41 protein-coding genes (1 of these 41 running past the window's edge) are annotated in these 57,671 nt (G+C 62.9%); 18 read left to right on the forward strand and 23 right to left on the reverse strand.

Annotated elements, in window-relative coordinates:
- Positions 1 to 132 precede the first annotated feature (132 nt).
- Both CKO35_RS11820 and CKO35_RS11825 read right to left on the reverse strand, forming a co-directional pair.
- On the reverse strand, positions 133 to 930 hold the full coding sequence (locus CKO35_RS11820) for a hypothetical protein (RefSeq protein ID WP_200176355.1): 798 nt from the start codon (positions 928 to 930) through the stop codon (positions 133 to 135).
- Positions 931 to 1,040: 110 nt separating this feature from the next.
- Positions 1,041 to 1,484 carry a GNAT family N-acetyltransferase gene (locus CKO35_RS11825; protein ID WP_200176356.1) on the reverse strand — a complete coding sequence of 148 codons (444 nt, stop codon included), beginning with the start codon at positions 1,482 to 1,484 and terminating at the stop codon, positions 1,041 to 1,043.
- A gap of 987 nt (positions 1,485 to 2,471) precedes the next feature.
- Between CKO35_RS11825 and CKO35_RS11830 the strand changes: the two genes are divergently transcribed.
- A complete protein-coding gene (locus CKO35_RS11830) occupies positions 2,472 to 3,959 on the forward strand; it encodes a phytoene desaturase family protein (protein WP_200176357.1) in 1,488 nt (495 codons plus the stop codon).
- The gene (gene pdxH / locus CKO35_RS11835; RefSeq protein ID WP_200176358.1) at positions 3,956 to 4,594 is read left to right on the forward strand and encodes a pyridoxamine 5'-phosphate oxidase; all 639 of its coding nucleotides are present in this window, start codon (positions 3,956 to 3,958) and stop codon (positions 4,592 to 4,594) included. Before CKO35_RS11830 ends, pdxH begins: the two co-directional genes overlap by 4 nt.
- A 3-nt stretch (positions 4,595 to 4,597) precedes the next feature.
- Here pdxH and CKO35_RS11840 read toward each other — a convergent pair whose 3' ends face one another.
- The 3 genes from CKO35_RS11840 to CKO35_RS11850 are packed head-to-tail and all read right to left on the reverse strand — an operon-like array spanning position 4,598 to position 8,171.
- The gene (locus CKO35_RS11840; protein ID WP_200176359.1) at positions 4,598 to 5,950 is read right to left on the reverse strand and encodes a vWA domain-containing protein; all 1,353 of its coding nucleotides are present in this window, start codon (positions 5,948 to 5,950) and stop codon (positions 4,598 to 4,600) included.
- Positions 5,947 to 7,041, reverse strand: coding sequence for an AAA family ATPase (locus CKO35_RS11845; protein WP_200176360.1), 1,095 nt, complete (start codon positions 7,039 to 7,041; stop codon positions 5,947 to 5,949). The genes CKO35_RS11840 and CKO35_RS11845 overlap by 4 nt, the downstream gene beginning before the upstream one ends.
- Positions 7,042 to 7,091: 50 nt before the next feature.
- Positions 7,092 to 8,171: a hypothetical protein gene (locus tag CKO35_RS11850; RefSeq protein WP_200176361.1), complete on the reverse strand. Its 1,080-nt coding sequence runs from the start codon at positions 8,169 to 8,171 to the stop codon at positions 7,092 to 7,094.
- A 226-nt stretch (positions 8,172 to 8,397) separates the two neighbouring features.
- On the opposite strand from CKO35_RS11850, the gene CKO35_RS11855 reads away from it, so the two are divergent.
- Complete coding sequence (locus CKO35_RS11855) at positions 8,398 to 9,558, forward strand: DUF5610 domain-containing protein (protein ID WP_200176362.1); 1,161 nt, start codon at positions 8,398 to 8,400, stop codon at positions 9,556 to 9,558.
- 94 nt (positions 9,559 to 9,652) lie between these two features.
- On the opposite strand, the gene CKO35_RS11860 is transcribed toward CKO35_RS11855, so the two are convergent.
- From CKO35_RS11860 to trpB, 3 genes are all read right to left on the reverse strand, one after another.
- Positions 9,653 to 10,072, reverse strand: coding sequence for a hypothetical protein (locus CKO35_RS11860; protein WP_200176363.1), 420 nt, complete (start codon positions 10,070 to 10,072; stop codon positions 9,653 to 9,655).
- 63 nt (positions 10,073 to 10,135) lie between these two features.
- Positions 10,136 to 10,357: a hypothetical protein gene (locus CKO35_RS11865; protein WP_200176364.1), complete on the reverse strand. Its 222-nt coding sequence runs from the start codon at positions 10,355 to 10,357 to the stop codon at positions 10,136 to 10,138.
- Between the two features lie 135 nt (positions 10,358 to 10,492).
- Positions 10,493 to 11,722 carry a tryptophan synthase subunit beta gene (gene trpB, locus CKO35_RS11870; protein ID WP_420870759.1) on the reverse strand — a complete coding sequence of 410 codons (1,230 nt, stop codon included), beginning with the start codon at positions 11,720 to 11,722 and terminating at the stop codon, positions 10,493 to 10,495.
- Positions 11,723 to 11,940: 218 nt separating this feature from the next.
- Here trpB and zapE point away from each other — a divergent pair, with 218 nt between their 5' ends.
- The 4 genes from zapE to CKO35_RS11890 all read left to right on the forward strand — a co-directional run bounded on the left by zapE (position 11,941) and on the right by CKO35_RS11890 (position 18,840).
- Positions 11,941 to 13,035, forward strand: a complete 1,095-nt coding sequence (gene zapE, locus CKO35_RS11875) for a cell division protein ZapE (protein WP_200176365.1) — start codon at positions 11,941 to 11,943, stop codon at positions 13,033 to 13,035.
- Positions 13,036 to 13,195: 160 nt separating this feature from the next.
- Complete coding sequence (locus tag CKO35_RS11880; RefSeq protein WP_200176366.1) at positions 13,196 to 14,446, forward strand: nuclease-related domain-containing protein; 1,251 nt, start codon at positions 13,196 to 13,198, stop codon at positions 14,444 to 14,446.
- Positions 14,447 to 14,573: 127 nt separating this feature from the next.
- Positions 14,574 to 15,665 carry an HD domain-containing phosphohydrolase gene (locus CKO35_RS11885; RefSeq protein WP_200176367.1) on the forward strand — a complete coding sequence of 364 codons (1,092 nt, stop codon included), beginning with the start codon at positions 14,574 to 14,576 and terminating at the stop codon, positions 15,663 to 15,665.
- Positions 15,666 to 15,681: 16 nt separating this feature from the next.
- Positions 15,682 to 18,840: a PAS domain S-box protein gene (locus CKO35_RS11890; RefSeq protein ID WP_200176368.1), complete on the forward strand. Its 3,159-nt coding sequence runs from the start codon at positions 15,682 to 15,684 to the stop codon at positions 18,838 to 18,840.
- Between the two features lie 6 nt (positions 18,841 to 18,846).
- On the opposite strand, the gene hcp is transcribed toward CKO35_RS11890, so the two are convergent.
- The 3 genes from hcp to CKO35_RS11905 all read right to left on the reverse strand — a co-directional run bounded on the left by hcp (position 18,847) and on the right by CKO35_RS11905 (position 23,256).
- Positions 18,847 to 20,136: a hydroxylamine reductase gene (hcp, locus tag CKO35_RS11895; RefSeq protein WP_200176369.1), complete on the reverse strand. Its 1,290-nt coding sequence runs from the start codon at positions 20,134 to 20,136 to the stop codon at positions 18,847 to 18,849.
- Positions 20,137 to 20,229: 93 nt separating this feature from the next.
- Entirely contained in the window at positions 20,230 to 21,657 is a 1,428-nt protein-coding gene (locus CKO35_RS11900; protein ID WP_200176370.1) for a DnaJ domain-containing protein, read from the reverse strand.
- Positions 21,658 to 21,660: 3 nt separating this feature from the next.
- A complete protein-coding gene (locus CKO35_RS11905) occupies positions 21,661 to 23,256 on the reverse strand; it encodes a mucoidy inhibitor MuiA family protein (protein ID WP_200176371.1) in 1,596 nt (531 codons plus the stop codon).
- Between the two features lie 134 nt (positions 23,257 to 23,390).
- Here CKO35_RS11905 and CKO35_RS11910 point away from each other — a divergent pair, with 134 nt between their 5' ends.
- A complete protein-coding gene (locus CKO35_RS11910) occupies positions 23,391 to 24,464 on the forward strand; it encodes a tartrate dehydrogenase (RefSeq protein ID WP_200176372.1) in 1,074 nt (357 codons plus the stop codon).
- A gap of 20 nt (positions 24,465 to 24,484) precedes the next feature.
- On the opposite strand, the gene CKO35_RS11915 is transcribed toward CKO35_RS11910, so the two are convergent.
- On the reverse strand, positions 24,485 to 25,216 hold the full coding sequence (locus CKO35_RS11915) for a DUF4197 domain-containing protein (RefSeq protein WP_200176373.1): 732 nt from the start codon (positions 25,214 to 25,216) through the stop codon (positions 24,485 to 24,487).
- Positions 25,217 to 25,492: 276 nt separating this feature from the next.
- Positions 25,493 to 28,945: an EAL domain-containing protein gene (locus tag CKO35_RS11920; protein WP_200176374.1), complete on the reverse strand. Its 3,453-nt coding sequence runs from the start codon at positions 28,943 to 28,945 to the stop codon at positions 25,493 to 25,495.
- 241 nt (positions 28,946 to 29,186) lie between these two features.
- On the opposite strand from CKO35_RS11920, the gene CKO35_RS11925 reads away from it, so the two are divergent.
- On the forward strand, positions 29,187 to 29,573 hold the full coding sequence (locus tag CKO35_RS11925; protein ID WP_200176375.1) for a hypothetical protein: 387 nt from the start codon (positions 29,187 to 29,189) through the stop codon (positions 29,571 to 29,573).
- Between the two features lie 40 nt (positions 29,574 to 29,613).
- Here the strand turns inward: CKO35_RS11925 and putA are convergent, their stop codons facing one another.
- Complete coding sequence (gene putA, locus CKO35_RS11930; protein WP_200176376.1) at positions 29,614 to 32,799, reverse strand: bifunctional proline dehydrogenase/L-glutamate gamma-semialdehyde dehydrogenase PutA; 3,186 nt, start codon at positions 32,797 to 32,799, stop codon at positions 29,614 to 29,616.
- 268 nt (positions 32,800 to 33,067) lie between these two features.
- On the opposite strand from putA, the gene putP reads away from it, so the two are divergent.
- Positions 33,068 to 34,540 (forward strand): sodium/proline symporter PutP, encoded by a 1,473-nt coding sequence (gene putP, locus CKO35_RS11935; protein WP_477181451.1) that lies wholly within the window; start codon positions 33,068 to 33,070, stop codon positions 34,538 to 34,540.
- Positions 34,541 to 34,611: 71 nt separating this feature from the next.
- Here the strand turns inward: putP and dauA are convergent, their stop codons facing one another.
- Positions 34,612 to 36,363 carry a C4-dicarboxylic acid transporter DauA gene (gene dauA, locus CKO35_RS11940; RefSeq protein ID WP_242467167.1) on the reverse strand — a complete coding sequence of 584 codons (1,752 nt, stop codon included), beginning with the start codon at positions 36,361 to 36,363 and terminating at the stop codon, positions 34,612 to 34,614.
- Positions 36,364 to 36,605: 242 nt separating this feature from the next.
- Between dauA and CKO35_RS11945 the strand changes: the two genes are divergently transcribed.
- Together CKO35_RS11945 and CKO35_RS11950 are read left to right on the forward strand one after the other, a co-directional pair.
- Positions 36,606 to 38,180 (forward strand): alpha/beta fold hydrolase, encoded by a 1,575-nt coding sequence (locus tag CKO35_RS11945; RefSeq protein WP_200176378.1) that lies wholly within the window; start codon positions 36,606 to 36,608, stop codon positions 38,178 to 38,180.
- 31 nt (positions 38,181 to 38,211) lie between these two features.
- Positions 38,212 to 39,144 (forward strand): 1-phosphofructokinase family hexose kinase, encoded by a 933-nt coding sequence (locus tag CKO35_RS11950; protein ID WP_200176379.1) that lies wholly within the window; start codon positions 38,212 to 38,214, stop codon positions 39,142 to 39,144.
- Positions 39,145 to 39,174: 30 nt separating this feature from the next.
- Here CKO35_RS11950 and CKO35_RS11955 read toward each other — a convergent pair whose 3' ends face one another.
- Positions 39,175 to 40,008, reverse strand: a complete 834-nt coding sequence (locus CKO35_RS11955; RefSeq protein WP_200176380.1) for an HDOD domain-containing protein — start codon at positions 40,006 to 40,008, stop codon at positions 39,175 to 39,177.
- A gap of 381 nt (positions 40,009 to 40,389) precedes the next feature.
- Between CKO35_RS11955 and CKO35_RS11960 the strand changes: the two genes are divergently transcribed.
- The 3 genes from CKO35_RS11960 (at position 40,390) to nspC (ending at position 43,605) form a co-directional block, all read left to right on the forward strand.
- Positions 40,390 to 41,076 (forward strand): hypothetical protein, encoded by a 687-nt coding sequence (locus CKO35_RS11960; RefSeq protein ID WP_200176381.1) that lies wholly within the window; start codon positions 40,390 to 40,392, stop codon positions 41,074 to 41,076.
- 162 nt (positions 41,077 to 41,238) lie between these two features.
- Entirely contained in the window at positions 41,239 to 42,438 is a 1,200-nt protein-coding gene (locus tag CKO35_RS11965; protein ID WP_200176382.1) for a saccharopine dehydrogenase family protein, read from the forward strand.
- 6 nt (positions 42,439 to 42,444) lie between these two features.
- Positions 42,445 to 43,605 (forward strand): carboxynorspermidine decarboxylase, encoded by a 1,161-nt coding sequence (gene nspC, locus CKO35_RS11970; protein ID WP_200176383.1) that lies wholly within the window; start codon positions 42,445 to 42,447, stop codon positions 43,603 to 43,605.
- A 2-nt stretch (positions 43,606 to 43,607) separates the two neighbouring features.
- Here nspC and CKO35_RS11975 read toward each other — a convergent pair whose 3' ends face one another.
- The 3 genes from CKO35_RS11975 to CKO35_RS11985 all read right to left on the reverse strand — a co-directional run bounded on the left by CKO35_RS11975 (position 43,608) and on the right by CKO35_RS11985 (position 48,558).
- Positions 43,608 to 44,048, reverse strand: coding sequence for a hypothetical protein (locus tag CKO35_RS11975; RefSeq protein WP_200176384.1), 441 nt, complete (start codon positions 44,046 to 44,048; stop codon positions 43,608 to 43,610).
- On the reverse strand, positions 44,045 to 44,647 hold the full coding sequence (locus CKO35_RS11980; RefSeq protein WP_200176385.1) for a TlpA family protein disulfide reductase: 603 nt from the start codon (positions 44,645 to 44,647) through the stop codon (positions 44,045 to 44,047). The genes CKO35_RS11975 and CKO35_RS11980 overlap by 4 nt, the downstream gene beginning before the upstream one ends.
- Positions 44,648 to 44,769: 122 nt before the next feature.
- The gene (locus CKO35_RS11985; protein ID WP_200176386.1) at positions 44,770 to 48,558 is read right to left on the reverse strand and encodes a magnesium chelatase subunit H; all 3,789 of its coding nucleotides are present in this window, start codon (positions 48,556 to 48,558) and stop codon (positions 44,770 to 44,772) included.
- 222 nt (positions 48,559 to 48,780) lie between these two features.
- Between CKO35_RS11985 and CKO35_RS11990 the strand changes: the two genes are divergently transcribed.
- The gene (locus CKO35_RS11990) at positions 48,781 to 49,377 is read left to right on the forward strand and encodes a DUF502 domain-containing protein (protein ID WP_200176387.1); all 597 of its coding nucleotides are present in this window, start codon (positions 48,781 to 48,783) and stop codon (positions 49,375 to 49,377) included.
- 165 nt (positions 49,378 to 49,542) lie between these two features.
- Here CKO35_RS11990 and CKO35_RS11995 read toward each other — a convergent pair whose 3' ends face one another.
- From CKO35_RS11995 to CKO35_RS12005, 3 genes are all read right to left on the reverse strand, one after another.
- Positions 49,543 to 50,514, reverse strand: coding sequence for a S49 family peptidase (locus CKO35_RS11995; protein WP_200176388.1), 972 nt, complete (start codon positions 50,512 to 50,514; stop codon positions 49,543 to 49,545).
- A gap of 394 nt (positions 50,515 to 50,908) precedes the next feature.
- The gene (locus CKO35_RS12000; RefSeq protein WP_200176389.1) at positions 50,909 to 51,589 is read right to left on the reverse strand and encodes an HAD-IA family hydrolase; all 681 of its coding nucleotides are present in this window, start codon (positions 51,587 to 51,589) and stop codon (positions 50,909 to 50,911) included.
- Positions 51,590 to 51,599: 10 nt separating this feature from the next.
- Positions 51,600 to 52,568, reverse strand: coding sequence for an RluA family pseudouridine synthase (locus tag CKO35_RS12005; protein WP_200176390.1), 969 nt, complete (start codon positions 52,566 to 52,568; stop codon positions 51,600 to 51,602).
- Between the two features lie 432 nt (positions 52,569 to 53,000).
- On the opposite strand from CKO35_RS12005, the gene CKO35_RS12010 reads away from it, so the two are divergent.
- Complete coding sequence (locus CKO35_RS12010) at positions 53,001 to 56,081, forward strand: Rne/Rng family ribonuclease (protein ID WP_200176391.1); 3,081 nt, start codon at positions 53,001 to 53,003, stop codon at positions 56,079 to 56,081.
- 35 nt (positions 56,082 to 56,116) lie between these two features.
- Here the strand turns inward: CKO35_RS12010 and CKO35_RS12015 are convergent, their stop codons facing one another.
- Positions 56,117 to 56,614 carry a low molecular weight protein-tyrosine-phosphatase gene (locus CKO35_RS12015; RefSeq protein ID WP_200176392.1) on the reverse strand — a complete coding sequence of 166 codons (498 nt, stop codon included), beginning with the start codon at positions 56,612 to 56,614 and terminating at the stop codon, positions 56,117 to 56,119.
- A gap of 185 nt (positions 56,615 to 56,799) precedes the next feature.
- Between CKO35_RS12015 and fliK the strand changes: the two genes are divergently transcribed.
- Positions 56,800 to 57,671 carry the 5' portion of a flagellar hook-length control protein FliK gene (gene fliK, locus CKO35_RS18360; protein WP_200176393.1) on the forward strand. 343 nt of this gene lie beyond the right edge of the window, so 872 of the gene's 1,215 nt are visible here — the first part of the coding sequence; its start codon is at positions 56,800 to 56,802; the stop codon falls past the right edge of the window.

Genomic DNA, 57,671 nt, shown 5'->3' on the forward strand with positions numbered 1-57,671 from the left:
AACCAGCGTTGAAGGTCACCATGGTTGCATGGTCCTTTGAACTCCGGAGGAAACGCCCCGTGCGGACCCGCATGCGGGGTGTTGTGGAGGCCGGGGGAGAAAAACCCCCGGCTATCCGATTATGCACTTAATCTACTTGAGTTGCATAACAATTGGAACAATGTCTTCATTTGGTATAAGGCCAAGCTTCATAAGGTTGAATACATCAGCACCAAGGCCTTGAACGGTCATACTGCCCGGCTTTACATCCGTTGGTCCGAAAGCGACCTCTCCGCCAAAGTTAATCAAGCCCCGGTGGTAAAGATCTAAGCACTCGTACAATATTTGATATAGGTTCTTCGAGAAACTGCCGTGACTGCGGTAGTCATCACAACGCATTGGAAATTCCTGCTTTGCAACTGCAAGTTTGAGAATGCAAAGCTGACGGTATGTAAGTTGTTCCGCAGTTTTTGTAACCTGGTGCGCCAGTTGAGCACTAATCTGCGGGTCAAAGGCAACGGCCGCAAAGAGATGCCCCATGTACGGAATTTTTTTCTCCTCGGGCTCCCGCTGGCTCTTTAATAGAACGCTCTCAGCAACTTCCTCAGCATCCGAGCGAGATGGGCCCTTTGACTCGAAAAAACCGTCAGTTCGAATTGTGTCACCTTGATTTAACCGTTGACGAATATCTTCTGCAGCGATTGCCAGGACGCCCCCTACTCGCACCTGCTCTCGCGGACCAAGAAGACGCTCAGAAGCTTCCTCGCCAATGTGTTTAAGTGCGGCTGCTGCCGCAGCTCCACCTGCACCCAAGAGAGCAGCGCCTGCTGGCCCTCCAGCGAGAAAGCCAAGTGCCCCACCAACCGCTCCCCCAGCAATCTCAGCCCCCGTATTGATAAGACGTCTGATCCCACTTTGTTTATCTTGTTTGTTCTTTGAATTTTCTGGCACAGATTTACCTCAGAGGCTCAATTGGGGCATAACGTTGTAGGTAAGGGGCGCTGCGCGGCGCTTTATCGCGCAGCGTCCAGCGACCGAAGGGAGCGGCCTTGACCGCAGTGTTAGACGCGGAGTTTCCCAGACCGAAGTTCATAGAGCGTGCTCTTAGATAAGCCAAGTTTTTCGTAGAGCCTAGCGGCTACTGTTCCTTCTCGCACAATCAACGCCACATGTGAATCGCTGCCTTTTTTCTCTACCACCTGCTTTACAAGATCACGGGCAATTCCTTTTCCACGGTATTGCCCGGCGACAAATAACTCTTGGATGAAGAAAATGGAGCCGACCTGCCATGGGTAACTGAAGCCAAATACAGCGCCGACTATCTTGTCTTCATTATCAGTGGCGACGAGGACTCCATCAGCATCTATGCGAAAGAACGATTCAAGATATGCTTTGGCTCGGCTCTCTGGCCAACTCTCTTCATAGGGTGGCTCAGCATATATTTCTTGTAGAAGCATCCCACAAGGCTGTAGGTCCGTTTCGATGCATTGGCGGATGGTGATCATTGGACTGGTCTAGCGTCTAACGAATAAAGCTGAGCAGTCTTGGCGGAGCGCAGCGCAGCCAAGATCTGCTCTTGCGAGTTGTTGGGGCTATCATAAGTGGCTCAAAGCCCGCGTAGCCTGGAACCGAGGTAGCGCCATCAAGATCCGCAACGGCAGAAAAATGAGGGCTCATCAATGACACAAAAACTTCGCTGGATCAACTCCGTTATCCAGCGAAGTTTTTGTGTCATTGAATAGCATGATTTTCCGAATTTTTCTGCTTAATTTTTCTCTTGATGGCATCAAACGGTATGCAAATAAAATTCCGTATTCCTGCCCCAACAGTAGATTAGACAGAATCTGTCTTTCCCAGGAAAGACAGATTCCGTATAGCACATCCCCTCCCTCCCAGGAACAAAGCACGCATTTTCTGGCACCGCTTCGGTAAATAACTGATTCAAAATGAAATCAAATCCGAACCAGCACCCTGACACCAGATCAGGCTGATTCCATGCTCCCAGACGGCCAATGCTATACAGACTCCGCATAAGCCAACTTACACAGAATGGAACGTGACTTTCGAAGATCAATACTGGCGAGTTTCGATCATGCGCGAAGAGGAGGTGCGGCGCATGCTTGGCGAACTTGGGGGCGTTGCATAGATGATCGCCGCTCTGCTCTATGGGAGCGGGGTGAGGCTGGTGAAATACCCACACCCCCGCGTGTCGGATGTGGAATCTGACCAGAGAGTGTGTGTGATGCGATGCAGCGGCCCTGCCCCATTCGGGCCGCACGGGTTCCCTGTACTCCATGATCTTTCCAATGCATGGTCCTGAGGTCTAGATTAGCCGATTATGTGACGCATGTCCTGTTTCAGGTCCAGCTTGCCGTCCGGTTCGGCAGGGATACCCGCCGTTTCCCGATTTTGCGTTTTTTGGGCGCCCCACTCCCCCGTTTTCTTGTATCGTGTGGCCTTTCTTCGCATCGACCAGAGATTCGGATAACCCCATGACGAACAAGAAGAAGATCACCATCATCGGTGCCGGCTTTTCCGGCATGGCGGCGGCGGCCACCCTGGCCCGGGAAGGGATGGACGTGACCGTGATCGAACGCCACGACATCCCCGGCGGACGGGGGCGGCAATTCTCGGCGCAAGGGTTCACCTTCGACATGGGACCCAGCTGGTACTGGATGCCCGATGTGATCGATGACTTCTTCGCCCGCTTCGACCGTCGGGTATCGGACTATTTCGAGCTCAAACGGCTGGACCCGTCCTATCGGATCTATTTCGGCAAGGATGATTACGTGGAGATCCCCGCCAGCATGGAAAAAGCAGAAGCCCTGTTCGAGGGCATCGAACCCGGCGCCGGGGCGCAGCTGCGGGCCTTCATGCAGGAGGCCGAGGTGAAGTACACCGTGGGCATCGGCGAGTTCGCCAACAAACCCTGTCTGTCCATCATGGAGTTCGCCCAGCCGCGGCTGCTCAAGTATCTGTTTTCCATGCACCTGCTGCGCTCCTTCCGCAGCCACATCAGTCGCTACTTCAAGAGTCCCCGCATCCAGCGCATGCTGGAGTTCCCCATCCTGTTCCTGGGGGGGACGGGCCGCACCACCCCGGCCCTGTACAGCATGATGAACTACGGCGACATCAAGCTGGGCACCTGGTATCCCATGGGGGGCATGCACCAGCTGGCCCGGGCCATGCACCGGCTGGCGGAGGAACAGGGGGTGACGTTCCACTTCAGTACCGAGGCCACCCGCATCGACACCCGGGATGGCAAGGCGGCGGCGGTTGAGACGAACCAGGGGCGGTTCGAGGCGGATTTCATCATCGCCTCCGGCGACTATCACCACATAGAACAGGTCCTGCTGCCCCGGGAGGCCCGCACCTACGACCAGGCCTACTGGGACAAGCGGGTGATGTCCCCCTCCTCCTTGATCTTCTATATGGGGGTGAACAGGAAGCTGGAGGGTCTGTTGCACCACACCCTGCTGTTCGACGCGGATTTCGAGGCCCACGCGGCGCAGATCTATGAAGATCCCCAGTGGCCCGCGGAACCCTCCCTGTACATCAATGTCACCTCCCGGACCGACCCTTCCGTGGCGCCGGAGGGCCAGGAAAACCTCATGGTCCTGATCCCGGTGGCCCCGGGGCTGGAGGATACCCAGGCCGTGCGCGATCGTTACTACAGCCTCATCATGGACCGCATCGAGGCCATCACCGGCCAGTCCATCCGCGAGCATGTGGTGTATTGCCGCAGTTATGCCCAGAATGACTTCACCGAGGACTATCATGCCTTCAAGGGCAATGCCTACGGCCTGGCCAACACCCTGATGCAGACCGCCTTCCTCAAGCCCCGCATGCAAAGCCGCAAGCTGGACAACCTGTACTTTGCCGGCCAGCTCACCGTGCCGGGACCGGGGGTGCCCCCCACCATCCTTTCCGGGACCATCGCCGCCGGCGAGATCCTGGGCCGTTGCCGGAGTGAGTCATGACCGAGATCGACCACCGACAGACCCGCCGTGACTACAGCCGGGGCAGCCTGCGCCGGGCGGACCTGGCCGCCGATCCCTTCGCACAGCTGGGCCGCTGGCTGGCGGACGCGGAGAACCAGCCCGATGCCACCGCCATGGCCCTGGCCACGGTGAATGACCACGGCCAGCCCTCCCTGCGCATGGTCCTGCTCAAGCATCTGGATACCCGGGGGCTGTGCTGGTACTCCGATACCCGCAGCCAGAAGGGGCGGGAGCTGGCCCATAATCCCCGCGCCTGTCTGCTGTTCTACTGGGCGCCGCTGGAGAGGCAGATCCGGGTGGAGGGGATCGTGGAGCGGTTGCCCGTGGTGGAGGCGGAGGACTATTTCCATAGCCGTCCGCTGGGTAGCCGGCTGGCGGCGGCGGCCTCGCACCAGAGCGCCCCCATCACCGGCCGGGATGAACTGGAGGCCCGGCTCAAGGCGGTGCAGGAACGCCATCCGGACGGGGACGTGCCCAGGCCGGAAAGCTGGATCGGTTTCCGGCTGGTGCCGGAGGCATTCGAGTTCTGGCAGGGCCGGGATAACCGGCTCCATGACCGGTTCCGCTACCACCGGGATGAGGCGGGCTGGGGGCTGACCCGGCTGATGCCGTAAGCCTCAGTCGGCCAGCACCAGCCGGGTGCCGAAGGGAGGCTCGGCGTCCTGAAAGGCCGCCGAGACCACCCACAACACGGGCCAGCCGGGCCTGAACCCGGCCGGCCCCTGCAGATCCGTGAGCACCACGCCCATGTCGGGCCGGTAGCGATCCGCGGCCTGCAGCAGAGGCGTGAAGTCCGTGCCCCCACCCCCTTCGAAGACGATGTCCCGCAGGTTGGATACCCCCGGCTCCAGTTCTTCCACCGCCCGCACCCGGGTGTCGCCGATGATCACCACCAGGCGGGATTCCGTGCGCCGGGTGATGGCCTCGATCTCGGTGGCGAAACGGCCCAGCAGGGCCTCGTCGATGGAACCGGACACGTCCACCACCAGCACCAGACGGGGCACCGAGGCGGCGGTGACCATACCCGGCTCCCAGGGCATGCGTCGCCCTCCCGGTGCCCGCCCCCGATTGGCCAGGTAGGACCGGGAGGGCCGGGACCAGGACACTTCCGGTCGGCGGGCCAGGCCCCGGCTGACCCGGGTGCGCAACACCTGTTCCCAGGGCACCTTCACCCGGGGCAGGTCGGCGATGAGGCCCCGCAGCATGGAAAAGTCCCCGTCCCCGGCGTGGGCCCGGGTGATGCGCTGCGCCCATTCCCGGCTCTGCTCCGCCACGGTTTCCGGTTTGAGGGCGTCCTCGTCGGAGGGCAGCAGATCCCTCAGAATGTCCGCCCCCAGTTGACGGGTCCGGGCCGCCCGGGGGCCATCTTCCATGGCCTGGGCCTGACCGCCCTGCCCTTCCCGGGCAGGGCCCGAGCCGCCGTCACCCTCCCGGGATGACTGACTGGATTGCCGGGAAGACGAATCACTACTGGGCCGGCGGTCGTCGATCTGGCGATAGAGACGTTCCACGTCCCATTCCAGCAAGGATTTTTCCTCGCTCTGCTGGATCTGCAACACATCATCCAGCAGACCGCCCAGGGTGACGGAACCCTTGGGCAGGGCCATCCAGGTGAGGTGCCCGAGGCTACTGTTGACGATGGCGTCGGCGCAGATGTTGAAGAGGGCCGGATCCACGCTGCCCCTCAGACGGGCGATGGCCTGCATGCGCTGGGGGTGGCGCAGGGCCACATGCAACACCTGATGGGCCACCAGACCCACCTGCTGGGGATGGGGCAGTCGTTCGAAGGCGGGGCCGTAGAAAATGGTATGGCCGTCATTGGCGACGGTGATGGCCTCCCGGCCATCCGGCAGGTCACGGTGCTGCACCCACAGGGCCAGGCCGCCCGTGGACGGCGCGAACTCCACCAGGGTCTGGATGGCGCGGGTGCCCCGGTGGGTGGGGCCGGTGGTGAAGGCGGGTGTGATCATCCCTCGCGCTGTTCCATGTAGCGCCCGTAGACCGGGCTGCCCAGCACGGCATTCTCCAGCCCCAGGGACAGGGCCCGGTGCATGAGCAGTTCCATGGTGAGGGTCTGGGCTTCGCGGATGGGCAGGGGAACGTCGCCGCGGATGTCCGGATACTGCTCCACGATCTCCAGGGCCCGGGCCATGCCGTGTTCCCCCGTCACCGCCGCCAGCAGGCCGTAAATCATGCCGTACAGGCCGTCCAGGGTGCGGGGCAGCAGGGCCGCCGTCTCCTTGCCGGGGGCGGCGTCCAGCAGACGGGTGACGTCCACCCCGGCCTGGATTTCCCGCAACACGCCGAAGAATTCCGCCGCGTTGGCGGCACCGATGCGTCCCTGGACGAACAGGCGCTTGGCACTGTCCGACATCCCCGACTTGAGCACGTTGGAGATGTCTTCCCAGCCCCGGGGGCTGGCGCCGATCAGGTAGTCGTTGGCCAGCTGGGTCTGGGTATCGTCCAGCTTGTCGGCGCGCACCTTGAGGTAGGCCATGACCTCGGGGGCGAATCCCCGCTCCAGGGCATGCTCCAGAAAGGCGTCGATCACCGTCTGCACGTTGAAGTGGAACATGCGGTCCGCCAGGGCCGTGCCCATGTCATGGCTCACGGCGCCGTGGAAGCGGGCGTTACCGGCCGCCACCACCATCCAGCCTTCGGGCAGGTGGTAATGGCCGACACGGCGGTCCAGGATCAGGGAATAGGCGGAGATCTGCAGGCGCTGATCCGCGGCGGTCAGTTCATCCAGGAACAGGACGCCTTCGGGCGTATCGGCCTCGGGCAGGAATTCCGGCGGAAACCAGACGGTGCGGGACTGCTGTTCGTCGGCGTAGATGGCGCCGCGAATGTCCACCGGTTCGATGGTGGTCAGGCGCAGGTCCACCAGGGGGACGTCATAATGCCGGGCCAACTGGGCAACGATGGAGGATTTCCCCACCCCCCGGGTCCCCCACAGCATGGAGGCCCTGCGCCGCAGCACCGGATCGGCATATTGCTCGATCAGGGCCTGCTTGGCCGCGGCGATGGAAACTGCGGGGATGTTCATGGGATTGCCTTGCATGCGTTATATCCGTCCTCGGGGTTGATCGTTTCGGACTGTGCCATATCGGCTCAGGCATCGGTATCCCGGATCCAGGCGGGCAGGTTCAGGGGTCTGGGCGGGGGCGGGATCTCCAGCACCGGGACCTCCCGCGACCAGCTCCAGAAGACCGCCAGCAGCAGGACCGGGGGAATGCCGGTGGTCCACAGGGGCAAGGGCTCTTCGCGGCCCAGACCCAGCAGGTAAAGCACCGGCACCAGCGCCAGGATGCCCAGTACCCCCTGGACCGGCAGGCTGCGACGAAAGACCACCTGCCAGCGCCGACGCAGGAAGCGGGCATGAAAATCCTCGGGAGGACGGGAGAAGATCGCCACCAGATGGGAAATGGTCTGGGCAAACTTGTTTTCCGCGTCCTCGGAACGCTCGGGCTCCCGATGGGCCAGTTTGATCGTGGACTTCCAGCCGCTGTCCGTGGCCTGCAGGGGACGCCAGGCCCGGCCTCGCACGGCCAGCAGATCGGCGGGCAGGGTCACTTCCCCGGCAGGCGATTTTTCCAGCACCAGCTTGGCCGGCAGGCCTTCCACCTGACGGGCATCCAGGGTCAGGCGTCGACCGGCCACCACGGCCTCTCCGCCCGCAAAGCGCATGGGCCAGATTTCCCCGCCCTGCAGGCGGCGCCGCGCCACCCGACGGACGCGGTAATCCAGGGCCGCCAGCACCCCATCCACCCGCATGAACTGCTGCGCCGGAGCCACCTTGGTGAGCTGCCGGTAGACCCCTTCCACCGTGGTTCCTTCCACCTCAAGCCTGGCCTTGAGTCCCGAGGGATGGGCCAGGGTACGGACCAGGCGGAACTGGTCGGCCTTCGGGTTTTCCAGGGTGAGGGTTTCCGTCAGGGTCAGGCCGGCCAGACCCACCGACTCATGCTCGACGAGCTGGAAGACGAGGGTTCGTGCCTGCCGGTCCGTGGCCGCCAGATCCACCCGGCGGCCGTCCCGTGAAAAGGGCGCCACCAGTTTGAGAATTTCATGATGGGTCAGTGGGATCACCTTCCCTCCTTCGCCCTGTTCCGGATTTTGCTCCGGTGTTGGATTGGCGCCCACCATCCAGCGCAGCGTGGCGCCTAGGGGCATGGCTTTTCTGACTGGCATAGTACGATATGTTTCCCCATGAATGTGCTGACCCTGCCGTCACTCCCGCGAAAGCGGGAGTCCAGAGGTTCTGCACGCACTGGATTCCCGCCTGCGCGGGAATGATGGCTGGTCCAAAGGCCGGAATGACAGCCTGGATTCAGGAATCCTTTTTTCCAGCATATCCCTAAAGTCGCTCAAGAGACTGCCGCTACAGTCAGCATACCCATCATTCCCGGAGTTCACCGTGGTCAAGATCAACACACCCGTCACGGTCCTTCCCAACACCCCCGATTTCAAGGCCAGAAATCAGGGGATGTCCCAGGCCGGTGGCCGTACCGACAGCGACAGCACCCGCGCACTCTCGAATCTGCAGAGCCGTATCCTGGAGGCCCTGGCCAAGCACACGCCCGGGATGAACGCGGCCGGTTTCAAGCAGCTCAAGGCAGAGGATTACACCCCGGACAAGGTGGCCGACCGGATCACCCAGTTCGTGGAAATGGGCCTGGCCAACGCCCGCGCCCGCGGGGCTTCCGAAGAACAGCTTCAATCCATGTACGACAGCGCCATGAAAGGCGTCGAACGGGGCTTCAGGGAGGCCAGGGAGATCCTGGACGGCCTGAACCTGCTCAACGGCCGCATCGCCGAACAGGTGGATGAAACGGAACGGCTCACTTTCAAGGGCCTGGCGGCCCTGGCACCCAATGGGCAGGGGCAGTCCCTGTCGTCTCTGACCAATCTGTCAGTGATGCAGCGTTACAGTCGGGCCGAAAGCCTGGAGCTGACCCTGACCACCCGCGAGGGCGACAAGGTGACCATCCAGTTCCAGAGCGCAACCGATATCCAGGCACGAGGCGGGATGAGCAGCGACGGCAATCAGTCGATGCAGTGGCTGGACGTGAGCCGCGCCGAGCAAAGCGGCTACCGGTTCTCGGTGCAGGGCGATCTCAATGCCCAGGAGCTGGAAGCCATTGAGAATCTGGTGCGGGATGTGAGCAACCTGGCCAATGAGTTCTTCAACGGGGATGTGCAAAAGGCCTTCGAGATGGTCCCTGATCTGCGTTTTGACAGCAGCCAGCTGGCCTCCATGGATCTGAGCATGACCCGGGTGGAGCAATATTCGGCGGCGGCGCGGTATCAGCAGACCCAGCAGATCGAGGAAGGCGAGCGTGCCCGACCCGGCCTGCGCCTTGGCCAGCTCATGCGGGAGATGCAGGAGCAGTTCAACCGTTCGGTGCTGGCGTTCCTGGATCGTCCCCAGGAAGAGGCGGGGCGGATCATGTCCGCGCTGGTACAGCAGGATGTGCGATTCCTTGAGGCCGGTGAATCCCAGCAGGCGCGGTTCCGGGAGAATCTGGAGCGGCTGTTGGGTGCCTTGCCCCGGCAGGAAGTGGACGGGGATGTTTGATCAGAGTTGAAGGCCTATCCGGAATCCGTCATTCCCGCTTTCGCGGGAATGACGGGAGGGGGAGCAGGGAGTGACGAGAGAGGCCGCCGGAGGTTCACGGCCGCCGATTGCGCCCCAGACCGGACAGCGGGTCCACGTCGCGCCAACCCATGAACAGCAGGGTGAACAGTCCGCCATGGAAGAACAGCGACGCCACCCCCAGATGCGACAACTGCCAGACCATGGCCGTGGCTCCGGCCATGGCCGCCACCCCCAGGGCATACCCCAACAGATACCGGCGGTCCACGGGCCTCAAAAGTCGCCAGCTCACGAGCGTCAGCGCCCCCAGGGTCAGCACCGTCTTGAGTCCGGCAAACCCCTTCAGCAAGGCCGCCGTGTCGGCGTCAACGGCCCGTGACGCCGCCGACTCGCCCAGTGACATCACCAGTAACACGGCCAGCACGGCCCCCACCCAGGGCAGCAGAAGACGCCCATGGAAGGCGCCACGGGGGTGTTCAACGATGATGGATTTCATGGCATGCCCTCATCAGCAGATGATGAGGTTGGACCGCGGGCAGCGGGGAAAGTGGCATCGGGATCAGTGGCCGCCTTCCCTGCCCGGCTCCGACATCTGCCGACGCCGTAAATCCTCATAGTGACGGCCGGCGCAGTAGTCGATCTTCCAGAAATACAGCAGGTTGATCAGGCGCCGCAGCAGGCACCAGCGCCTGTCACCTTCGGTGCAGAGGCGATAGGCCTTGCCCGGCAGGGATTCCGGCAGGTCCTGGTGGGATGGTTCAGCCTTCGGGGATTCCGTCATGTCGGGGATCGTCCTGGGGGACAAGACAGTTGTCGAGCAGGCTACCGCCAGCCCTTTTCCGGGTCAAGAGCCCCTTTGTGAACAAGGGGGCCCGAGGGAGGGTATTTGTGAAAAGCGCCCTCCCTCGGGCGACTGTCAGAGACCCAGGCGCTCCGCCACAAAGTCGGCATCCTTGTCGCCGCGACCGGAGAGGTTGATGAGGAAACGGGTGCCGGGTTCGGCTTCCCGGGCGGCCTTCATCACCCAAGCCACCGCATGGGCGGATTCCAGGGCGGGAATGATCCCCTCCAGACGGGACAGGCTCATGAAGGCGTCCAGACAGGCATCGTCATCCTGGGCATGATATTCAGCGCGGCCGATGTCCTTGAGATAGCTGTGCTCGGGGCCGACGGAAGGGTAATCCAGGCCGGAGGCAATGGAATACACCGGCTGAGGCTCACCAGCCTCATCCTGCAGCATGTAGGAGTGGAACCCGTGCATGGTGCCCGGCTTGCCGTAGGTCAGGGTGGCGGCATGATCACCCAGGCCCAGACCGCGGCCACTGGGCTCCACCCCCACCAGGCGCACCCCCAGATCCTTCATGAAACCGGAGAACATACCCATGGCATTGGAACCCCCGCCCACGCAGGCCACCACATAGTCCGGCAGCTCGCCCTTGAGGGTCAGGAACTGCTCCCGGGCCTCACGGCCAATGATGGACTGGAAGTCCCGCACCATCATGGGGAAGGGATGCGGCCCCACCACGGAACCGATGGCATAGAAGAAGTTCTGCGGGTCCTTCATGTATTCCTCGAAGGCGCTGTCCACGGCGTCCTTGAGGGTGCGGGTGCCGGTCTCCACGCTGACCAGCTTGGCGCCCAGGATCTTCATCTTGGTGACGTTGGGGTGTTCTTTCTCGATGTCCACGGCACCCATGTGGATCTCGCAGGGCAGACCCACCAGGGCACAGGCGGTGGCCATGGCCACGCCGTGCTGACCGGCACCGGTCTCGGCAAGAACCTTGGTCTTGCCCATGTGCTTGGCCAGCAGGGCCTCGCCCAGGGCATGGTTGATCTTGTGGGCGCCGGTGTGGTTCAGGTCTTCCCGCTTGAGGTAGATCTCGGCCCGACCACCGCAATGGGCAGTCAGGCGCTTGGCGTGATAGATGGGGCTGGGACGCCCGACGTAATAGGTATACAGCTCCGCCAGTTCGTTCTGGTAGGCCTCGGTCTGGCGGATGGCCAGAAAGGCCTGGGCGATATCATCCATGATGGCCTTGAGATGGGGAGGCACCGCCTGACCGCCGTAAGGACCAAAACAGCCATTGGCATCGGGGGTGGGCTGTTCGAGCAGGGCTTGCAGATCGGTGGCCGGGGCTTTGTTCATGGATGTCTACTCTCGTTCAAAATCGGCGATGGACTCAAACTGGATCAAACAGGCTGTCAACGACCCGTAATGCTAACCGCCCAGCCCCAACCTGAACAGTGCCGGTTGTAATGACGACTTCCGGCCCATGCCCCCCTGAAAAAAGCGGCATTGACTTATCACCATATCGCTTCATGATATGCTCCATTGTTACATGACCGTTTCACAGAGCCTGCGCCATGCCGCAACATCGCCCACTGCTCAAAGATGATTTACAGGACAAGGTCCTGGACCCGGCCCAGGAGCGGGCCTGGCAGCATCTTCAGCGCATTCGTGACACCCTGCTCTCCGCCCCGCCCCGCCCCGCCCGCAGCCACGCCATCACCCGCTGGCTGCGCCGGACACCCGTCCCCCCCGAACCCGTGCGCGGCCTCTATCTCTGGGGCGACGTGGGGCGTGGCAAGACCTTCCTGGTGGACCGGTTCTTCGAGGCACTGCCCATGAAAGACAAGCTGCGGCTGCATTTTCACCGTTTCATGCAGCGGGTCCATGCCGAACTCAAGACCCTCAAGGACCAGCCCGATCCCATCCGCGTCGTCAGCCGCCGGCTGGCCACGGCGCGGGTGCTCTGCCTTGATGAGTTCTTCGTCTCCGACATCACCGATGCGGTGCTCCTGCATCGCCTGCTGGCGGGACTGATGGAAAACGGGGTCACACTGATCACCACCTCCAACATCCCACCCCGGGAACTGTACAAGGACGGCCTGCAACGGGACCTGTTCCTGCCCGCCATCGACATCCTGCACCGTCATCTGGAAGTCGTGCATCTGGACGGGGCCGTGGACTACCGGCTGCGGGCCCTGGAGCAGGCAGAGATCTACCACGCCCCACTGGATGATGCCGCCGAAACGCGACTCACGGAAACCTTCCTTTCCCTGGCGCCGGAACCCGGCACCCAGGGGGGAACACTGACCGTGGAAGGACGGGACATCCCGGTGCAAAGGCTGGCCGACGGGGTGGTCTGGTTTGATTTCAAGGACATCTGCGATGGCCCCCGCAGCCAGCTGGACTATGTGGAAATCGCAAGGGAATTTCACACTGTGCTGGTCTCCGGGCTGCCGGTCATGGATGCCGCCATGGAAAATGCCGCGCGGCGATTCCTGGCCATGGTGGATGAATTCTATGACCGCAAGGTCAAGCTGATCGTATCGGCTGAAGCCCGCCCGGAGCAGATCTACCAGGGGCAGCGACTGCGGTTCGAATACCAGCGCTGTGTCAGCCGCCTTCTGGAGATGCAGTCTCGGGCATATCTGGCCAGTCCTCACCTGCCCTGACGGGCGTCATTTGATCCCGGCGGGACAATAATTTAATGTCCCCTCATTATCCTGACTGAACGCGGGGGTTCTCACCGATCCCGGTGGTGAATTCCTGTTCATGGCATCACCGACTGACTGTCCAGCCGGGACTCACCCATAGCGGCCAAGGTGTTTCACCATGCTGACCAAGCATCCTGACGATCTTTCCCACCATGCAGAGGCACTTCATGAACTGATGGAGTCCCATCCCGAACACGCTGACGTGATTCATCGGGAGCTGCTGCAGTTGCAGTTACGGGAATCCGTCCACATGTTCGCGGAACTGCTGGAGATGCAGATGGACCCCCTCGACGAGAACGTGGTGATCCTGCATGACCTGCGCCTTGAGCATGAAGACCAGGTGGTGGAGATCGATCATCTTCTCATCAATCGCAACCTGCAGATCACCCTGGTGGATTCCGTCCTGATCGGCTGCGGATCCTTGCGCATCAACGCGGAAGGGGAAAGTCTCATCTGGTCCGAGGACAACAGTCGCTGGCTGACGGCCGTCAGGCAGCCATTTCCGGAGTTGGCGGAAAAGGCCCTGATCCTGGGACAGATCCTGGATGAAGGCTGGTGGCCCAAGCGCCTGGGCATCTCCCTGGCCCACCCCATCGAGACCTGCCTGGTGGTGGACGACCATGACCGGGTCATACTGGATGATCCGGCCACTTATGAATCCCGCGTCATCAAGCTGGGGGATTTCCTGCCCTGGTACAGCAAACAGCGCATGAAGACTCCCCTCACCCAGGGTGTGAAGGCCCTTGTACGCAGGGCTACCAATCGGGTGGACCTGAATACCCTGGAGCGGATCGCCTTCGATCTGGCGGACCGCCACCAGCCTGCCCCGGTGGATTATTTCCAGCGACTGCATCTGGATCAGCCCGCTCCCGTACCCATGGAAGCGCGGGACGAGACCGATGTGATGGATGATGAGGCACAGCCCGCGGAAGCGACCGGATCCGCTGCCCCCCCCGAGACCACCGGGGCAGCGACACCACACACGACCCCCGCGACCGATTCGAAACCGGAGTCCCGCAAGTCCCGGCGCAAGAAAGCCGGTCACGCGCAGTCGCCCCAGTCTTCCAGTGCCCCGGCAGCCAAGGTCGGGGAAACCGGACAGGCCGATGACAAAGGCGCCGAAGAGGATGATCGGCAGCCCTCATCCCGGATTGCCGCGGCACTGAAGATGAAAACCCCCGAATTCCTTGCCGACATGGAGTCCAGGGGGCTGCTGAAAAGAAACAGCAAGGATCAGCTGGAACTGACCCCGGCAGGTCGCAAGATCGGGGGCAAGGCCAAGGGACGCGGCGGCAACCGTTCCTTCTCCTGGCCCAGGTCGTCGATCGAGGCCCTGTTCCACTCATCCCCACCGAACCCGGAGCCTTGAAGCGCCGCCTGTGCCATCATCCCTGCAACTATGACATCCAGGGCAACAAGCTATAACCCAACAATATAAATAAATAAACTGTGAAAAGGATATAATCCGACTTCAACGCCCGCGAGAGCCCGATACAGTGGACAAGCCCACCGTCCTGATCGTGGATGATGAACCTGTAAACCTGTCGATCCTGACAAGTTTGCTGAGTTCCGATTATCGGGTCAGGGCGGTGAATTCCGGCCACCAGGCCCTGCGCGCGGCGGCATCCGAGCCAAGACCCGATCTCATCCTGCTGGATGTGGTGATGCCCGGGATGGACGGTTATGACGTCCTTGAGGTGCTGCGCGCTCAACCGGATACCCGGGATATCCCGGTGATTTTTCTCACGGCCCTGAGCGATACCGTGGATGAGGAACGGGGTCTGGAGTGCGGTGCCCGGGACTACATCACCAAGCCCATCAAGCCCTCCATCCTGCTGGCTCGCGTACGCAGTCAGATCGACATCAAGCAGGCGCGCGAGTTTCTGCAGAGCAAGAATGCCTATCTGGAGGCGGAGATTGCCCGCCGCATGGCGGACAACGAGATGGCCCAGCAGGTGAGTATCCGCGCCCTGGCGCACCTGGCGGAAACCCGTGATCCGGAAACCGGCAATCACATACTGCGCACCCAGGTCTATGTCCGCCTGCTGGCGGAGCAACTCCGCTCTCATCCCCGCTTCCGGGCTGCACTCCCCCCCCCGACCATTGATCTGCTGGCCAAATCCGCCCCCCTGCATGACATCGGCAAGGTCGGCATTCCTGACAGCATCCTGCTCAAACCCGGCCCTCTCACCGAGGCGGAATGGGTGATCATGAAGACCCACTCCCGGCTCGGTTTCGACGCCATCGAGCGAACCGAGGCGGATGTGAAAAAACCGATCCCCTTTCTGACCCTGGCCAAGGAGATCGCCCGCTGGCACCACGAACGGTGGGATGGCAGCGGCTATCCGGACGGGCTGGCCGGAGAGTACATCCCCCTGTCCGCCCGCATCATGACGGTGGCCGATGTCTTCGACGCCATGACCTCGGCAAGGATCTACAAACCGGCACTGCCCATGACACAGGCACGGGACTTCATCGGTGATGCCCGCGGACGGCACTTCGACCCCGACGTGACCGATGCCTTCCTCGGCAACTTTCAACGGTTCGTCAGCGTCGCCCGAACGCATGCCGATCCGCTAACCAGTTGATCAATGGGGTCCGATCGTGACCAGGCATTCCATACAAGATCGTCTGCGGGAACGTGAAGGACTGCTGCACCTGCTCATCGAGCATACACCCGCCGCCTTGGCCATGTTCGACCGGGACATGCGCTACCTGGCCACCAGCCGACGCTGGCGGGATACCTATGGCCGGGGTGACAAGGAAGTTCCCGGAGCCAGCCATTACGAGGTCTTTCCCGAGATCCTCAGAACATGGAAAAGCGCCCATGAGCGCGGACTGGCCGGTGAGATCATTCGCGTCGAGGAGGATTGTTTCGCGCACGACGACGGTACCGAACAATGGTTTCGCTGGGAGTTGCGACCGTGGTTCCATGGCGATGGCAGCATCGGGGGCATCATCATCCTGACGGAGGAGATCACCGAGCGTCGCCGCAGCGCCCAGACACTGCGTCTGATGGCCCGTCGTGCCACTGCACTGCTGGAACTCCCCCAACTCGCGGAAACCCTTGATGAAGGCGGTTTTCTGCAACAAACGCTAAACCTGGCCGAAGACCTGACGGATAGCCGGATCGGTTTCATCCATTTCGTACACGAAGATGGCGACCGGATTGAAATGGCCGCATGGTCTGAGCGGACACTGGCCCATTTTTGCCAGGCGGACCATGAGCCACACTATGCCTTGAGCCGGGCCGGCCTGTGGGCTGATGCCGCCCGCCGGAAAAAGCCGGTGGTCCTCAACGATTATGAAGGCTGCCCGTGCAAACAAGGCCTGCCGGAAGGCCATTCCCCCCTTTCAAGAATGCTGGCCGTGCCGGTGATTGAGCACGGCCGCGTGGTGATGCTGGCCGCGGTGGGAAACAAGCCCGATGACTACACGGACATCGACCAGGAAACCCTGCAACTGATCGCCGAGCAGATCTGGCACATCGTGCAGCGTCGACGCTCGGAAAATCACCTGCGCCAGCTCTCTCTGGCCATCCAGCAGAGCCCGGACAGCATCGTCATCACCGACCTCGATGCACGGATTCTCTACGTCAACGATGCATTCCTGCAAACCAGCGGCTATCGGGAGGACGAAGTTCTGGGCAGAAACCCGAACATCCTGAAATCCGGCAAGACCCCGCTGAAACACTACCAGGACATGTGGCAAGCCCTCACCCAGGGCAAACCCTGGAAAGGGGAATTTTACAACCGTCGCAAGGACGGCACGGAATTCATCGAGTTCGGTCATGTTGCCCCACTGCGTCAACCCGACGGCGCCATCACCCATTACGTGGCTGTCAAGGAAGACATCACCGAAAAAACACGCATTGCCGCGGAGCTGGAGCGTCACCGGCATCAACTGGAACGCCTGGTATCCGAGCGCACGGCCCAGCTGGAGGATGCACGGTGCCGGGCAGAGGCCGCCAACCGGGCCAAGAGCACCTTCCTGGCCAACATGACCCATGAGATCCGCACCCCCCTCAACGCCATCGCCGGGCTGGTCCACCTGTTGCGTACCGGGGATGTCACGCCCCCGCAGAGGGAAAAGCTGGACAAGGTCGATGGGGCGGCCCGGCATCTGCTCTCGATCATCAGCGACATCCTGGACATCTCCAAGATCGAGGCGGGAAAGTTCCTGCTGGACCAACGGGATTTCCAGCTTTCCGCCGTGCTGGACCATGTCCGTTCCGTGATTTCAGAGGCCGCGGCTGCAAAGGGGCTTCATCTGGAAACCACCATCGAGGGCGTGCCCAACTGGCTGCGGGGTGATCCTGCCCGGTTGCGTCAGGCCCTGCTCAATCTGGCGGGCAATGCGGTGAAATTCACCGATCAGGGCGCCATTCGCCTGCGAGCCCGCATGATCTCGCAGCAGGATGATCAGGTGCGGGTCCGTTTCGAAGTGGAGGATGACGGCATCGGTATTGATCCGGACCGACTGGATCAACTGTTCCAGCCCTTCGAACAGGCGGATACCTCCATCACCCGGAAATATGGTGGTACCGGACTGGGACTGGTGGTGACCCGTCGCCTGGCGGAACTCATGGGAGGTCAGGCGGGCGCGCATGGCAAGCCGGATCGGGGCAGTCTGTTCTGGTTTGAAGTCAATCTGACCAGGGGACAGAGCACGCCGGCTGAGCAGAACCAGGATCATTTTCCCTGCCCCCCCGACACAGGCCAATTCCGTTTCCCTCCCGGGAAACGGATCCTGCTGGCGGAGGACAATCCGGTCAACCAGGACGTGGCCACCGAACTCCTGCACCGTGTCGGCCTGAAGGTGGACACGGCACGGGACGGCATCGAAGCCCTGAGCATGGCCGGTGTCGAGGACTACGACCTGATCCTGATGGACGTGCATATGCCTGGCATGGATGGTCTGACGGCCACCCGTCGTATCCGTGCCCTGCCCGGTGGGGCCGATGTCCCCATCCTGGCCATGACTGCCAACGTATTCGAGGAAGACCGTCGCGCCGCACTCAAGGCCGGCATGAATGATTTCATCCCCAAACCGGTCGAACCGGAAATCCTGTATCAGGCATTGCGGCGGTGGCTGGAATCCGAAAAAGACGCGCGATCGGAAACCAGGGCAATGGCGACATCGGCTCAGGACACCGCGAGCGTTGCCCCTGAATCAATCCCCCTGGACGGGCCTCGCATGCCCAGGGGGTTGCTGGATAGATCAGGCCACCGGGGACTGAACCTGAAACATCTGCCCAGATTCCTGCAGTGCCATGAGGACGATCCGGCGGTGATGAGCGCCCTGGCCGACCGAGGGGAATGGGACACCTTCCGCCAGCGCGCCCACTCGATCAAAGGGGCAGCGGCCAATCTGGGAATCAGCCCCATTGCCGTCATCGCCCGCCGCATGGAAAAACTGGAAAAGTCAGGCGGTGGTGTACTGACAGCCCACGACCTGTGCAACCGTCTGGCTGAGGAGATTGAAAGGCTCAAGGAACACACCGGCGCAGCCAACATCCATCCCGAACCCATGCCCGGAACGGACACCGGTCTGGACAACCTGTCACCGCAAGAAGGCCGGAATCTGCTGAACCAGATGGAGTCGCTGCTGGGCAGCGACGACACCGCCGTGGCCGATCTCCACGAGACTTACCAGGGCTGGCTCCAAAGACATCTGGGGCCGGAGGCCCGGAACCTGCGGGAATGTATCGAACGCTTCGACTACCCCGCGGCCCTGGACCTCCTTCGACGCCTGCGTGGCTAGGCGTTCTCAGGCCACGGCACGGGCCGCATCCCCGCGGGGATCAGCACCGGTCAGACGCAGATCAAACCGTTCCCGCAGCACCTGGAACACGTCGGGGGTGATGAAGGCCGGCGGATTCGGGCCCAGGGTGATTCCCTTCACCCCCAGGCTCAGCAGGGTCAGCAGCACCGCCACCGCCTTCTGCTCGAACCAGCTGATCACCAGGGTGAGCGGCAGTTCATTCACCCCGCAGTTCATGGCCTGGGCCAGGGCGGTGGCCACCCGGATGGCGCCGTAGGCGTCATTGCACTGCCCCATGTCCAGCAGGCGGGGGAGCCCCAGATGTTCGCCGTAGTCGTGATCACGGATGCGGTATTTGCCGCAGCCCAGGGTGAGGATGAAGGTATCCTGGGGCGTGGCCTCGGCGTAGTCGCTGAAGTAGTTGCGGCCCTTGGCCGCGCCGTCGCAGCCGCCGATGACGAAGAAGCGACGGATCTGACCGGCCTTGACCGCGTCGAGCAGGGTCTCGGCATGGGCCAGCAGCACACTGTGATGGAAACCCACCACCGACTCACCGGTCACGGCATCGGGGCAAGGGGCGCAGCGCCGGGCGGCCTCGATCACGGCGGAGAAATCGTCACCCTCGATGCACTGCCCCTGGGGCACCGCCGTGGCCCGGGTGGTGAACAGGCGATCCCGATAACTTTCCGGCGGGATCAGCACGCAGTTGGTGGTGGCCAGGATGGCGCCGGGGAACTGGGCAAACTCCCGCTTCTGATCCTGCCAGGCGCCGCCGAAGTTGCCGGCCAGGTTCGGATGCCGATGAAGCCTGGGATACATGTGCGCCGGCAGCATCTCGCCGTGGGTGTAGACCATGATGTCGGTGCCTTCCACCTGCTTGAGCAGATTCCACAGATCCAGCAGGTCATGGCCGGTCACCAGGATGCCGGGGCCGGCCACCGTGCCGTGTCTGACGGTGGCCGGGGCGGGCTGGCCGAAGGTCTCCACATGGCCCCGATCCAGCATCTCCATCACCTTCAGGTTCATCTCGCCGCAGCGCATGCACAGCGCCAGCAGGCTGTCCATGTTGAAGTTGACGTTGGTCATGGTGGCAAACAGGGCTTCCTCCATGAAGGCGGCCACGTCCGGATCGGACTGGCCAAGACGGCGGGCATGGTGGGCATAGGCGGCCATGCCCTTGAGGCCGTAGAGCAGCAACTCCTGCAGGGAGTGCATGTTCTCGTCCTTGCCGCAGGTGCCCGGCGAGCTGACGCAGGCGGTCTGGCGGAAAGTCTGTTCGCACTGGTTGCAATTCATGTCTGCGCTCCTGGAGGGATCTGAAGATGTGGGCGCAGTATCGGCAACGGGACGGTGGACCGGCCTTGATCCGAGTCAAGGCGGTCCGGTGGCTTATCCCCCCACCCGCTTGAAGTCCCCCGCCGACGCCAGGGGCGGCGGGGCCATGCGCAGGAACAGGCGATACAGATCCGCCGCGCTGTCTCCCTGTCCCATGGTTTCCCGCAGCAACCCCAGCACCAGGAACATGAGGATGGTGCGTTCGGGCAGTGCGGTGAAACCTTCGTCCCCAAGCCCTTCCACATAGTCGGTCATCAGGGCTTCGGCGCGGGCAAAATCCCGGCTCCAGATCAGCAGCACCAGCAAGTCGTAGAGCACACCCAGCTGGGCGGCCTGATCATACTCATCCAGACCGGACAGCAGGTCATAGGCTTCCAGCAGGGTGTCCCGGGCCTGTGGCAGACGGTCGGTGGACTTTTGCAGTGCGGCCAGATCCACCAGGGTGTTGAACACCTCCATATGGGTGTAACCGTATTCCTGCTGTTTTTTTTCCAGCACCTTGAGCAGCCAGCCTTCCGCTGCCTCATGATCCCGGATCTCGAAACAGGTCACCGCCAGGTCACGCAAAATGACCATGAGATTACCGGGCTCCACCCGTCCCGGCTCCGTCGTCAGCTTCAATGCGGCCTGAAGATGTCCCATGGCCTTGTCGAAGACACGCTGATTCATGTTTTCCCGGGCCATCTGGTGCAGCAACTCGATCAGGAGCGCCGTGTCGGGCCCCCTCACCCAGCGCAGCCGACCGAAGGGTTCGTCGGAATCGCTGGAAGAATTGTTCGTGCTCAGAGAAACCACCCTGGGTCTGCCTTCGTAGAGCCAGGGATTATCGTGAAGGGTCCAGTAGGGTGCCTTGTAATCCCGTGAAAAGACGGACTCATCCAACCCACGCCGGAATGAGACAAGGCTGCGGGCATAGAGGGATTTGAGTTCCTTCTTGCTGGGTATGCGCCAGTCCCGGAAACCCGCGTAGCCGTTGCCGTTGCCGTTGAAATGTTGCAGACGCACCATGGCCGACTCGGCGGAAAAGACATCCGGGCTGCCGTATACCGTGCCGCCGCTCCAGGACTCCCCCACGGAGTGGACGAACCACTGCAGCCCCGTCTTCATGTCCATCACGGTGCCGTCACCCAGGTCAATGAAGCGCTCGCCCCGCCCCACCGGGGCGGGCATCAGGGCGTAGGAATACTGGTAGGCATACCGGCGGGCAGGGTTGGGCCTGACCGCCGGTTCCGGTGGCTGAAATCCGCGAGCGTAGCGCTGGTTGGCGATCCAGGTATCGTGCTCCCGGCGTCGCTCGGGATCGGACAGCACCGTGTAGGCGTCGTTGATGATCTTGGTGATCCGTTCCGCCTTCTCCCGCTGATGCTGGTTCTTGTCCGGATGCCACTTCTGGGACAGGAACTTGTAGGCCCCCCGGATCACCTCGGGACTTGCATTCTCGGTGACCTGCAGATTTTCGTAATGGGTTCTTAACCGCTTCATGGTTCAGCGCAATCCAATGATGTCCTCCACGTCCTCCGGCCAGGTCAGGGTATAGGCAAAGCGGATCCGGGTCCGGGCATCCGCCTCCATGGACTGGTGCCAGGCCAGCACCCCCCGCTTGCCATCCACGTTCCGCTCGCTGGGCGGGGTGGCGCGGCTGTCCAGTTCCACCTTGATGCGCTCGTCCCGGGCCACCGGAAGCTGATCCAGCACAGTGACTTCCACCGGCCGGGGATGGGCATTATGCACCGAGATCAGGTAGGCCCGCTCAAGCCGCTGCTGGCGCCGGATCAGCCCCTCCTGGCCACGGCTGTCCCGATCCAGTTCATAGCGGATGCCGATGCGCTCATCCACGCCGAAGGCCAGGCGCAACGGACTGCCGGGCTGCAGGGCCGCCAGCGGCACCTGACCCACCAGGGTGCCGTCCTGGAACAGGTTCACCTGCCCGGCAGGCAGCGGGGCTTCCCCCTCGAAAGTGGTTTCCGCAAACAGGTAGGCATGGGGCATCAGCCGGGGCACGGCCCGGGCCGACAGGGTGGCTTCCAGTTGATGCTCCGCCAGGGCATGGCGATGGGGCTGGTTGTCCGAAGGGATGGTGACCGGACCTGCGATCCGGTACAGGGCACTGAACTGTGCCGCTTCCAGGTCGGCCACCTGTTCCCCTGCCATCATTTTCGGTGCCGGGGCCATGGACATCAGGGCATCCATGGCCGCTTCCTGGGCACGTCGCACCGTGGGTGCCGGCGTCGGCTTGGCCACGTCCACATACCAGGGCTGCAATTCCGGCAGCCAGCCGCCCAGTTCGGGGCGAGCGGTGGACAGCCGCAGGATCACGTCATTCCAGTCCTGACCGGTGTTCTGTTGCAGCTCCGCACGCTGTACCAGACGCAGCTCGCCGGTGGCGGTATCCAGGCGGGCCTCATAAAGGGGGCGCCAGCCGGCATGACGCACCCGGTATTCCAGGGTCAGGGTGGCCTCTCCCGCCACGGGACTCTGATAATGCACCCGGGCCTCCAACGTGTCTCGACGCCCCCGTTGCATACCCTCCAGTTCGTCACGGATACGCTGGATGTCCGCCTCCACTTCCCGCAGGGTCTGCTCGCGGTTCTGGATGGCACGCAGGATATCCAGGGCACCTTCTCCCACCACCTGCCAGGCGCGCGGCCACTGCTCCGGGTTCAGGCCCGGCTCTCCCGGCTGTGAGGCCTGGCCCATCCGCTCCACCAGACGCAACTGGATCTCGCCGGCGCGGATCTCGTCGGTGATGCCCCGCTTGCGATCTTCCAGTGCCTGTAATTTTTCCGCCAGTGCCTGCTCGGCGGGATGGGCCAGATCACGGCCATGCACCACCCGGGTTTCCAGGGTGCCCAGCATCAGGCCGTCGGGCCCCCGGGCACTGACCCGAAGGCTGGCCGTGTCAAGATCGGCGGGCAACCGGTCCACGGTGATCACGCCCTGCCCGGCATTCAGGCTGGCCGCGTGTTCCATCACCACACCGGCCTGGTTGGGGAACACGGTGACTTCCACCACCTGACCCGCCCAGGCGGTGCCGGAGAGGGCGGTGAACAGCAAGGGCAGCGACATCCTGAACCTGTACATGAGAAACGATCTCCGAAAAGGCGTGCAGCCATGACACAATCGTGGATTCAGGCGATACGATATGCCAGATCCGGGTGCGTTGCACCATTACTCACTGATCCGGCCAGGGCAGGCACGGCAACTGGAGTCTCTATATGTCACATTCAATCGCCGTCATCCCCGGTGACGGTATCGGCAATGAAGTCATGCCCGAGGGCCTGCGCGCCCTGGAAGCCGCGGCCCGACGCTTCGGCATCGACCTGAATTACACCCATTTCGACTTCGCCTGCTGCGACTACTACCTGGCCCACGGCCGCATGCTGCCCGAAGACTGGTTCGACCAGCTCAAGGGCTTTGACGCCATCTTCTTCGGTGCCGTGGGCGATCCGGCGCGGGTACCGGATCACATCTCCCTGTGGGGTTCCCTGCTGCAGTTCCGCCGCGCCTTCGACCAGTACATCAACCTGCGCCCCTGCAAGCTGCTGCCCGGCATCCGCAGTCCCCTGGCTGGCCGCGGCCCCGGCGACATGGATTTCTACGTGGTGCGGGAAAATACCGAAGGCGAATATTCCAGCATCGGCGGCCGCATGTTCGAGGGCACCGAGCGGGAGGTGGTGATCCAGGAAACGGTGATGACCCGGATCGGCATCGACCGGGTATTGCGGTATGCCTTTGAACTGGCGAACCGCCGCTCCCGCCGGAAACTGACTTCCGCCACCAAGTCCAACGGGATTTCCATCACCATGCCCTACTGGGACGAGCGGGTGAAGGCCATGGCCGGGCACTATCCGGAGGTGACGGTGGACCAGTACCACATCGACATCCTCACCGCCAACTTCGTGCTCCACCCCGACTGGTTCGACGTGGTGGTGGCCAGCAACCTGTTCGGCGACATCCTCTCCGACCTGGGACCGGCCTGTGCCGGCACCATCGGCGTGGCCCCGTCGGCCAACATCAATCCCGACGGCACCTTCCCCAGCCTGTTCGAGCCCGTGCACGGCAGTGCCCCGGACATTGCCGGCCGGGGGATCGCCAACCCCATCGGCCAGATCTGGTCGGCGGCGATGATGCTGGAACACCTGGGCCACCAGGCGGCGGCCCAGGCCATCGTAACGGCCTTTGAAGCGGTGCTGACCGAGGGTGATCCCCGTGTGCTGACCCCCGACATCGGCGGGCAAGGCAACACCCGCACCCTGGGCGAAGCAATCGCCGCCCGGATCGGGGGCTGACCCGACCCGGGATGGCCATGTCAACGCCCGAACAATCCCCTGAGCATCTGGCCGCCCTGCCCCACCGGATCCTCCCGGATCATACCCTCGCGCTCGGCCATCAGATCGAACAGGCCTGCCACGGTCCGGTCGTTCACGTAGGTATCGAGATCGAAATCCTGCAACGCCGATATCCCTGGCAGACGGGTGCCGATGCGGTCGATGAGACTGGACAGGGCCTGGGTGGCACCGGTCTCCTGCAGGGCGCGGCGGGTTTCGGGCAGCAGGGCCTGGGTGACCCGCTCCCCCTGGCGATCCTGCAGATGGCGGGTGGCCCCGTCGGCCGCCCCCAGAATCGGTTGCACATCCTCGAAACGCAGGTCCCGGACGGCTTCCGCCAGGATGGGGCGTGCCGCCGGCGCGGCCCGTTCCGCCGCCGCATTGATGGCGGTCTCCAGATCATCCAGTTGCTGCGAAAGGCCCAGACGGCTGAGCAGTCCCTGGGCATCCTTCAAGATGCCCGGCAAAGGAATCCGGATCCCGGGGTTGTCCAGGAATCCACCCTGTTGCCCGGCCATGGAAACCGCATGGTCGCTGCTGGTGCTGAGCAAATCCCTGAGGCCCGCCTCCTGTCCCGATGCCGAGGCCTGAGCGCCATTATTGCCCGACAAGGCACCGCGCAGACGCTCACCCCAGTCGGCCTGGGCGTGGATCGGCACACACAGGGACAGTAGCAGGACAACGATCCCCCCCAGAGATTGAATTTTCAACATCGAATATCTCCCTTCTGTTGTGGTCCCGGCGATAATGCCGCCAAAGGATTCGGCCGGAATACCACGAAAGTATAGTGGCACTGCAGAGCAAGCACCGATCCCGTGTCATTCCCGCGCAGGCGGGAATCCAGGGAAAGACCGTCGAATCTTCCGGACTCCCGCTTTCGCGGGAGTGACGGCAACCGGAAGGCCATTTCTTCCCGCAGCTTCAAGCCCCCTTCTTCCCAAGGGAAGAAGGGCATGTCCGTGGCTGAACCGGGTTCTTTCACGTTAACGCTAACCTGAACGCAGAAACTCAGACAGAAGAGACAGCATCGCTTCGCTTTTGCGAACCAGGGTCCCATGGGTATCCCGCAACATTGCCTGATCCTTGGTATGCACCATGTTCCTCGCCAGCTGGTGGATCTCGTCGTGCAGGGCCCGTACCGGCGCAAGAGGTGAATCAGAGTCATCAGGCCATATCTGGCTGGCTTCCTCCAGCCAGCGACAGAAAAAGCAATGCTCCAGCTCAAGCGGTGACGGGAAGACGCAGCGACCTTCCAGCACTTCTTCAAGACTCCTCATCCAGGCCCGATGGGCCACCATGCCATACACTACCTGATGCCGTTCACCCGTCAGCGGCAAGGTGGCCGACCACTCCGATGGAGGATGCCACTGCTCCATCCAGCCAAGAACCTGATCCGACGGCATGGGACGGGCAATGCCATATCCCTGTCCCAGCTCACACCCCAACTGCAACAGCAGCTCCCCGTGGGCGATCGATTCCACCCCTTCGGCGATGGGCGTGCGCTTGAAGGCCTGAGCCAGACCGAGAATACCCTCAAGGATGGCCAGATCATCGGTGTCATGGAGCATGTCACGAACAAAGCTCTGGTCGATCTTCACCACATCCGTCGGTACCCGCTTGAGGTAGGTCAGGGAGGAATACCCGGTACCGAAGTCATCCAGCGCAAAACCAATACCCAATGCGACGCAGGCCCCGATCACCTGGGACACACGACCGATATCCGTCAGGGCGCTGGTTTCCAGGACTTCCAGTTCCAGCAAATGAGGTGGTGCATCGGGATGGTCCGCCAGCAACAACTTAAGTTCACTGACGAAATCCGGATGCTGCAGGTGCCAGGGGGAAACATTGACGCTTATCCTCAGATCGATGCCCTGTGCCCGCCAGCGTTCCACCTGCCCCAGCGCCGCATCCAGCACCCAGCGTCCCAGCCGGGCTTCCAGCGGGTGACTTTCTATTACGGACAGGAACACGAAAGGCTGCAGCAACCCCCGCTCGGGATGCTGCCAGCGGACCAAGGCCTCCATCCCAAGAATTTCTCCCGTGCGCATGTTGACCTTGGGCTGGTAATGCAGCACGAACTCTTCCTGAACAATGCCCAGAGCGATGCGCTCATGGGTTTCATGCAGTCCGCGCAGGGTTCTGTCCTGTTCGGCATCAAAGACGTGGTAACGGTTCTTGCCCGCAAGCTTTGCCTGGTACATCGCCTGATCCGCCTGCCGGATCAGTTGATCCGGGCCTACCTCATCGGCTTGGGGATAACAGGTCAGACCAATGCTGCCGGTCACCTTGAGCAGAAAACCGTCTATGCAGACAGGTTCGGCAATCGCCTCCAGCAGCCGATCCGTCACGGACAATTGTCCGGTGGCCTCCACCAAATCAGTTTCGAGCACGGCGACAAATTCATCCCCTCCCAGACGCGCCAGGGTATCACCATCACCCATGACCACTTGAATGTGTTTCGCCACCTCCTGCAGAAGGCGATCTCCCAAATCATGTCCGTAGCGGTCATTGATGGCCTTGAAACCGTCCAGATCAATGTAGGCCAAAGTAAAGGCGCTGTCGGAACGTCGGGCGCGGGCCATGTATTGCTGCAGACGATCCGAGAGCAGCACCCGGTTGGGCAGATCCGTCACAGGATCATAGTGAGCCAAATGCTCCAAACGCCACTGATCCTCCTTTTGTTGGGTGATGTCGGAGAACATGCCGACAAAATGTGACGGATCTTCCGTCTTGCCCCCCGGCACAGTGCTGATGGTGGTCAAGGCCATGAACAGGCTGCCGTCCTTGCGACGATTGCAGATCTCCCCGTGCCAGCAGCCCTGGGTGGCCAGGGCATTCCACATCTTTCGAAAGAAGGACACATCGTGTATGCCGGACTTGAGAAGAGAAGGATTACGACCGATCACTTCCGCTCGGGAATAGCCGGTGATATCGCAAAATGTCTGGTTCACCTCCACGATCCGGGCACTGCCATCAGTGATGAGAATCCCTTCGCGGGCGTTTTCGAACACACTGGCCGCCAGAATCAGCTGGGCCTCGGTGCGCTTGCGCTCGGAGATGTCCCGCGCCGTGACCTGCAGCAGGGATTGTTCGCCGATATCAAGGCGATTGATCAGTACATCCACCACGAAACCGGTGCCGTCGTCCAGCCGGCGGTGGGTCCATTCAAAGCTTACGGGGTCCTGCCGCAAGGCAAGGTGAAGATGACGACGGACTGACAGGGAGGAGGATTCGCCATCGGGCTGAAGCTCGGGGGATAATGCCTCCGGCGACTGCCCGATGATCTGGTCCCTCTGTCGGGCACCGAACAGATGCAGCGTGGCCGGATTGCAATCGATAATGACGCCCTCGCGCAGAATGAACACCGCATCCGGCGAGGATTCATACAGTGCCCGATAACGAACCTCCGACTGCTGAAGTTGCGCGGTCCTTTGGAACACGCTGGATTCAAGATGTGCATTGGCATCGAGCAAGGCCCTTTCCGCGCGCTGCCACCGCCCGCCCAGACGCATGGCCATGAACAAACCCACCAGGCTGGGCAAAATCACCAGGATGGACGCCAGCGCCGTGGTGCGCAGGATCTGTGGCGCAATGTCGCGGCGCACACGGTCCCGGGCCTGAAACAGATGCAGATGCCAGCCCAGATCAAGCTCGGCCTCGAAACTCAGCCAGTCCCCGGCATCGGATGAACGGGGCCTGGACGGGTCCTCGGAGAATCGGGGCAGGGTCAGGATGGGATGGGCCTCGGGAGGCCGGGGGATTTCCCCTTCCAGCCAGTCGGGCCGGGTATCGGCAATGGGCAGGCCCTGGCGATCCAGCACCGTGGCAACGGCAAATGGGGCTATCCTTTCCGGTGTCAATAATTTGGAAAGATGCTGAAGATGCAGCACCCCACCCAGATGCAGGCGAATCTCCCCGTCAGGCCCTTTGATGGGGGTGTTGATGACCACGGCTCTGAGACCGTCTGACCCCAGAAAGCTGTCGGAAACCACCTGGCGGCGTGTTTGCACGGCATCACGAAAGTAATCCCGATCCGCCAGATTGTGACGTTGCAGGGGGATGGGCCAGGGGTGCAGACGATGAAAATCTCCTGCCGGCGTCAGTATGAAGACCACCGAAAATCCACCCTGCCGATAGAGTCGCTCCAGCCATTGATCCTGGACGGATGGAGGGACATGAGCATACTGGCCCTCAGGCAAGGTTTCAGGCCACAGGCCGGATAGCTCCGGTGCCTGGGCCGCCAGCTCCAGCAGGGCGGAAGCCCGGCTGATGTCCTGATCCATCAGCCGGGCCAACCCCGTGGCCAGCGCCACATGATCCGTGGACCAGCGCTGGACCGACCATTCGTCCATGGTGGAACGCAGCACCAGCCCCATGAGTATCAGCGCCAGGATCGTGGGCAGTGCTATCACCGCAACGATTTGCTGTCGTCTTGTGGGCATGGAAGCCATCAGTCCCCTGAGTTTATGCGCCGTCAATTCAAGAATCCGCAAAATCATTGCATCAATCCGCATGCGGACGGCCTGCATGCCCGAACCGAACAGACTCCGCCCCCCCCTCTGGAACTAGGAACGGGCCGGTAATTCATGCACAATATATAGTGTTTTTATCCAGGTGCCGACTGACGGCAACATCGCAGTCGATACTTGAAACCCGACTTGCCCATTGACCCCTGGAGAGACCATGCCTGCCAGAACACGTATGATCCTGATCGCCGCGGCGGCCTTCGTGGCCATCGTCTTCTTCCAGCCCCTTCTCACCTTCCTTGGTGGTGTCCTCGTGATCGCGGTGGCGGCCACCCTGATCTTCCGGGATCTGCCTCAGGATACGCAGGATATGATCGAAGATCATATCAATGGCTGGATCAACCGTGCCCGCAGCGGTTTCTGGCCGGCGGAAAGCAGGGCCACCGGAAACCGCGGCACGTCAGCGCGGGCCCGGGTGATCGAGGCGGACCTGGATGATGAAGAGGACGAGGAGGAAGCACCAGCCCCCAAGCCCAAGCCCCGCGCTCGCCGTCCCCGCGCGAAGAAGACCGCCTCAGCCTCCGGCAGCAGCACTTCTTCCTGATCCTGCTTCACGGGAATTGCCTTGTGGGAGCGGGTGCCGGTCAGGCTTTCCCCTTGCCGCGCCCGGCATTGCGCTCCTCCCCCATCATCAGAAGGCCGGTATTGCCACCCGCCGCTGCGGTATTCACCGTCAGTACCCGCTCGGTGGCAAAACGCAGCAGATAGTGGGGGCCACCGGCCTTGAAACCGGTCCCTGACAGCCCCTCGCCGCCGAAGGGCTGACTGCCCACCACTGCCCCCACCATGTCACGGTTGACATAGGTGTTCCCTACCCGCACCTGCCGGGCCAGCCGGTGGGCAACGGCATCGATCCGGCTGTGGATCCCCAGCGTCAGACCATAGCCGGTGGCATTGATCTGACGGATCAATCCGTCCAGTTCACCGGCACGCCATGGCAGCACGTGCAGCATGGGACCAAACACCTCCCCCGGCAACTCATCCAGCCGCTCCAGCCGATACAGGCTCGGGATCATGAAACTGCCCCGCTCACAGCCGCCCGACAGACGGGCCCGGTGGAGCAGCCGATCCTTGCGTTTCATCTCCTCGTCATGGGCCTGCAGGGCCGCCAGGGCCCGGTCGTCGATCACCGGCCCCACATCGGTGGAGAGCCAGTGGGGATCCCCCACCACCAGGGTGTCCATGGCGCCCTTGAGCATCTCCAGCAGGGGTTCGGCCACCGTCTCCTGCACACACAGCACCCGCAGCGCCGAACAGCGCTGACCGGCACTGAAGAATGCCGAACGCAGGATGTCCGCCACCACCTGTTCATGCAGGGCGGTGGCGTCCACCACCATGGCATTGATGCCGCCGGTCTCCGCGATCAGGGGGACGATGGGGCCATGCTCCCGGGCCGCCAAGCCCCGGTGAATCAGACGGGCGGTCTCGGTGGAGCCGGTGAAGGCCACCCCGGCAATGCGCGGATCGGCCACCAGCCGGGGACCGATCTCCTCTCCCCGTCCGGGCAGACAGTGCAGCACGTCCCTGGGCACACCGGCCTGATGCATCAGTTGGGTGACCCGGACCGCCACCAGACTGGCCTGTTCCGCCGGCTTGGCGATCACCCCGTTACCCGCCGCCAGGGCGGCGGTCACCTGGCCGGTAAAAATGGCCAGTGGAAAGTTCCAGGGGCTGATGCACAGAAACACCCCACGGCCCCGAAGGGTAAGTTCATTGCGCTCCCCGGTGATGCCGGGCAGGGACAGGGGCCGGATGAACCGTTCCCGGACCTGGGCGGCATAATAACGGCAGAAATCCACCGCCTCACGCACCTCGGCCTGGGCGTCCCGAAGGGTCTTGCCCGCCTCTTCCACGCACAGGACCATAAGCTCCGCCGTGTGCTGCTCCAGCACATCGGCCACCTGGTCCAGAATCACCGCCCGCTGGGCCGGTGGGCGTTCATCCCAGGCCGTCCATGCCTGGTGGGCGGCCGCCAGGGCCGTCTCCAGATCCTCGTCCCCGGCCCAGGTGACGCGACCGACCTCCCGCCCCCGATCAGAGGGCGCGTAAACCCCATGTCCATGGCCGGTCCTGAGCCGCCCGCCGCAGAGGGGGCCACCGTTCCAGGGGGCACGCGCCCCGATACGGTTCATGTCCGCCGCCAGCTTCCGCAGGGTCTTGCGGTCGGCAAAGTCCAGGCCCCGGCTGTTGCGCCTGGAGGGGGCATAGAGGGCGCCGGGCAGGGGGATGCGTGGATGGCGCCAGGTACCGTAACCCTTGAGGGTGGTCACCGGATCGGTGATGAGCTGTTCCAGGTGTTCCTCGTGCAGGCGATGGACAAAGGACGAGTTGGCGCCGTTTTCCAGCATGCGCCGCACCAGATAGGGCAGCAGGGTTTCGTGACTGCCCACCGGGGCATAGATCCGGCAATGGCGGCGACCCTGGCCGGACCGTTCCACCAGTTGCCCGTAGAGCCCCTCCCCCATACCGTGGAGACGCTGGAATTCGTATTCCCTGTCGCCGGCCATCTCCATCACCGCCGCCACCGTCTGGGCATTGTGGGTGGCGAACTGGGGGTAGAGGTGGGGACTGTCATGGAGCAGGCGGCGAGCACAGGCCAGATAGGATACGTCGGTGGCCGCCTTGCGGGTAAAGACCGGATAATCGGTCAGTCCCTGCTGCTGGCTGTCCTTGATCTCCGTGTCCCAGTAGGCACCCTTCACCAGACGCACCATGACGGTACGGCGATGCCGGGCGGCCTGCCGCTCCAGCCAGCCCAGCACGGCCCAGGCCCGTTTCTGGTAGGCCTGCACGGCCATGCCCAGGCCATCCCAACCATTGAGTTCCGCATCGGCGATCAGGGCCTCCATCACGTCCAGGGAGAGATCCAGGCGCCAGGATTCCTCGGCATCGATACACAGGGAGATACCCTGATCCCGAGCCAGACGGCACAGATCCAGGATCCGGGGCAGAAGCCGGCATTGCAGACGGCTTTCCTGGCCGGGTTCGTAGCGGGCATCCAGGGCGGAGAGTTTCACCGAAATGCCCGGTCGTTCCCGCAACGGAACGCGCAGGTCCACCACCTCGCCGATGCGTTGAATGGCCTGCCGGTAGGCCTCGAAATAACGCCGGGCATCCTCCTCGGTGCGGGCCGACTCCCCCAGCATGTCGTAGGAATGGCAATAGCCCTCCTGCTCCCGGGGACGTGCCCGTTTCATGGCCTCGTCGATGGTGCGCCCCAGCACGAAGGCGTCGCCCAGCATGGCCATGGCGCGGCGCACGGCGGAACGGACCAGGGGAGCGCCGGCCCGGGCCAGCAGACGATGGACCGTTCCCCCCAGCCAGTGGCGGCGATCCTCGGTGTCGATGATGCGCTCGCTGATCCACAGCCCCCAGGTGGCGGCATTGACGAAAAAGGGCCGGTCCTTGCCCAGGTGGACATCCCAGTGGGCGGCGGTGAGCTTGTCCTGGATCAGTTGGTTCGCGGTGGCCTTGTCCGGCACCCGCAACAGGGCCTCGGCCAGGCACATGAGGGCAATGCCCTCTTCGGAGGAAAGGTCGTATTCATGCAGCAGCGCCCCGATGCCGGACTGGTGTTCCTGGGCCTTGATCATGCCCCGCACCAGCCCCCGGGCCAGGAAGCGCACCCGGGTGGCCGCCTCGCCTTCCAGGGAAGCATGGGACAACAGGGCCTTGACCGCCTCTGCTTCGTCCATGCGGCAGGCCAGCATCATGGGCTCGCGGTCCTGGATGGACAGCGCGGCAAGGTCCGGGTACACGTATCGGCTCATGGTGTTTATTGTCCTGTGGCAAATGCACGCCAGATCGGCGGGGGCGTCCGCGGCTGGCCCCGACGGGGTGTCCTTCTTAGAATAGCTGCTCGCATGAGGATCATTCCACGATCCTGCCCTGTCCTTCTCAACGGGAGTCCGTGATGCAAGAAACCCTGACCACCGCCACCTGGTTCTGGCTGCTGGTGCCCATGCCCCTGCTGGTGCTGCTGTCACTCTTCAGCCTGCTGCGCCACAGCCTGAGGAGGCACGGGTGATGACCGGTAGCGTGGAAATCAACTTCGCCCTGCTGGCGACCCTCATCGTCTATCTGATCCTGATGATCCTGGTGGGCCTGCTGGCCTACCGGGTGACCAGCAACCTGTCGGACTACATTCTGGGCGGGCGCCGGCTGGGCGCGGGCACGGCCGCCCTCTCGGCCGGGGCCTCGGACATGAGCGGCTGGCTGCTGCTGGGCCTGCCGGGAGCGGTCTACGCGGCGGGCATGAACCAGCTCTGGATCGCGGTCGGGCTGACCATCGGCGCCTATCTGAACTGGCAGTTCGTGGCCGAGCGCCTGCGGCGGTTCACCGCCGCCGCCCGGGATTCGATCACCATTCCAGCCTATTTCGAGAACCGCTTCCGGGATGACACCTCGGCCCTGCGGGTGGTATCGGCGCTGGTGATTCTGGTGTTCTTCACTTTCTACACCTCCGCCGGCCTGGTGGCCGCCGGCACCCTGTTCGAGGGGACCTTCGGCATCGACTATGAACTGGCCCTGGCCATCGGCGCCGCGGTGATCTTGGTCTATACCCTGCTGGGGGGCTTTCTGGCGGTAAGCTGGACCGACTTCATCCAGGGCATCCTGATGTTCGTGGCCCTGGTCCTGGTGCCCGTCATCACCATCATGAACCTGGGCGGCTGGACCGAGACCAGCCAGATGGTGGCACAGATCAATCCCGGCGCCCTGGATGCCTTCCACGACATCACCCTGTTCGGCATCATTTCCCTGATGGCCTGGGGCCTGGGTTACTTCGGGCAACCCCATGTGCTGGCCCGGTTCATGGCCATTCGCAGTCCCGGCGACATCCCCCTGGCCCGCTTCATCGGCATCACCTGGATGGTGGTGGCCCTGTTCGGCGCCATGCTCACGGGCTTTGCCGGGATCGCCTATTTCGGTGAGTCGGGGCTGGCAAACCCGGAAACGGTGTTCATCCTGCTGATTCAGGCCCTGTTCAATCCCTGGGTGGCCGGATGTCTGATCGCGGCGGTACTGGCGGCCATCATGAGCACCATCGACTCCCAGCTGCTGGTGTCCTCGTCGGCCCTGTCCGAAGACTTCTACAAGCGCTTCTTCCGCCCCGGTGCCTCGGACACGGAACTGGTCTGGATCGGCCGGGGCACGGTGCTGGGCATCGGCGTGCTGGCCACGCTGCTGGCGCTGAATCCGGATGCCGCCGTGCTGGATCTGGTGTCCTATGCCTGGGCGGGCTTTGGCGCGGCCTTCGGGCCGGTGATCATCCTGTCGGTGTTCTGGCGCGGCATGAACCGCAACGGCGCCCTGGCGGGGATCGTCACCGGCGCGCTCACGGTACTGATCTGGGAGCGTTACGAGGGCGGCCTGTTCGACATGTACGAGATCCTGCCGGGCTTCATCCTGGCCACCCTGGCCATCTTCCTGTTCAGTCGGGTGGGCAAGGGCCCGACCGAGGACATGAAACGGGAGTTCGACGAGGTGCAACGGGCGCAGCGGGAAGGCTGACACCGCCCCTGGCTGACTCCGGCGGCAGGTCACTAAAGCTTCGTACGTGGCCTGCCGCCGTGCCCTCCCCATCACCCCAGCCAGCGCCGGACCACCCTGGCGCCCTCCTCCATGTCCGTCACATAGGTCAGGCGTCCCACCTCCTTGCGCACCCCGGCCCGGCGCAGCTTGACGATCAGCCGGGCCTTCATGCCCACGAAGATGAGAGCGATCCCCTTCTGGCGCAGGTCGGTGATCAGGCTCTGCAGCGCCACCAGGGCGGTGCCGTCCATGCTGGGGACATCCCGCATGTCCAGCATGACCACCTTCACGCCGGGATCCACCAGCCGCAGGGAAGACATGGCCTTCTCCGCGGCACCGAAGAACAGGGGGCCATTGACGTCATAAAGGGCCACCGCCGCCGGCAGCGAGCGAGTATCCGGATGACGGTCCGTCTGCACCCGGTCGGAGTGGGTGATCAGGGACATGCGATGAATGAACAGGGCCGCCGCCAGCCCCATGCCCACGGCCACCGCCAGCACCATGTCGAACAGCACCGTAAGGCCGAAGCAAATCAAAAGGATGGTCACGTCGGGACCGGGGGCGGAGCGGAGGGTGCGGGCAAACAGACGGGCCTCGCTCATGTTCCAGGCCACCACGAACAGCAGCGCGGCCAGGGCCGCCATGGGGACATGGCCCAGCACCCCGGCCAGGCCCACCACCGCGATCAGCACCACCAGGGCATGAACCACCGCGGCAATGGGGGATCGAGCCCCACTGCGGATGTTGGTGGCGGTCCGGGCGATGGCGCCGGTGGCGGTGATGCCGCCGAAGAAGGGTGCCACCACGTTGCCCAGCCCCTGACCGATCAGTTCCGAGTTGGGGTCATGGCGGGTTCGGCTCAGCCCATCCGCCACCACGGCACAGAGCAGGGATTCGATCGCCCCCAGCATGGCAATGGCAAAGGCCGGTCCCAGCAATGCCCGGATCAGGTCGAAGTTCAGCTGCAGGGGCTGCCCGTCGGGACCGGGGAGATGCCACGGAAAGGCAAAAGCAGGGGGAATGGGCGGAATTCCCTGCCCCGACTCTCCCCGATATTCCCAGGTGAAACGGGAGGCGATGGTATCCACGGCCCCGCCACCCAACCAGTGATTCAGAGCCCATGTGGCCAGGGCCGCCGCCACCAGCGCCACCAGGGGGGCGGGCACGGGGACCTTGAGACGTCCCCAGAAGATGAGGATCAGCAGGGTGAAGATGCCCACCCCCAGCTCCATCGGGTTGATACTGGGAAAGGCGGACACGATGGTCCCCAGGTTGGCCAGATAATGCTCTCCCAGATGGGCCACGGTCAGCCCCAGGAAATCCGGCAGCTGCAGGGTGGCGATCACCACGGCAATGCCGGCGGTGAACCCCAGCACCACCGGATAGGGCACGAACTGGATCAGGGCGCCCATGCGGGTCACCCCCAGGGCTATCAGGATCAGCCCGGCCATGACGGTGGCCACCAGCAACCCGCCCAGACCGTACTGCTGCACCACCGGGATGAGGATCACCACGAAGGCCGCCGTGGGGCCGGAGACGTTGAAGCGGGAGCCCCCGGTGAGGGCGATGATGGCCCCCGCCACAATGGCGGTGTAAAGGCCATGCTGGGGTGGCACACCCACGGCGATGGCCAGCGCCATGGCCAGAGGCACTGCGACAATACCGATGGTCAGGCCGGCCATCACATCCTTGCGCAGATCGGCCAGACCGTAGCCTTCCTTCCAGGCAGCCCGAAGCCCCATGAACACACCAGGCATGCGTCCGGACCAGGGGGAATTGCGCATGTTGCGCATGTTGCGCATGTTAATGACACTCCTCTAAGGTGCTGACGGTTTGACAACCCAAGGGAATGGCAGACAACTGCCCGTAGCAGACCGTGGCCTGTGCTTGACGCAGGTAACGGGAAACGCGGCAGATATTGCCAGAGGGAATGATGATATCACCATTGCGAAAAATATCGGGGGTGCGCACGCACCGGCCTTGCCCTGACGAGGCATAAACGGTGAACATCCGGAACTGGGCACAAGGATCCACGGAGCAAGACATGGCACAGGCATTCCATTCTTCAGGCAACGGGCAACTCCTGATCCGCTGGCTGGTGGCGTTGCTGTCTTTGGCGGCCATCTTGGTCGCTCTCTGGCAACTTCATGCCGGTGCCCAGGGGGTTGAGATACATCAGACACAGGTGGATGGCGTGCCCATGACCCTATATCTGCCCGCTCAGGATACCCCCGCACCGGTGGCGGTGATTGCCCACGGCTTTGCCGGATCGCGGCAGATGCTGCAGCCCCTGGCCATCACCCTGGCCCGGAACGGCTACATCGCCCTGACCTTCGACTTCCCCGGCCATGGCGCCAATACCCGGCCCTTCGTCGCCGATCTGCTGGATGAGGACAAGCGTCGCGGCCTGCTGGGCGGGGCGCTGGAGACCGCGGTGACCACGGGCCTGGCCCTGCCCCGCTCGGACGGGCGCGTGGCGTTGCTGGGACATTCCATGGCCGGGGACATCATGCTCATGCACATGCATGAACACCCCGACCGGGTCCAGGCCGCCGTGCTGCTCTCCCCCTACATCTCGGGCGCCTTTCCCATGGAGACACTGAACAATCTGCTGTTCGTATTCGGCGGACTGGAACCCGCCGGTCTCCATCAGGCCGCCCTGGCGGCCTTTGCCCCGTTGACGGATACCCCCGAGGCGGGTGTCACCTACGGCAACGCGGCAGACGGCTCGGCCCGGCGCCTGGCCCTGGCCGGCGGGGTGGAACACATCGGCGTGCTCTATGCGCAGGATATGTTGCGGGAGTCCCTGGCGTGGCTGAACGCCAGCGTCAACCCGGCGGATGAAGGCCACGAAAGCTATCTGGACAGGCGCGGCCCCTGGCTGGGCCTGCTGTTCCTGGGCATCATCGCCCTGGCCTGGCCCCTCTCCCGCCTGCTGCCCCGGGTGGCAGTCCCGTCAGTGGGCCTGGGTCTGCCCCGTCGGCAACTGCTGAAAATCCTATGGGTGCCGGCCCTGCTCACGCCCCTGCTGCTCTGGCCCGTGCCCGTGGGGCTGCTGCCCCTGTTGCTGGTGGACTACCTGGCCCTGCATTTTGCCATCTATGGCCTGCTCTGCTGGGGTCTGCTGGCATGGTCGACCCGCCGCCACCGGCACCGTGAATCGGCCGTGGCCATCATCCGCTGGCAGGCCCTGGGTCCGGCCACGCTGCTGGCGGCCGGCTACCTCACCCTGGCCATCGGCATCCCCGTTCATCTTTATGTCACCGGCTATCTGCCCGGACCGGAGCGGGCGCTGATCCTGCCTCTGGTGTTCCTGGGCATGCTCCTGTTCTTCTCCGCCGACGAATGGATGACCCGGGGTGCCCAGGCTGCCCGTGGGGCCTATGCCCTGACCAAGGTCATGCTGTTCCTGTCCCTGATCCTGGCCGTGGCCCTGCGGCTGGAGACGCTGTTCTTCCTGATCATCATCCTGCCGGCGATCCTGGTGTGTCTCACGGTCTATGGCCTGCTCAGTGGCTGGATATACCGGGCCACGGGGCATCCCTGGGTGGGCGCGGTGGCGGTGGCCCTGGCCCTGGCCTGGGGCATGAGCGTGACCTTCCCCCTGGTGGGGGCATAAGATGAAGCGGGACAACCAAGAGGACAACCGAATGACCAAGAGAATCGTCACCCTGACCCTGAACCCGGCCGTGGACGCCTCCTGCGCCACCGACAAGGTCAGGCCGGTCCACAAGATCCGCACCACCAACGAACGCATGGACCCGGGCGGCGGGGGCATCAACGTGGCACGGGTGGTCAACGAGCTGGGTGGGCAAAGCTTTGCCGTCTATCTGGCCGGCGGACGTTCCGGCGACGTGCTCGACGAACTGGTGGCCGATGCCGGGGTCATGGCCCATCGGGTCCATACCCGCGAAACCACCCGGGTCAGCCATGTGGTCTATGAACAGAGTTCGGGACAGGAATTCCGCTTCACTCCGGAGGGCCCCACGGTGCAGCCGGCCGAGTGGAAGGCCGCCCTGGATTTCATCGAGCTGCTGGACTTCGACTATGTGATCGCCAGCGGCAGCATTCCCCGGGGAGCACCGGAAGATGTCTATGCCCGTCTGTCGGTGATGACCAAGCGGCGCGGTGCCCGGATGGTCCTGGACACCTCCGGGCCGGCCCTGGCGGCGGCGCTGGAGGAAGGCGTTTACATGGCCAAACCCAGCCGGGGCGAGTTTGCCGCGCTGATGGGGCGTGATCTGGAAGAGGCCGGGGAACTGGAAGAAGCCGCCCGGGAGATCGTTGCCGCCGGAGGCGTCGAGATCCTGACGGTGACGCTGGGCCATGATGGCGCCCTGCTGGCCACCCGGGACGGTATCACTTGGTTGAAGACCCCGGAAGTAACTGCCAAAAGTGCTGTCGGGGCCGGTGACAGCTTCGTGGCCGGCATGACCCATGGTCTCTCCACCGGCGAATCCGTCCCCAGATCCTTCGCCCTGGGCGTGGCGGCGGGAACGGCCACCGTGCTGACTTCCGGCACCGAGCTGTGTCACAAGTCCGACGTGATGCACTTCTGGGAGATGCTGGCACGGCAGGTCTAGAGATGCGCCCATGCCGACCCAAAGGTTCGATCAATCCTGCGCCGCCACCTCATCCACCAGGGCGTCCAACGCCGCCGGATCCGGCAATGCCAGATAATCCACCAGTTGCTCACTCCAGGCGCTCCACTCCGCATAGGTCATCAGGGAGGCGTCCACCGTCGTGGCAAAACGCAGGGCCAGTTTGAGAATGACCACCAGATCGGCGGTATCCGCATGGAACACATCCAGGTGAGTGAGCTGGTCCATGGCATATTGATGATCGATGGCATGCACCACGGACGACGGTATATGCCAGCGCTGGGTGATCAGCGCCCCGACTCTGGGATGATGGATACCAAACAACCTCATTTCATCGGGGAGTAATTTTGACCACCCCTTTGCCGGCGCCGACTTGAGCAGGGAAAAATATTCCTCTCCCGCCAGGCTGCTCAAGGCCGGGATGCCCACCATGTGAAACAGACCCAGGAGGTGGGCTTCATCCACCAGGTCCGACCGCTCTATGACACTGGCCACCCTGGCCGCAGATTCCGCAACATGAACACCCCGTCTCCAGAAGGCCTCCATGCCGGGGTACTGACTCATGGCATTACGCAGGGCAACGGTCCGCACGATGGCATATATCCGGGTAAACCCCAGCAACGTTACCGCCTGCTGGATGGAGCTGATCTCGCGAGTTCGGCGAAACAGGGGGGAATTGACGATCTGCAAGACCCCACCGGTGATGCTGGCATCGCCCGAGATATGTCTGGAAATCTTTCCCAGATCAGGATCCTCTTTCCTGGATTCCGCCACCACCACCCGCAGGACCTCCGGTTGAGGAGGTATCACCAGCTTGTCAACGATGTCATTGCCTTCAATCTGCATTGGACCGCATCCCGTCGCGTGCATGATAGCGTCTAATCTGAAAATTATGGCGCGGTGTTTGCTTGGAACTTTCTGCACAGGTCATTCCCGCTCAAGCAGGAATTCAGTCCCGGAACTGGCAGTTCTGGACTCCCGTCTTCTCGGAAGTGACGACAGGGGACCTGTTCAGTGTTTCCCGGAGCCATGACAAGAACGGCCTGACCTCGGAAAAGATTCGAACCAGGGCGATTATTCGCCCTCGCCAATCAACTGAGGTTAATCTATTGATGGCTGCTTGCGTAGCCGGAAAGGGGAAACGACTTGATTTCCCCTCCGGGGCCCGCGGCTTGCGACAGCCTTGGACACAAGACTTCCACACACCTTGAGCAACGTGGGATCCTGATGAACAGCACCCGGCAAGAAGACCCATCCGGACGTCATGACAGGCCAGCCCTGATCAAAGATCAACGGATCATCACCTCCTGCGCCCTGGAAGTCATTGATGCCATCCGCATGCAGCGCGGCAGACCCCTGCAGCCACGGGACCGCATGGCCCTGAAGCTGCTGACTCCGCGCAATGCGGCCCTGATGGTGAAGGAAAACCATCGGCATCTGGCCTGCCGGCAGGTGAGCTTCGAGATCCTCACCGATGACGTGGGCATGGGCAGCTATCGCCTCATCCCCGTGGGTGTTCACGTCCTCAACCCGGATCGGGGCTGGTGGAACGATGACTACGGCATCCGCCGTTTCCTGTGGAACCTGTATCTCGGGGAGGATCCCATCGAGGGCATGCAACGCATTCTGGAGCGCCTGTTCAAGGTATCTCCCCAGGGCCTGCGGACCCTCTCCGGCAATCTGGACATGCAGCAGGCGGAACATGACATCCAGGCCACGGTGCGCCCCGACCTGAATCTTTACATCCGCCGCCACAAGGGCAGCGTGGAAACTTCTTTGCGCAGGCTCAGCCAGGCACAGGCCCTCTACCGGGTCAAAGACCTGGGAATCGATACCGCCGGTCAGGGCCGCATGGCCCTGGTGTTCGGCAGCAACCGGCGCTATGCGGTGAGTTTTGCGGTGGAGAGGGCTTGATACCGGCGCCCATCAGGAGGCATCATCCCCGGTCAAACGGGTTGGTGACACCGGAGTGTCATGGACCCGGTGCACAATCCATTCATTGAAACATGATCCTGTCTCGGACCCCGGGTCCGATCCGCTTTTTTCTCAAATCTTTCCCAGTTTGATTCGAGGCCTATGAGCAAAGTCCTGATTATCGGCGCCGGCGGCGTTGGCGGAGTTGTCACCCACAAATGCGCGCAACATCCGGAGATCTTCACGGAGATCTGTCTGGCCAGCCGCAACGAGGCCAAGTGCCGCGCCATCGCGGCCCAACTGGACCGTCCCATCCAGACCGCCCAGGTGGACGCGGACGACGTAGAGGCCCTGGTGGCCCTGATCGAGTCCTTCAAGCCGGACGTCCTCATCCATGTGGCCCTGCCCTACCAGGACCTGACCATCATGGAGGCCTGCCTGCGCACCGGCACCCCCTACCTGGATACCGCCAACTACGAACACCCCGACGAGGCCAAGTTCGAGTACAAGGAGCAGTGGGCGTTCCAGGACCGCTACGCCAAGGCCAACCTCATGGCTACCCTGGGCTGCGGCTTCGACCCGGGGATGACCAACATCTACTGCGCCTGGGGCCAGAAGAACCTGTTCGACGAAATCCACCGCATCGACATCCTGGATGCCAACGGCGGCGACCACGGCTACCCGTTCGCCACCAACTTCAACCCCGAGATCAACATCCGCGAGATCACCGCCAACGGCCGCTACTGGGAGGAAGGCCAGTGGAAGGAAACCGCTCCCCTGGCGGAAAAGCGGGTGTTCGACTTCGACGGCATCGGTCCCAAGGACATCTACCTGCTCTACCATGAGGAACTGGAGTCCCTGTGCCGCAACATCAAGGGTCTCAAGCGCATCCGGTTCTGGATGACCTTCTCGGAGAAGTACATCACCCACCTGAAGGTGCTGGAGAACGTGGGCATGACCTCCATCGAGCCCATCCGCTTCGAGGACAAGGAGATCATCCCCCTGCAGTTCCTCAAGGCCATCCTGCCCGACCCGGCTTCCCTGGGGCCACGCACCAAGGGCAAGACCAACATCGGCGTGATCCTGGACGGCATCAAGGACGGCAAGCGGCGCAAGGTCTACATCTACAACATCTGCGACCACGAGGCCTGCTACCGGGAAGTGCAGTCCCAGGCCATTTCCTACACCACCGGCGTGCCCGCCGTCACCGGCGCCATGCTCATGGTACAGGGCATCTGGCAGGGTGCCGGCGTGTTCAACGTGGAGCAACTGGACCCGGATCCGTTCATGGAACGCATCGGCGACATGGGCCTGCCCTGGCAGATGGTGGAACTGGATCCCGACAGCGATCCCCTGGCCTGATCGCCCATGGACAAGACGACCCCTCCCTTTTTTGACGTCCATGCCTGCCCGTCGCCCGCCTTCGTGGTGGACGACGCCCTGCTGCGCAAGAACCTGGCCCTGCTCAAGCAGGTCCAGGCCGACAGCGGCTGTCGCATCCTGCTGGCCCTGAAAGGCTTCGCCATGTGGGATACCTTCCCCATGGTCCGGGAATACCTGGTGGGCACCACCGCCAGCGGCCAGGACGAGGCCCGCCTGGGGGCGGAGAAGTTCGGCGGGGAGGTGCACGTGTACTCCCCCGCCTTCACCGAGGAGGAGATGAAGGTGGTGGTGCACCATGCCGACCACATCAGCTTCAACTCCCCCGCCCAGTGGCAGCGTTTTCGCAAGCAGGTGGCCGGGGCTGGCCGGCACATCTCCTGCGGCATCCGGGTGAATCCGGAGTATTCCGAAGGCAAGGTGGCCCTCTACGACCCCTGCGCCCCCGGCTCCCGCCTGGGGACACGGTCTGTGGATCTGGCCGGGGTGGACCTGACGGGCCTGGAGGGCCTGCATTTCCACACCCTGTGCGAGCAGAACAGTGATGCCCTGGAGCACACTCTGGAGGCCTTCGAGGCCCGGTTCGGGCAATACATCCCGGGCCGACGGTGGATCAACTTCGGCGGCGGTCATCACATCACCCGGGACGACTATGACGTGGAACGGCTGATCCGCCTGATCCGGGATTTCCGTGCCCGTCATCCGGGGGTGACGGTCTACCTGGAGCCGGGCGAGGCCATCGCCCTGCGCACCGGCTACCTGGTGTGCACGGTGCTGGACATCGTGCAGAACGCCGGTCCCATCGCCATCCTGGACACCTCCGCCACCGCCCACATGCCGGACGTGCTGGAGATGCCCTATCGACCGGAGATCATCGGTGCGGGAATGCCGGGGGAGAAGACCTTCACCTATCGCCTGGGTGGCTCCACCTGTCTGGCTGGCGACATCGTCGGGGAGTATTCCTTCGACCGTCCCCTGGAGATCGGACAGCGCCTGGTGTTCACCGACATGGCCCACTACACCATGGTCAAGACCACCACCTTCAACGGCATCCGCCTGCCCGCCATTTGCCGGGTGGAAGAGGATACCCGCGCCGTGAGGACAGTAAAGACCTTCGGCTACGAAGACTACATGCAACGACTGAGCTGAACCTAACGTACCCCCATGACCCGGGCCTGGCAGGCATCCATCACGGCCTGATCCTGAATGGTGACGATGATGTCCGTGTCCTTCAAATACAGGCTCAGCAGGGGGCATCCCCTGATCCGCTCGTAGGGAAAGTACAAGGGTGGCTGGGGGGTGGAGCGGGTGCTGCGCAACCAGATGCCGCCGGCATCGAAACCGGTCTCGATGAAGCGGACGCGCCCGCCCAACTGGGTGCGCGGCCTTCCCGGGGGTTTGAAGGAAACGATGACGGGTCCCTGGCTGTTATCCAGCAGTCGCCCTTCCGCCGGGTACAGCAGGGACAGTTCGGACCAGCCGGTGTACGACTCGTCCAGCCATGCGACCAGGACAAACCAGGCGGGGATGGAAAGCAGCGCCAGAGCCAGCAGGGCAATATCACGTCGACCGGGGGTTCTGGAGCGGCTCATCTCGGCGGTATGAACGGAAACCGCTCGCTGGTGGCGAAATCGTTGATGATGTCCCGCATCTCCGTGGCCTGCAGATAGCCGATGTAACGGTACCAGGTCCGCCCATCGGGGCCGATCAGCAGGTGCTGCGGCAGGGTGCGGGTGCTGTGCCCTTCCGCCAACACCCCTTCGGGGGGAAGACCAAAGCGACCGGCCCAGCGACGGGCATCTCCCACCCCCGCCGGCTGAAACGGCTCATCTGCTCCGGTCAGCACGGTGTAAACCTGCAGCGACGGCATGGCGGATCGATGCAGTTCACGAATGGGGCTAGCCTGGCTCTGGCTGGCCCCGCACCAGGCCGCCGCATAGGTCACCCAGATCCACCCATTATCCACCCTGTCGCACACATCCACCCGTCGCCCCGTTGCGTCCAGGCGATCGTCGGCCACCGATTGAACGCCGGCACAGCCACCGGCCCGATCCCAGTCGGTATAGAACTCACCCGTCTGGTCCCTGGGGGAACCACAGGAAAACAGAGGCAAGGCCAGCAGGCAGGCAAACAGCCTGGCATGGTGGCGCAGGCGATCGAAAGGACGGGCGGGACAGGCTGGATGGTGCATCTCCCCAGCTCATGGAAGTGGACGGAATCCACATTCCTATAGCACAGATCGGGGAGATGTCGAAAAGAATGGGGATGGGATTGCGGGGGCAACGGCCTGTCGCCGCGCCCCCGCAACCTTGATCATGCGGCGGGCGGCTGCTCGTAGGTACCTTCCAGACGGTCCTCCAGCTCCTCACCGGCACGGCGCAATGCCTCCAGGGTCTCCTCGTCGGGCTGCCAGTAGTTGCGCTCCGAAGCCTCCAGCAAACGATTGGCCATCTTGGCCGAGGCAGTGGGGTTGAGGGCGGCCAGACGCTCGCGCATCTCCGGATCCAGCATGAAGGTCTCGGACAGCTTCTGGTAGACCCAGGGCTGCACCTGACCGGTGGTGGCGGACCATCCCATGGTGTTGGTGATATGCACCTCGATCTGGCGCACGCCCTCGTAGCCATGCTTGAGGGCCCCTTCGTACCATTTGGGATTGAGCATCCGGGTCCGGGTTTCCAGGGCGACCTGTTCCGACAGGGTGCGGACGGTCCCGTCACCCTTGGTCTGGTCACCGATGTATACCGGGGTATCCTGGCCGCCCCGGGCCTGACGCACTGCCCGGCTGATACCGCCCAGGGTGTCGAAGTAGTTGTCCACCGTGGTGATTCCCAGCTCCACCGAATCCAGGTTCTGGTAGGTGAGCTGCACGTCCGCCAGCATGCTCTTGAGCAGGGCATCCTGCTTCACCGGACGGCCGGACAGACCGTAGGCAAAGCCCTTGCGCTGGGTGTAGGTATCGGCCAGTTCGTCCTCGTCGTTCCAGCGGCCGTTCTCCACCAGGTTGTTGACGTTGGAGCCGTAGGCACCGTCGGCATTGCCGTAGACCCGCAAGGCGGCGGTTTCCAGATCGCAGCCGTGCTTCTCCTGGTAGGCCAGGGCATGGGCACGAACGAAGTTCCGATCCAGCGGCTCATCGGCGCTGGCGGCCAGGAAGGTGGCCTCGGCCAGCAGCTTGATCTGCAGCGGCAGCAGGTCGCGGAAGATGCCCGACAGGGTGATCACCACGTCGACCCGGGGACGCCCCAGTTCCTCCAGGGGAATCAGGGTGGCGCCGGCCAGGCGACCATAATTGTCGAACCGGGGTCTGGCACCCACCAGGGCCAGGGCCTGACCGATCTGGCTGCCCTCGGTCTTGAGGTTGTCACTGCCCCACAGCACCAGGGCGATGGACTCCGGCAGCGGGTTGCCTTCTTCCACATGGCGGGCCAGCAGGCGTTCCGCCTGGCGGGCGCCATCCTGAAGGGCATAGGCACTGGGGATCCGGAAGGGATCGAAGCCGTGCAGGTTGCGGCCGGTGGGCAGCACCTCGGGGGTACGCATGACGTCACCGCCCGGGGCCGGACGCAGGTAGCGTCCATCCAGAGCCTTGATGATGCCTTCCAGCTCCGTTTCCTGGGCCAGCAGATGGTCGGCGTTGGCCAGCTCCCGCAGACGCTCCAGGGTGGCATCATCCACCTGGGCGCCGGTCTGCTTCAGCGCCTTGTCGGCGGAACCGGTGCGGACCAGGGCCTCGATCAGGTCACGGTCGGGCCGGCTCTCGTCGGTAGCCTCGGCCATGGACAGGAGCATGTCCACCCGCTCCTCTTCGGACAGGGGCTGCCCCACCACGTGCAGACCGTGGGGGATGAGGGTGTACTCCAGTTCCAGGATCTGCTCGTTGAGCTTGAGGATCTGCGTATCCGCATCCCCGGCATCGGAAACATCCCACAGGGGCTCGGCCTTGCACAGCTCCAACTCGGCGGCCTGGGACTGGATCAGGGCCGCCAGTTCCTCCCGCTGATGGGCCTGCTCGGGCTCCAGACCGCGCCAGCGCTCAAGGGAACTCTTCAGGTCCAGCAGGCCGCGATACAGCCCCGCATGGGCCACCGGCGGGGTCAGGTAGCTGATCAGGGTGGCACCGGCGCGGCGCTTGGCGATGGCCCCTTCCGAGGGGTTGTTGGAAGCGTACAGGTACAGGTTGGGCAGATCGCCGATGAGGCGATCCGGCCAGCAGGTGCCGGACATGCCCACCTGTTTGCCGGGCATGAACTCCAGGGCGCCGTGGGTACCGAAATGCAGTACCGCGTGGGCCTTGAAATCCTCCCGCAGGTAGCGATAGAAGGCGGAGAAGGCGTGAGTGGGGGCAAAGCCGTGCTCGAACAGCAGGCGCATGGGGTCACCTTCGTAGCCGAAGGACGGCTGCACGGCCACCAGCACGTTGCCGAACTGCCGGCCCTGGACCAGGATGGAACTGCCGTTACTGAGCAGCTTGCCGGGCGCGGCGCCCCACTGGGATTCGATTTGCTTGAGCCAGCGTTCCCGGCGCACGTGTTCCTCGGCGGGGATCAGGGTATGGACGTTGGCATCGGAGCCGTACTGCTCCCGGTTGCCGTTGATCACCGCCTCGCGCAGGGCGTCGGCGTTCTCGGGCAAGTCCACCTGGTACCCTTCCGCCTTCATGGCCTTGAGGGTGTTGAAGAGGGATTCGAACACCGCCAGGTAGGCGGCGGTGCCGGTATTGCCCGCATTGGGCGGGAAGTTGAACAGGACGATGGCCACCTTGCGCTGGGCGCGCTCGGAGCGGCGCAACTCCACCAGCTTGCGCACCCGGGCCACCAGCATGGCGGTGCGCTCCTTGCAGGTGGACATGTCCTGCGGGTTCTCGATCTGGGTGAAGGTGCAGGGGGTGTCGCAACCCTGGCAGACCGCCCCTTCACCGCCGGGACGCCCACCATAGACCATGGGCACGGTGCTGCCGTCCAGCTCCGGGATGGCCACCATGATGGTGCTTTCCACCGGCAACAGGCCGCGGTCCGAGTTGCCCCACTGGTCCAGGGTCTGGAATTCCACCGGATGGGCGGCCACATAGGGCACGTCCAGCCTGGACAGGATCTCCTCGGCGGCGCGGGCATCGTTGTAGGCAGGACCGCCCACCAGGGAAAAACCGGTCAGGGACACCACGGCATCCACCGTGGGACGGCCATCCTTCATGAAGAACTTTTCGATGGCGGGACGGGAGTCCAGGCCGGAGGCGAAGGCCGGCACCACCTGCAGGCCTTCCTCCTCCAGGCTGCGGATCACCGGATCATAGTGGCCGGCATTACCCGCCAGGACATAGGAACGCAGCACCAGTACCCCGACCCGACCCTTGGCATTCTTGTCGGACCAGCGGACCGGCAGGTCCTGCAGACGATCGGAGATGCGCGGCTTCATGTCCGGGTGATAGATGCCGGTCTCGGGATATTCCACCGGCATGGAGGACGGCACCTTGCCCTTGAGGGCGGCGCGAGGGCCGGAGGCATAGCGGTCGACGAGGAAGCGAATCATGTTGCTCATGTTCTCTTCCGAACCGCCCAGCCAGTATTGCAGGGTGAGGAAATAGGCGCGGACATCCTGGGCGGTGCCCGGGATGAAGCGCAGAAGCTGGGGAATGCGCCGCAGCATCTTCATCTGCTGGGCACCGGCGGTCCCGCCGGATTCCTTGTCCTTGTTGCCCCGCAGACGCTTGAGCAGGGTCATGGGGCCACTGCTGGGCTTGGACATGTCGAAGCTGCCCATGTGGGTCAACTTGGTGACATCGGCGGCGGACATGGCACAGACCAGGGCATCGCAGTTGTCGCGACGGGCTTCCAGGGCCGGCACGATGGGCTTGTACTGGTCTTCCAGGAACAGCATGGTGGCGATGATGATGTCCGCCTTCTCGATGTCCGACCGGCAGGCCTCCAGGGCCTCCTGGTCGCCCTGCCATTCGGAGGCGGCGTGCAGGCTCAGCGTCAGGCCCGGCAGGTCTTTCTGGAGCTTGATCCGTGCCCGGTCCGTGGCACTGGCCAGATGAGTGTCCATGGTCACGATGACAACCCGGACGGGAGTATGATCAACTGTGGACTTGGGCTTTGTTGCCATGATGCTCTTGGTGCCTGTTGATAAATTGGGCCGGGTGAGGCGGCAGGACGGATTCACCCTAGAACTGCGTGTCAAATTAGTTCGCCCTGCCCCGGGTGTCAACCAAGCTAGACAACAACCCGGGCTATAGTTGAGTTTTGTCGTGTTGCCCGTTTATCAGAAGTTGCTGAACTGCCTTTACGCCACTCAACACAATACCCGCAACTTGAATGGAGGGTCATCTTGAAAGGAATAACCCGCACTTTCCTCACCGGTCTGGCGGCGATACTGCCCCTGCTGGTCACCATCGTCCTGCTGCTGTGGCTGGGCAATACCCTTGAGAACCTGCTGGGCACGGTACTGCAGTGGGTGCTACCCGACGTGCTCTATTTCCCGGGACTGGGACTCATCACCGGCATCGGGCTTATTTTTGCCCTCGGACTACTGATGCGAGCCTATATCGTACAAGGTGTTTTCGACTGGGTGGAAGGCTGGATGCAGCGCATTCCGGTGGTGAAAACCATCCATGGCACGGTGCGCGACGTAACCCGCCTGTTCTCCAGCGACATCCAGAAACGCTTTGGCGAGGCGGTACTGGTCACCCTGCCGGGCATGGATGGCAAACTGGTGGGATTCGTCACCCGCGAGGATTTTACCGGATTGCCCGACAATCTGGGCGGCGCGGGGGTGATCGCCGTCTACCTGCCCATGAGCTACCAGATCGGCGGCTACACACTGATGCTGCCCCGTGAGCGGGTGGAACCGCTGGATCTGTCACTGGAAGACGCCATGCGCTACACCCTCACCGCCGGTGTATCCGCGCACAAGAACGACACCTGACCTCCGGCACCGGAGTCGGCCTGCCGACGAGTAAAGACAAGCCTTCATCATACTGACTCACTCGCCGGCAGGCCGGCATCCATCCGTTGCCGTTGACACAGCATCAAGGACGCCGGCCTGCCTCCGGACCCTGGCGGCAACCTTATCCCTGCGCGCCGCCGGGGATTATCGCAGGGTGCCCTGGAAACCGTCCTGGAACACCCGGAGAGCGGCCACCCCCAGGCCCTCCACCAGCCGGGTGAACAGATCCTGGCGCCGGGTGAAGTCCACAATCCGCTCCTCACCGATCACCTCGCGGGCGACATAGCCTGCGCTACCCAGACCGTCGATCAGCCCCAGTTCCACGCTTTCCTCACCGGTCCAGATCAGGCCGGTGAACAGACGGGGATCATCCGCGAGCCGCCCCTCCCGGCCGGTCTTCACAGCCTCCACGAACTGCTCATGGATACGATCAAGCAAGGCCTGTACATGGGCCTTCTCATCCGCCTGCACGGGCATGAAGGGATCCAGCAGGCCCTTGTTGCCGCCCGCCGTCATCAGGCGGCGCTCGATACCGAGACGGTCGATGGCATCCACAAAGCCGAAGCTGTCCATGCGCACACCGATGGAACCGATGATGCTGGCCCTGTCGGCATAGATGCGGTCTGCGGAAACGGCCACATAGTAACCACCGGAAGCCCCCACATCGGAGATCACCGCATAGAGGGGGATGTCGGGATGCTGCTCGCGCAGGTGCCGGATGGCGTCATTGATATATCCCGCCTGCACCGGACTGCCGCCCGGACTGTTGATGCGCAGGATCACCGCTGCGGTATTGCGGTTCTCGAAGGCGGCCCGCAATCCCCTCACCACCAGGTCGGCACTGGCGGCACTCCCCTCGGCGATGATGCCCTGAACATCCACCAGAGCGGTGTGCTGGGCCTTGCGATCCGCATCCCGTCCGGGCACGGAGTCCATCACCGCAAACAGGATGAAGAAGAGGTAGGAAAAGCCCAGCAACTTGAAGAAGATGCCCCAGCGGCGGGCGGCGCGGCGTTCCTTGACGCCTGCCAGGGCAATTTCGCGCAGGGCCTCACGCTCCCAGTTCTCCGGGGCGGAACGGCGCTGGCCGTCATCGGGATCAATTGAAGCATTCATCTGTTGAAGTGTCCTTGATTGCACATGATGTTTTCGACCACAGACCCGAAAGATGTTCCAGGCAGGTCATTACCCAAAGCCTCCCGCCACCATCTCGTGTCTCCCGTCATTACCCAGGCACCCCATCATCGCCCCCAGACCCCGTCAGTCATCACCCCAGACGGCCCATCATTGCCCCAAGATCCCGTCATTCCCGCGAAAGCGGGAATCCATGTGCGGACTCCAAATCCTGGGCTCCCGCCTTCGAGGAAGTAACGGATAAGGTGACAACTCAACTTGACCTGGAGCGACCAGCGAACCTGGCCTGAAGTCGCAAAAAAACCTGGCCGCCCGTGAAAAAGGCGCCTTTAGGAAGCGACCACATGAGGCTCCCCCCACCAAGGACCGGACACACCTACGAGGACCGGCCATGCTCCCGGCGCCCCAGCCAGTCGGGCAATTGTGCCACTCCCTCCAGCAGGCTTCGGGGGGCATGGGATTGCAGTTCCCGGGCGGAATGAACACCGGAGGTCACCCCCAGGGCGTCGGTACCGGCATTGCGGGCCATCAGCAGGTCATGGGTACTGTCACCGATCATCAACGTCTGCGCCGGCATGACGCCCAGCTCGTCCATGATTTCCAGCAACATCTGGGGGTGGGGTTTGGAGAGTGTCTCATCCGCGCAGCGCGTCGTGAGAAAGTGAGACCCCAGACCCGTTTCGTCCAGCACCCGGTCCAGCCCCACCCGGGATTTACCGGTGGCCACGGCACACCAGTATCCCTGGCCACGCAGCTCATGAAGCAGTTCCGGCACGCCGGCAAACAAGGGCATGGGGGTGTCGTCGGTGAACAGGAACCGTTCCCGATAGGCCTGCGTGAAGGCCTGAAACAAATCTTCATCCGCATCCGGATAGAGTTGCAGGATGGCTTCCCGCATGCCCAGCCCGATCACATGGCGCAGCCGATGCTCCGGCAACGGGGCAATACCCAGGGCCTCGATGGTGGACTGCATACAGGTCACGATGCGGGCCACCGAGTCCATCAAGGTGCCGTCCCAGTCGAAGACCAGCAGTTGATAGGGGTTGTCAGATATCACAGGGAAAACCTCAATCCAGTGGTGCAAGCCGCTCCAGCACCTGCTCCAACTCCGGTTCCAGCGGGGCCTCGACGGCATAGGCACGGCCACTGCCCGGCAACGTGAAATGCAGGGCGCGGGCATGCAGGAACTGGCGCCTGAGCCCCAGCTTCTTCAACCGTCGGTTGAATTCGAAGTTACCGTAATGCCGATCACCGGCCACCGGATGTCCCTCATGGGCCGCATGCACACGGATCTGATGGGTTCGCCCCGTGCCGATTCGGACATCCATCAGGGTGGCCTGCTCAAAACGCCGCACCGGGGTGAACAGACTGTCTGCATCACGGCCCTCTTCATCATCCACCTGCACCAGCCGGATACCGCCACGACGGACATTCCGGGCAAGACCTGCATTCACCCGGCGTTCACCACCCGGCCACTGTCCCGCCAGCAGGGCCAGATAGGCCTTATCGATCCCGCCGCCGCGCAGCAGTTCATGAAAGGCCAGAAGCGCCTGACGGTTACGGGCCAGCACCAGACAGCCACTGGTCTCCCGATCAAGGCGATGAGCCAGTTCCAGGAAGGGCTCTCCCCGGCCCATCTTGCGCAGGGCTTCGATAACCCCCACGGTCACGCCGCTGCCGCCATGCACCGGCAGACCGGCCGGCTTGTTGATCACCAGCAGATCATCGTCTTCCAGCAGCACCGAACGATTCAGCAGATCCATCAGCCCCTGGGGCAGAGGCCGGTCATCCTGACGGGGCTCACTGCGGCTGACCGGCGGAATCCGTACCCTGTCGCCGGTCACGACCCGATAATCGGGCTTGGCACGACCCTTGTTGACACGTACCTCTCCCTTGCGCAGCAGCCGGTAGACCCGTGTGCGGGGCACGCCCTTCAGATGGCGCAGAAGGAAATTGTCCAGGCGCTGCCCGGCATCGGCCGCACTGACCTGGGCGTGAACAACCGTCGAAAGGCTGGATTCGGGGGTTTTTGGCATTGTCGAATAATAACAGGTCGCTCAAAGGTTTGATGGAATTTTACCGGGTTGCTATCATGGCGCGTCGCGCTGGGTTGACTCGGCAGATATCGGAGCGGCCCGCAGCCTCGTGGTTGCCGCAAACCCTCCCGAATCGCCCACCTCCCGCGACCGACAGAACACCAAACGGAGAATGCCTGCCCCTGGAGGCATGTGTCGTTCCCCGTCATGGATATTCACGCTCTAGAAAAAAGATCCTTTTGAATATTCTGAGCGGTTTTTTGGACAACCTTGCCCCCACGCCCCCGTCGTACCTTGTACCTGCGGGCGTCGAGCTCACATGGCTGTTCGCATGCGCCCTGATGATCGGCGGCGTGCGCCCCCTCCATGCTGTACCGCCGACGCCGCCTGAACGCAGGGGCGTGGCAGGGCCTTGCACCCGAGATACATTTCATGAAACGAATCCTCGTCAATGCCACGCAGCCGGAAGAGCTGCGTGTGGCCATGGTGGACGGCCAGAAACTCTACGATCTGGACATCGAACTCCCTTCCCGCGAACAGAAAAAAGCCAACGTTTACAAAGGTGTCATCACCCGCGTTGAACCCAGCCTTGAAGCGGCTTTTGTCAACTATGGCTCTGAACGTCATGGTTTCCTGCCGCTCAAGGAGGTCGCCCGCAGCTATCTGAACCAGGAAGGGAACGAATCCTCACCCAAGACCGCGCTCAAGGAAGGCATGGAGCTCATCGTCCAGGTGGAAAAGGAAGAGCGGGGCAACAAGGGCGCAGCCCTGACCACCTTCGTCAGCCTGGCCGGACGCTACCTGGTACTGATGCCCAACAACCCTCGTGCTGGCGGCGTGTCACGTCGCATCGAAGGGGAGGAACGCAGCGAGATCCGTGAATCACTGGCGCAGCTGGATGTCCCCCAAGGCATGGGTCTGATCGCCCGCACTGCCGGTGTCGGCCGCAGTGTTGAGGAACTGCAGTGGGACCTGGAATACCTCAAGACCCTCTGGAACTCCATCGCCGAAGCCGCCGAAAGCCGCAAGGGGCCTTTCCTGATCTATCAGGAAAGCAATGTGATCATCCGCACCCTGCGGGATCACATGCGCAATGACATCGCCGAAGTCATCATTGATGATCCCAAGGTGTTCTCACAGGCGCGTGACTTCGTCCAGCAGGTGATGCCCAACAATCTGCGCAAGCTCAAGCTCTACGAAGACCATGTCCCCCTGTTCAACCGCTACCAGATCGAAAGCCAGATCGAGGCAGCCTTCCAGCGCGAGGTCACCCTGCCCTCTGGCGGCGCCATCGTCATCGATCACACCGAGGCACTGATCTCCATCGACGTCAACTCCGCCCGGGCCACCAAGGGCAGCGACATCGAGGAAACGGCCTTCAACACCAACCTGGAAGCTGCCGAGGAGATAGCCCGGCAACTCCGCCTGCGTGACCTGGGCGGCCTGATCGTCATTGATTTCATCGACATGGCCCCCAACAAGAACCAACGCGAGGTGGAAAACCGCCTGCGATCGGCCCTGGAGATGGACCGCGCCCGGGTCCAGGTGGGACGCATCTCCCGCTTCGGTCTGCTGGAAATGTCCCGGCAGCGCCTTCGCCCATCCCTGGGGGAATCCAGCCAGATTGTCTGTCCCCGATGCAATGGCCATGGCCATATCCGCAGCGTGGAATCCCTTTCGTTGTCCGTTCTGAGGCTGGTCGAAGAAGAGGCCATGAAGGAAAAGACCGGCCGTGTCCTGGCTCACCTGCCCGTGGATGTCGCCACATTCCTGCTCAATGAAAAAAGAGAGGTGATATCCACCATAGAAAGCCGCTATTCCGTGGAGATCACCCTCGTCCCCTCCCCCAGCATGCTGACGCCACATTTCACCGTACGGCGCATGCGTGGCGATGAAGTGGCCGATGAGCTTCAGGGAAAAAGCAGCTATCAGATCACCACCGAAGATGAACCGGAACTGGTGAACCAGACCCGCAAGACCCGCCTGGAAAAGGCACTGGTTCAGACCATCGCAACCACGGCTCCGGCGCCGTTGGAAATCCAGCCCCGCAGCGGTGTCCAGTCAGCTTCGCTCCAAGGGCGGCGCAGCGTTTCCACAGTCTCGCTGCCGGGCCTTTTCAGTCGCATCTGGAGCAGCCTGTTCTCCAATGAAGAGCGTCCTGCCCCCCAGACCGCCATCGGATCGCCGCAGCGAATCCGGCCTGACCGTAGTGCAGAACCCCAGGAAACGGGACAAACCGCGGAAAAACGCAGCCCGGCGGCGGATGCCGGCACACCCTCGCGGCGTGATCGCCCCGCGCAGGACGTCGAAGCGGACTCGGGACGTGGTGGGCGTTCACGCCGGAATGCGGGCCGTACACGCAGAGGCCGTGAAGCAAGCGGCGACGACAAGGCAAGGCCCAGCGGAAGCAATCGCCCCGATTCAGCCAAGGCCGCCAGCGAGTCCGCCACGCCCCAGCCCCCGGAGTCGGGCAAGCAGGATACGCGGGTATTGCCTGCCAACGAGTCCAGGAATCACGAGAACGACACTTCCACGGCACCGGAGCAGGACGGCAAATCACCCCGCAGTAGAGGTCGTCGCGGTGGACGACGTCGCCGGCGCGGGTCCGGCACCGGGGGGGAGCAACGTAATACCGAAAACGGCCACCAGAATCCGCCTCAACCCTCGTCGGATCATTCCGCTCAGACTCAGGCCGCCCAAGGGACATCGGAAACTGAACGCCAGGATCAGGGCAAGGCAGCCCCCCCCAGGGATCGCCGCCCTCCCCGCCGCCCCGTGGATACTGCCGAGGCATCGGCTGCCAGCGATGCGCGGCAGTCCGTGGAATCTGCAACGACCACTCCGGCTGAAACAAAACCGGGCGAGGGGAAAAATGGTGCGCCCGCGCAGACCGGCACTCCCGATAGCGATGCTGCAGTCCGGCAACTGCCGCCTCCGGCCGCGGCCAAGCCCATTGCGAGCATTCCCCCCCTCCAGACGTCCAGCAGTGGAACGGAAGTCCAGCCCACGGATACCAAAAGCGATTCGGTAAGGCTGGCATCCAGTTCCAATCCTGCCGAGGCCGCGCCCCAGCCAGCCACGGGTGAGCATGCTCGGGACAAGGCCGAGCAGGCAGGCCCTCCGGCCGAAACCGGACAGGACATGAAGCCCAACCCCGATGAGAGCAAGGCACCACGCCGTTCGGGTTCAATAAAGACGCAAAGACCGACGACGGCCAGACGCAACGACAACCGCAGAAGCGGTGCCGCGCAAGAGCAGGAGACAAAAGAAAAGGACAGCCCACAACCGGCCCCGTCAGCCCCCGAGCCGGGCAATTCAGAGCAAACCGGCGGGGATCGTCCTCAAAAGCCTGCAGAGGCCATTGGGAAAGAGCATAAAGAGGATCCGGCGCGGCCAGCTCCAAATCAGGATGCCACCACGGCGAAAAGCGCACCTGCCGCCGCCCGCCCGGACAGTGAACGTGACAATCCACCCAGGGATGGAAGCAAGGAAACGGCGGCCGAGGAACGCTGAAACACCGCCGCTTCCGCAGTTACGGGCCGGGGGGACTACCCCCGGCCCGTAGAACTGAGATCGTGACTGATGCGGATATGGTTCAACAATCCCAAAGCGGCATCCTCAACCATATCCATCACCCGCTCAAATCCTGTCGATCCGCCATAATATGGATCGGGGACCTCCTTTTCGCTCCAACCTTCACCGAATTCCATCAGCAGGGAGAGACGCACCCCTGATCGCGCCTCCCCCATCCTCCTCACGCTCTCCAGATTATCCCTGTCCATCACCAGCACATAATCGAACCTGTCCAGATCCTCCCGTTCCATCCGCCGGGCCCGCTGAGCCGAGAGATCAATACCCCGCGCCTGCGCGGTGCGCCGCGCACGTTCGTCTGGCGGTTCCCCAACGTGGTAAGCATGGGTTCCGGCGGAATCCACATGAATCACATCGGAAAGACCGGCCCGGGCCAAGTGATGCTCAAACACACCTTGAGCCAAGGGGGAACGACAAATATTCCCCATGCAAACGAACAGGACGCTGACTTTCATTTCCAAACCTCTACCTCTGGATTTTGGTTGCCAAGCTCGCTGAAACCATCTGATGCTCATTCATTCATCCATCGGCACTCGCGCTGCGTTGCCACGGCCTATCCACACAGGCTATCTTTAGACAATCCATGGATATTTCTGCTCCCCAGCCGATCAGACTCCAGCCCGCGGAACTTCAAAGTGCCGTGCTCAGGAACCTTCAGCAGATCCTCCAGATTGGACAGATTCTCCATGCCAGGGTACTGACCGGCAGCAATCAGGCTGGGGACACAGTACAACTCAGGCTGGCGGGCGAAAAACTGGAACTCCCGCTTCCCGTTCCCGTACGGGCCGGAGAAAACCTGCGGATGCAGGTTATCGCCCTCAACCCCAGACTGGAAATGGCGCTGCTTCGGGAACCGCCGCCTCCTCCGAATCCCCCTCCGCCCTCGCTCTCCCAGCATTTCAGGCAGTGGGTTCCCCAGCAAGCGGGGCAAGCCCCCCTGCTTGCAACCCTCCACCATCTTAACCAGCCTGCCAATACCGGGTATACAAGGCCGCCGGACAATGTCCTCCAGGCAGTGCAGAGATTATGGCAGGCCATGCCCACCATCGCGCAAATCACCACTTCGGAAGGGCTGCGACAATCCCTGCTGAATTCCGGGATTTTCTACGAGGCCAGGCTGGCCAGGTTGCCTGACGGACAAAGACCCGAAATCGCGCAGGATCTCAAGGCACGCCTCATGTCGCTGGCGGAACAATTACGCGCCCAGCCGCTTCCACCACCAGGCAACACCTCCCGGACCGGAACACTGCAACTGCCAGGCACTCCACTTCGAAGCGGAGTGGCGCAACTGCCGGAGCATCCACCGCCAATGCCAAACTCCCCCCCTACCCCCCAGGCCCGGACACCGGTCACACCGATGATGCATCTTCCCATGCTGCTGGAGGGGCTGCGACATCAGGTTGAAAGATCACTGGCAAGGCTGGTCATCCACCAGCTTTCATCATCGGAACGCGCCGAAGAAACTCCCAACCCAAGATGGCTGCTGGAACTTGCCCTGCGCGGTGAGCAGGG

The sequence above is a fragment of the Ectothiorhodospira shaposhnikovii genome (genome assembly GCF_016584105.1).
GTDB classification, from domain to species: Bacteria; Pseudomonadota; Gammaproteobacteria; order Ectothiorhodospirales; family Ectothiorhodospiraceae; genus Ectothiorhodospira; species Ectothiorhodospira shaposhnikovii.

What these genes read in the sequence shown, in the direction of transcription:
- CKO35_RS11825 (WP_200176356.1), bottom strand. Translation starts at nt 1,484, where the DNA reads ATGATCACCATCCGCCAATGCATCGAAACGGACCTACAGCCTTGTGGG.
- CKO35_RS11830 (WP_200176357.1), top strand. Translation starts at nt 2,472, where the DNA reads ATGACGAACAAGAAGAAGATCACCATCATCGGTGCCGGCTTTTCCGGC.
- pdxH (WP_200176358.1), top strand. Translation starts at nt 3,956, where the DNA reads ATGACCGAGATCGACCACCGACAGACCCGCCGTGACTACAGCCGGGGC.
- CKO35_RS11840 (WP_200176359.1), bottom strand. Translation starts at nt 5,950, where the DNA reads ATGATCACACCCGCCTTCACCACCGGCCCCACCCACCGGGGCACCCGC.
- CKO35_RS11845 (WP_200176360.1), bottom strand. Translation starts at nt 7,041, where the DNA reads ATGCAAGGCAATCCCATGAACATCCCCGCAGTTTCCATCGCCGCGGCC.
- CKO35_RS11850 (WP_200176361.1), bottom strand. Translation starts at nt 8,171, where the DNA reads ATGCCAGTCAGAAAAGCCATGCCCCTAGGCGCCACGCTGCGCTGGATG.
- CKO35_RS11860 (WP_200176363.1), bottom strand. Translation starts at nt 10,072, where the DNA reads ATGAAATCCATCATCGTTGAACACCCCCGTGGCGCCTTCCATGGGCGT.
- CKO35_RS11865 (WP_200176364.1), bottom strand. Translation starts at nt 10,357, where the DNA reads ATGACGGAATCCCCGAAGGCTGAACCATCCCACCAGGACCTGCCGGAA.
- trpB (WP_420870759.1), bottom strand. Translation starts at nt 11,722, where the DNA reads ATGAACAAAGCCCCGGCCACCGATCTGCAAGCCCTGCTCGAACAGCCC.
- zapE (WP_200176365.1), top strand. Translation starts at nt 11,941, where the DNA reads ATGCCGCAACATCGCCCACTGCTCAAAGATGATTTACAGGACAAGGTC.
- CKO35_RS11880 (WP_200176366.1), top strand. Translation starts at nt 13,196, where the DNA reads ATGCTGACCAAGCATCCTGACGATCTTTCCCACCATGCAGAGGCACTT.
- hcp (WP_200176369.1), bottom strand. Translation starts at nt 20,136, where the DNA reads ATGAATTGCAACCAGTGCGAACAGACTTTCCGCCAGACCGCCTGCGTC.
- CKO35_RS11900 (WP_200176370.1), bottom strand. Translation starts at nt 21,657, where the DNA reads ATGAAGCGGTTAAGAACCCATTACGAAAATCTGCAGGTCACCGAGAAT.
- CKO35_RS11905 (WP_200176371.1), bottom strand. Translation starts at nt 23,256, where the DNA reads ATGTACAGGTTCAGGATGTCGCTGCCCTTGCTGTTCACCGCCCTCTCC.
- CKO35_RS11910 (WP_200176372.1), top strand. Translation starts at nt 23,391, where the DNA reads ATGTCACATTCAATCGCCGTCATCCCCGGTGACGGTATCGGCAATGAA.
- CKO35_RS11915 (WP_200176373.1), bottom strand. Translation starts at nt 25,216, where the DNA reads ATGTTGAAAATTCAATCTCTGGGGGGGATCGTTGTCCTGCTACTGTCC.
- CKO35_RS11920 (WP_200176374.1), bottom strand. Translation starts at nt 28,945, where the DNA reads ATGCCCACAAGACGACAGCAAATCGTTGCGGTGATAGCACTGCCCACG.
- CKO35_RS11925 (WP_200176375.1), top strand. Translation starts at nt 29,187, where the DNA reads ATGCCTGCCAGAACACGTATGATCCTGATCGCCGCGGCGGCCTTCGTG.
- putA (WP_200176376.1), bottom strand. Translation starts at nt 32,799, where the DNA reads ATGAGCCGATACGTGTACCCGGACCTTGCCGCGCTGTCCATCCAGGAC.
- dauA (WP_242467167.1), bottom strand. Translation starts at nt 36,363, where the DNA reads ATGCGCAACATGCGCAACATGCGCAATTCCCCCTGGTCCGGACGCATG.
- CKO35_RS11945 (WP_200176378.1), top strand. Translation starts at nt 36,606, where the DNA reads ATGGCACAGGCATTCCATTCTTCAGGCAACGGGCAACTCCTGATCCGC.
- CKO35_RS11950 (WP_200176379.1), top strand. Translation starts at nt 38,212, where the DNA reads ATGACCAAGAGAATCGTCACCCTGACCCTGAACCCGGCCGTGGACGCC.
- CKO35_RS11955 (WP_200176380.1), bottom strand. Translation starts at nt 40,008, where the DNA reads ATGCAGATTGAAGGCAATGACATCGTTGACAAGCTGGTGATACCTCCT.
- CKO35_RS11960 (WP_200176381.1), top strand. Translation starts at nt 40,390, where the DNA reads ATGAACAGCACCCGGCAAGAAGACCCATCCGGACGTCATGACAGGCCA.
- CKO35_RS11965 (WP_200176382.1), top strand. Translation starts at nt 41,239, where the DNA reads ATGAGCAAAGTCCTGATTATCGGCGCCGGCGGCGTTGGCGGAGTTGTC.
- nspC (WP_200176383.1), top strand. Translation starts at nt 42,445, where the DNA reads ATGGACAAGACGACCCCTCCCTTTTTTGACGTCCATGCCTGCCCGTCG.
- CKO35_RS11975 (WP_200176384.1), bottom strand. Translation starts at nt 44,048, where the DNA reads ATGAGCCGCTCCAGAACCCCCGGTCGACGTGATATTGCCCTGCTGGCT.
- CKO35_RS11980 (WP_200176385.1), bottom strand. Translation starts at nt 44,647, where the DNA reads ATGCACCATCCAGCCTGTCCCGCCCGTCCTTTCGATCGCCTGCGCCAC.
- CKO35_RS11985 (WP_200176386.1), bottom strand. Translation starts at nt 48,558, where the DNA reads ATGGCAACAAAGCCCAAGTCCACAGTTGATCATACTCCCGTCCGGGTT.
- CKO35_RS11995 (WP_200176388.1), bottom strand. Translation starts at nt 50,514, where the DNA reads ATGAATGCTTCAATTGATCCCGATGACGGCCAGCGCCGTTCCGCCCCG.
- CKO35_RS12005 (WP_200176390.1), bottom strand. Translation starts at nt 52,568, where the DNA reads ATGCCAAAAACCCCCGAATCCAGCCTTTCGACGGTTGTTCACGCCCAG.
- CKO35_RS12010 (WP_200176391.1), top strand. Translation starts at nt 53,001, where the DNA reads ATGAAACGAATCCTCGTCAATGCCACGCAGCCGGAAGAGCTGCGTGTG.
- CKO35_RS12015 (WP_200176392.1), bottom strand. Translation starts at nt 56,614, where the DNA reads ATGAAAGTCAGCGTCCTGTTCGTTTGCATGGGGAATATTTGTCGTTCC.